Annotated in this window: 46 protein-coding genes (1 of these 46 running past the window's edge); 26 read left to right on the top strand and 20 right to left on the bottom strand. The window is 37.7% G+C overall.

The annotated features are described in order from the left end of the window. Window positions 1-122: 122 nt before the first annotated feature. Both WAO84_RS02485 and WAO84_RS02480 read right to left on the bottom strand, forming a co-directional pair. Window positions 123-323: a hypothetical protein gene (locus tag WAO84_RS02485; RefSeq protein WP_340063440.1), complete on the bottom strand. Its 201-nt coding sequence runs from the start codon at window positions 321-323 to the stop codon at window positions 123-125. Window positions 324-493: 170 nt separating this feature from the next. Beyond that, complete coding sequence (locus tag WAO84_RS02480) at window positions 494-730, bottom strand: DUF6095 family protein (RefSeq protein WP_340063439.1); 237 nt, start codon at window positions 728-730, stop codon at window positions 494-496. A gap of 389 nt (window positions 731-1,119) precedes the next feature. On the opposite strand from WAO84_RS02480, the gene WAO84_RS02475 reads away from it, so the two are divergent. From WAO84_RS02475 to WAO84_RS02460, 4 genes are all read left to right on the top strand, one after another. Continuing rightward, a complete protein-coding gene (locus tag WAO84_RS02475; RefSeq protein ID WP_340063449.1) occupies window positions 1,120-1,614 on the top strand; it encodes a glycerate kinase in 495 nt (164 codons plus the stop codon). 183 nt (window positions 1,615-1,797) lie between these two features. Continuing rightward, a complete protein-coding gene (locus tag WAO84_RS02470) occupies window positions 1,798-2,169 on the top strand; it encodes a BlaI/MecI/CopY family transcriptional regulator (RefSeq protein WP_340063438.1) in 372 nt (123 codons plus the stop codon). Continuing rightward, window positions 2,166-3,797: an ankyrin repeat domain-containing protein gene (locus WAO84_RS02465; RefSeq protein WP_340063437.1), complete on the top strand. Its 1,632-nt coding sequence runs from the start codon at window positions 2,166-2,168 to the stop codon at window positions 3,795-3,797. Before WAO84_RS02470 ends, WAO84_RS02465 begins: the two co-directional genes overlap by 4 nt. A gap of 72 nt (window positions 3,798-3,869) precedes the next feature. Next, window positions 3,870-5,303 (top strand): serine hydrolase domain-containing protein, encoded by a 1,434-nt coding sequence (locus WAO84_RS02460; RefSeq protein ID WP_340063436.1) that lies wholly within the window; start codon window positions 3,870-3,872, stop codon window positions 5,301-5,303. Between the two features lie 638 nt (window positions 5,304-5,941). On the opposite strand, the gene rplS is transcribed toward WAO84_RS02460, so the two are convergent. The 5 genes from rplS to WAO84_RS02435 form a co-directional block, all read right to left on the bottom strand. Beyond that, window positions 5,942-6,292, bottom strand: a complete 351-nt coding sequence (rplS, locus tag WAO84_RS02455) for a 50S ribosomal protein L19 (RefSeq protein WP_340063435.1) — start codon at window positions 6,290-6,292, stop codon at window positions 5,942-5,944. Window positions 6,293-6,452: 160 nt separating this feature from the next. Further along, complete coding sequence (gene trmD, locus WAO84_RS02450; RefSeq protein WP_340063434.1) at window positions 6,453-7,130, bottom strand: tRNA (guanosine(37)-N1)-methyltransferase TrmD; 678 nt, start codon at window positions 7,128-7,130, stop codon at window positions 6,453-6,455. 141 nt (window positions 7,131-7,271) lie between these two features. Continuing rightward, window positions 7,272-7,880, bottom strand: a complete 609-nt coding sequence (locus WAO84_RS02445; RefSeq protein ID WP_340063433.1) for a tRNA (guanine-N1)-methyltransferase — start codon at window positions 7,878-7,880, stop codon at window positions 7,272-7,274. 118 nt (window positions 7,881-7,998) lie between these two features. Beyond that, on the bottom strand, window positions 7,999-9,447 hold the full coding sequence (locus WAO84_RS02440) for a glyceraldehyde-3-phosphate dehydrogenase (RefSeq protein ID WP_340063432.1): 1,449 nt from the start codon (window positions 9,445-9,447) through the stop codon (window positions 7,999-8,001). A 123-nt stretch (window positions 9,448-9,570) separates the two neighbouring features. Next, window positions 9,571-10,974, bottom strand: coding sequence for a trypsin-like peptidase domain-containing protein (locus WAO84_RS02435; protein ID WP_340063431.1), 1,404 nt, complete (start codon window positions 10,972-10,974; stop codon window positions 9,571-9,573). A gap of 138 nt (window positions 10,975-11,112) precedes the next feature. Between WAO84_RS02435 and dapF the strand changes: the two genes are divergently transcribed. From dapF to WAO84_RS02415, 4 genes are all read left to right on the top strand, one after another. After that, complete coding sequence (dapF, locus tag WAO84_RS02430) at window positions 11,113-11,889, top strand: diaminopimelate epimerase (RefSeq protein WP_340063430.1); 777 nt, start codon at window positions 11,113-11,115, stop codon at window positions 11,887-11,889. Beyond that, window positions 11,883-12,416, top strand: a complete 534-nt coding sequence (locus tag WAO84_RS02425; RefSeq protein WP_340063429.1) for a GNAT family N-acetyltransferase — start codon at window positions 11,883-11,885, stop codon at window positions 12,414-12,416. The genes dapF and WAO84_RS02425 overlap by 7 nt, the downstream gene beginning before the upstream one ends. Then, on the top strand, window positions 12,406-12,729 hold the full coding sequence (locus WAO84_RS02420; protein ID WP_340063428.1) for a hypothetical protein: 324 nt from the start codon (window positions 12,406-12,408) through the stop codon (window positions 12,727-12,729). Before WAO84_RS02425 ends, WAO84_RS02420 begins: the two co-directional genes overlap by 11 nt. A 272-nt stretch (window positions 12,730-13,001) precedes the next feature. Beyond that, window positions 13,002-13,637, top strand: coding sequence for a peptidoglycan-binding protein LysM (locus tag WAO84_RS02415; protein ID WP_340063427.1), 636 nt, complete (start codon window positions 13,002-13,004; stop codon window positions 13,635-13,637). A gap of 46 nt (window positions 13,638-13,683) precedes the next feature. Here WAO84_RS02415 and WAO84_RS02410 read toward each other — a convergent pair whose 3' ends face one another. The 3 genes from WAO84_RS02410 to dnaA form a co-directional block, all read right to left on the bottom strand. Then, window positions 13,684-14,409: an SAM-dependent methyltransferase gene (locus WAO84_RS02410; protein ID WP_340063426.1), complete on the bottom strand. Its 726-nt coding sequence runs from the start codon at window positions 14,407-14,409 to the stop codon at window positions 13,684-13,686. 78 nt (window positions 14,410-14,487) lie between these two features. Continuing rightward, window positions 14,488-14,961 (bottom strand): low molecular weight protein-tyrosine-phosphatase, encoded by a 474-nt coding sequence (locus WAO84_RS02405; protein WP_340063425.1) that lies wholly within the window; start codon window positions 14,959-14,961, stop codon window positions 14,488-14,490. After that, entirely contained in the window at window positions 14,961-16,388 is a 1,428-nt protein-coding gene (gene dnaA, locus WAO84_RS02400) for a chromosomal replication initiator protein DnaA (protein WP_340063424.1), read from the bottom strand. The genes WAO84_RS02405 and dnaA overlap by 1 nt, the downstream gene beginning before the upstream one ends. Before the next feature lie 195 nt (window positions 16,389-16,583). On the opposite strand from dnaA, the gene WAO84_RS02395 reads away from it, so the two are divergent. Further along, window positions 16,584-16,985 (top strand): acyl-CoA thioesterase, encoded by a 402-nt coding sequence (locus tag WAO84_RS02395; RefSeq protein ID WP_340063423.1) that lies wholly within the window; start codon window positions 16,584-16,586, stop codon window positions 16,983-16,985. Between the two features lie 8 nt (window positions 16,986-16,993). Here the strand turns inward: WAO84_RS02395 and WAO84_RS02390 are convergent, their stop codons facing one another. From WAO84_RS02390 to ribD, 4 genes are read right to left on the bottom strand one after another with little or no spacing between them, the layout of a single operon-like run. Then, window positions 16,994-17,611, bottom strand: a complete 618-nt coding sequence (locus tag WAO84_RS02390; protein ID WP_340063422.1) for an IMPACT family protein — start codon at window positions 17,609-17,611, stop codon at window positions 16,994-16,996. A gap of 4 nt (window positions 17,612-17,615) precedes the next feature. Then, window positions 17,616-18,479 (bottom strand): EamA/RhaT family transporter, encoded by an 864-nt coding sequence (locus tag WAO84_RS02385; protein WP_340063421.1) that lies wholly within the window; start codon window positions 18,477-18,479, stop codon window positions 17,616-17,618. Window positions 18,480-18,481: 2 nt separating this feature from the next. Then, a complete protein-coding gene (locus tag WAO84_RS02380; RefSeq protein WP_340063420.1) occupies window positions 18,482-19,093 on the bottom strand; it encodes an HAD family hydrolase in 612 nt (203 codons plus the stop codon). Continuing rightward, window positions 19,090-20,157 (bottom strand): bifunctional diaminohydroxyphosphoribosylaminopyrimidine deaminase/5-amino-6-(5-phosphoribosylamino)uracil reductase RibD, encoded by a 1,068-nt coding sequence (ribD, locus tag WAO84_RS02375; RefSeq protein ID WP_340063419.1) that lies wholly within the window; start codon window positions 20,155-20,157, stop codon window positions 19,090-19,092. The genes WAO84_RS02380 and ribD overlap by 4 nt, the downstream gene beginning before the upstream one ends. 30 nt (window positions 20,158-20,187) lie before the next feature. Here ribD and WAO84_RS02370 point away from each other — a divergent pair, with 30 nt between their 5' ends. From WAO84_RS02370 to WAO84_RS02355, 4 genes are all read left to right on the top strand, one after another. Further along, on the top strand, window positions 20,188-20,682 hold the full coding sequence (locus WAO84_RS02370; protein WP_340063418.1) for a GNAT family N-acetyltransferase: 495 nt from the start codon (window positions 20,188-20,190) through the stop codon (window positions 20,680-20,682). Window positions 20,683-20,701: 19 nt separating this feature from the next. Next, window positions 20,702-21,553: a peptide chain release factor N(5)-glutamine methyltransferase gene (prmC, locus tag WAO84_RS02365; RefSeq protein WP_340063417.1), complete on the top strand. Its 852-nt coding sequence runs from the start codon at window positions 20,702-20,704 to the stop codon at window positions 21,551-21,553. Window positions 21,554-21,657: 104 nt separating this feature from the next. Beyond that, complete coding sequence (ligA, locus tag WAO84_RS02360; RefSeq protein ID WP_340063416.1) at window positions 21,658-23,655, top strand: NAD-dependent DNA ligase LigA; 1,998 nt, start codon at window positions 21,658-21,660, stop codon at window positions 23,653-23,655. Beyond that, window positions 23,652-24,341, top strand: coding sequence for a hypothetical protein (locus WAO84_RS02355; RefSeq protein ID WP_340063415.1), 690 nt, complete (start codon window positions 23,652-23,654; stop codon window positions 24,339-24,341). The genes ligA and WAO84_RS02355 overlap by 4 nt, the downstream gene beginning before the upstream one ends. Here the strand turns inward: WAO84_RS02355 and WAO84_RS02350 are convergent. Together WAO84_RS02350 and WAO84_RS02345 are read right to left on the bottom strand one after the other, a co-directional pair. Continuing rightward, on the bottom strand, window positions 24,313-25,221 hold the full coding sequence (locus tag WAO84_RS02350; RefSeq protein ID WP_340063414.1) for a bifunctional metallophosphatase/5'-nucleotidase: 909 nt from the start codon (window positions 25,219-25,221) through the stop codon (window positions 24,313-24,315). The genes WAO84_RS02355 and WAO84_RS02350 overlap by 29 nt on opposite strands. Then, the gene (locus WAO84_RS02345) at window positions 25,221-25,997 is read right to left on the bottom strand and encodes a 5'-nucleotidase C-terminal domain-containing protein (protein ID WP_340063413.1); all 777 of its coding nucleotides are present in this window, start codon (window positions 25,995-25,997) and stop codon (window positions 25,221-25,223) included. The genes WAO84_RS02350 and WAO84_RS02345 overlap by 1 nt, the downstream gene beginning before the upstream one ends. A gap of 51 nt (window positions 25,998-26,048) precedes the next feature. Between WAO84_RS02345 and WAO84_RS02340 the strand changes: the two genes are divergently transcribed. The 13 genes from WAO84_RS02340 (at window position 26,049) to WAO84_RS02280 (ending at window position 38,443) form a co-directional block, all read left to right on the top strand. Next, entirely contained in the window at window positions 26,049-26,573 is a 525-nt protein-coding gene (locus tag WAO84_RS02340) for a DUF6913 domain-containing protein (RefSeq protein WP_340063412.1), read from the top strand. Then, window positions 26,570-27,451, top strand: coding sequence for a 4-hydroxy-tetrahydrodipicolinate synthase (gene dapA / locus WAO84_RS02335; protein WP_340063411.1), 882 nt, complete (start codon window positions 26,570-26,572; stop codon window positions 27,449-27,451). Before WAO84_RS02340 ends, dapA begins: the two co-directional genes overlap by 4 nt. 189 nt (window positions 27,452-27,640) lie before the next feature. Continuing rightward, on the top strand, window positions 27,641-28,447 hold the full coding sequence (locus WAO84_RS02330) for an outer membrane protein assembly factor BamD (RefSeq protein WP_340063410.1): 807 nt from the start codon (window positions 27,641-27,643) through the stop codon (window positions 28,445-28,447). A 5-nt stretch (window positions 28,448-28,452) separates the two neighbouring features. After that, window positions 28,453-28,779 (top strand): DNA-directed RNA polymerase subunit omega, encoded by a 327-nt coding sequence (locus WAO84_RS02325; protein ID WP_340063409.1) that lies wholly within the window; start codon window positions 28,453-28,455, stop codon window positions 28,777-28,779. A 3-nt stretch (window positions 28,780-28,782) separates the two neighbouring features. Continuing rightward, window positions 28,783-29,994 (top strand): bifunctional phosphopantothenoylcysteine decarboxylase/phosphopantothenate--cysteine ligase CoaBC, encoded by a 1,212-nt coding sequence (gene coaBC, locus WAO84_RS02320; RefSeq protein WP_340063408.1) that lies wholly within the window; start codon window positions 28,783-28,785, stop codon window positions 29,992-29,994. Next, window positions 29,984-30,880 (top strand): type IX secretion system protein PorD, encoded by an 897-nt coding sequence (porD, locus tag WAO84_RS02315; RefSeq protein WP_340063448.1) that lies wholly within the window; start codon window positions 29,984-29,986, stop codon window positions 30,878-30,880. The genes coaBC and porD overlap by 11 nt, the downstream gene beginning before the upstream one ends. A gap of 54 nt (window positions 30,881-30,934) precedes the next feature. Next, a complete protein-coding gene (gene recN, locus WAO84_RS02310) occupies window positions 30,935-32,587 on the top strand; it encodes a DNA repair protein RecN (protein WP_340063407.1) in 1,653 nt (550 codons plus the stop codon). A gap of 60 nt (window positions 32,588-32,647) precedes the next feature. Next, window positions 32,648-33,460: an enoyl-ACP reductase FabI gene (locus tag WAO84_RS02305; RefSeq protein ID WP_340063406.1), complete on the top strand. Its 813-nt coding sequence runs from the start codon at window positions 32,648-32,650 to the stop codon at window positions 33,458-33,460. A 66-nt stretch (window positions 33,461-33,526) separates the two neighbouring features. Continuing rightward, window positions 33,527-34,528: a glycosyltransferase family 2 protein gene (locus WAO84_RS02300; protein WP_340063405.1), complete on the top strand. Its 1,002-nt coding sequence runs from the start codon at window positions 33,527-33,529 to the stop codon at window positions 34,526-34,528. Between the two features lie 2 nt (window positions 34,529-34,530). Next, on the top strand, window positions 34,531-35,496 hold the full coding sequence (locus WAO84_RS02295) for a CdaR family protein (protein WP_340063404.1): 966 nt from the start codon (window positions 34,531-34,533) through the stop codon (window positions 35,494-35,496). Beyond that, a complete protein-coding gene (gene coaE / locus WAO84_RS02290; protein ID WP_340063403.1) occupies window positions 35,493-36,083 on the top strand; it encodes a dephospho-CoA kinase in 591 nt (196 codons plus the stop codon). The genes WAO84_RS02295 and coaE overlap by 4 nt, the downstream gene beginning before the upstream one ends. Before the next feature lie 72 nt (window positions 36,084-36,155). Then, entirely contained in the window at window positions 36,156-37,724 is a 1,569-nt protein-coding gene (locus WAO84_RS02285) for a sensor histidine kinase (protein WP_340063402.1), read from the top strand. A gap of 5 nt (window positions 37,725-37,729) precedes the next feature. Beyond that, complete coding sequence (locus WAO84_RS02280; protein ID WP_340063401.1) at window positions 37,730-38,443, top strand: response regulator transcription factor; 714 nt, start codon at window positions 37,730-37,732, stop codon at window positions 38,441-38,443. A gap of 55 nt (window positions 38,444-38,498) precedes the next feature. On the opposite strand, the gene miaA is transcribed toward WAO84_RS02280, so the two are convergent. The 4 genes in view from miaA to WAO84_RS02260 are tightly spaced (at most 29 nt apart) and all read right to left on the bottom strand, a layout consistent with a single transcriptional unit that may run on beyond the window. Then, window positions 38,499-39,428, bottom strand: a complete 930-nt coding sequence (miaA, locus tag WAO84_RS02275; RefSeq protein ID WP_340063400.1) for a tRNA (adenosine(37)-N6)-dimethylallyltransferase MiaA — start codon at window positions 39,426-39,428, stop codon at window positions 38,499-38,501. Between the two features lie 9 nt (window positions 39,429-39,437). Next, on the bottom strand, window positions 39,438-40,268 hold the full coding sequence (locus WAO84_RS02270; RefSeq protein WP_340063399.1) for an ion transporter: 831 nt from the start codon (window positions 40,266-40,268) through the stop codon (window positions 39,438-39,440). A gap of 29 nt (window positions 40,269-40,297) precedes the next feature. Further along, window positions 40,298-42,295, bottom strand: coding sequence for a hypothetical protein (locus tag WAO84_RS02265; RefSeq protein WP_340063398.1), 1,998 nt, complete (start codon window positions 42,293-42,295; stop codon window positions 40,298-40,300). Beyond that, window positions 42,292-43,591: the 3' portion of an exonuclease domain-containing protein gene (locus tag WAO84_RS02260; RefSeq protein WP_340063397.1), read on the bottom strand. Its footprint extends 74 nt past the window's final position; 1,300 of the gene's 1,374 nt are visible here — the last part of the coding sequence; its start codon lies beyond the right edge, outside the window; the stop codon is at window positions 42,292-42,294. The genes WAO84_RS02265 and WAO84_RS02260 overlap by 4 nt, the downstream gene beginning before the upstream one ends.

Genomic DNA, 43,591 nt, shown 5'->3' with positions numbered 1-43,591 from the left:
CGGAAGAGTATGTCGCCGCCTTCTTTAAAAAAGCACGTATCCATAACAATACGTGCTTTTTTTGTTTTGAGGAGTAAGGTCTTTATTACCCTTAACCGTTTGCTGGCAAATACTAAAGAAGCCTAAAATGCGCCATAACAGCAACCCCGATCGCAGAAAACAGGAGCACCCGGTAATATAGGGGTACACTCTTCATCTGTACTACATAACTCACCAGTGTACCCGGGTTCAGTAGGGCATTCTGAAGAACCTCCATGTATTTTTGCTCGTTGCTTTTTGGTAAGCACTACAGCTCCGTTAATCTTTAAAATTTTTCGTATCATAATGTATATTTTTATGTTATTTTAAACTACAAAACATAAGTTATTTCTTACTTAATAAAGTGTTAATTAACAGATATCTTGCGTGTTAAAAGTACAGTAATACACTTTTATTTGTTTTTAAGTGACAAATAAAACAAAAACAGGAAAAATAACGAGAATATGAAATGTTTTTAAACTCTTGATTTTTTATTGCCAAAAAGCGCCTTCATAACTGTCTTAACACTATAAAACCCCATCATAATGGCTCCTATACATACAATAAGCGCTATAACCAGAACCGGCCAGTAAAACGGGTGTTCCTCATTCTTAAACGCCTGGTAAAGAATAACAGGACCGGTGAACATTAGCAATAGGGTAATGCTAAAGTAACGAATGCTTTTAAATAGAAGTAGGCGATTAGTTCTCATATATAGCGGACTATAAATTTCCAAAAATAAGAATTAAAAAACATATTTATGTAGCAAAAAGGTTAGGATATCCTCTTAATTAAAATACGATGAAAATACTATAGACACCAGATAAGTTTAAATATTAACTAAAAGGCTTCAGGTTTTGCAAAGCTGTCACCAAAAATCTTACCATGGCTTCTGCTTTAGTTTAAGATCATTAACTGAGGGAGAACTGATCCTCATGAGAAAATCGTTGGTATCTATAGCGCAAATTTAGGATACGAAAGTATTCACGGGTTAAAAGATGTCAAATTCAGCATTGTCAGTGATGCCCTGTATTGTTTTTACGACGAAAATAGTGCGACATAGATCTGTCCTCCTCAAAAAAGAGCTAATGAAACTAACGTATTGATGTTGGAGGAGGGTTAAAGAATTTTGCCGGAGTCTTAAAGTCATTTTTAAATAAGGATATACAGAATATCCCCAGATCCAGAGTAGCCGTAGGCACGAAAAGAGGTAGGGTATATTTTTTGAATGCGGAGCCTGTTTCCGGAATTCAATTACTGATGGAGCTTGCCCATTTTGAGGATAAACTGCAAAAGGCCGATTGGGTAATTACGGGAGAAGGGTTACTGGATGCGCAAACACTTTCCGGAAAAACGATTCAGGAGGTTATTAAGAAAGCAGGGAAACATAATGTACCCGTAGCAGCTTTTTGCAGGACGGTTGCCTTAAGCCTACAAGAACAGGATACACTTGGACTTACCTATGTAGCATCGATATTAAAAAAAATATCAAATTTAGACAAAGCAATGTGTGAAGCTTATGAAAACCTGGTATTTACTGCTTATAATTTTGGGAAAGCAATTATAGACCAAAATAAAATGGCCATAAAAAATTAGCTTTCGAGTTAGGTTCAGGAACCTGATAGTATGCAAATAGTACTAAGATTATATTTTTGTTAACGGTGCTTCAAAGTGTTTTTGTCAAAGAAAATCTTAGGGCGATATATTAATTGGTTCTTTTACTACTAATTATTTAGTATATAAACTAATTTATTAGTAGTTTTGACCAAACTATAAAATATGCAACAGCTTACCAAAAGAGAGAGCCAGATAATGCAAATTGTCTGGCATCTTAAAAAGGCATTTATTAGAGATATTATGGAAGCTCTCCCGGAACCAAAACCACATTATAACAGTGTGGCTACCATTGTGAAAATACTGGTTAAAAAAGGTTTTCTGGTATCTGAAAAACTGGGGAATACGCATAGATATAGTGCCACTATCAACAGGGAAGACTATAGGGAAGGTTATCTCATAGATATTAAAAAAAAGTATTTTGACAATTCCTTCCCCAAGATGATAGCATACTTTGCTAAAGAAGAAAAGCTTTCAGAAGAAGAAGTAAAGGAGATAATGAATCTTATTCAATCAAACAAAAAGTCAAATTCATGATTATTTTTCTTTTAAAAGCATCAGTAATCCTTATTGTGCTGTTTACTTATTACAAGCTGGTTCTTCATAAAGAAACCTTTTTTGTTCAAAACAGAATATATCTTATAGGTAGTCTGGTACTGGTTTTGCTATTGCCTTTCGTACCTCTTCCAAAGTTTGTTACCGGCCAGGGAGCATTGGAAACAAAAATAGAACACCTTTCTTCAGAGGTTTTCGTTTTGTCAGAAAGACCATTTTCAGAAAGTGAAAACAATAACTTGGTTCCATATACCTCAAAAACACAAAGTGCTCTGCCATTTTGGCAAGAAAGAGGCCCTATTTTCTGGGTTTTAATTGTTTATTATTTTGGAGTAATAGTTTTGTTGTTGAACTTCTTATTGCAGATCGCAAGTATTTTGATAAAAGGTCTGAAAAGTAGCGATAAAATATACGATACAGATAGTATTATTGTAAATACAGTTTCTGTAAAAGAACCTTGTTCTTTTTTCAATTACATTTTTATAAATCCGAAAAGTTACGACCTTGACACGTATGAATTAATTATTTCGCACGAAAAGATTCATGTCGCCAAATTACATACGCTGGATTTTTTACTGTCTGAAATAATGATCATACTCTTATGGTTTAATCCGTTTATATGGATTTTTAGAAAAGAGATTGAAAAGAATATTGAATACCAGACAGATGACCTTGTGTTAGCAGAAGGTATCATAGAAAAGGAGGATTACCAAATAAACTTGTTAAAGATTGCCACATTTAGCAAGCCGCTTGTGGTTACCAGCAATTATAATCAATCATTAATAAAACAACGAATTATAAAGATGAACTCAAAAAAATCAAACCCATATAGTAATTGGAAATACTCATTTATTGTTCCTATTCTGTTTTTAGCTCTTTTAATACTGAATAAGCCACTTTCTGTAGTTGCGCAGGCTACGGAAACGCCAATTGTAGGAGCAAGTGAAAGCATTCCTCCGTCAGATTCTCAAACGAATACAGAATGTAAAGCCCTTATAAAGGCAATACGCCTTGAAGACACTGATCAAACGAAAGAGCTTCTTACATTCATAGATCCAAACTGTATTGACAAGAATCTGTATAGCGATATAAATTCTGACAAAACCTCTTCTAATCGCGATATCATAATAAAACGTACGCCACTGGTAACAGCCGCCGGTATCGGAAATTTGATAATTGCGGAGATGCTTTTAAAGGCTGGAGCCGATGTTAATTTTTATGCCAGAGGCGATGAATCTCCATTAATGGCAGCATCGGTCAATGGTAATTTGGATTTTGTACAATATTTAATAAAAAATGGAGCAAGAGTAAATGAGAAAATCGTTAACAATGGTACCGCTCTATTGGTTGCCTCAAGGGAAGGGCATTTGGAAATTGTTACATATCTAATTTCGAAAGGAGCCGCTATTAATGTTCAAATGCAAGGGGACGGTACACCTCTCATTTGTGCTGTGCGCAGAGGGCATTATGAAGTTACAAAAGTGTTATTGGAAAATGGAGCGGATCCTAATTTGAGCTCTCCGGGAGATGAGTACCCAATGTATCACGCGCGCACAGCAAATAATCAGGCCATGATTACTTTATTGAAGGAATACGAGAGTAAGGACTAAATAGTAGGCTTAAAAAGCGATTTTTATAAGGGTAATACAACAATTTCAATTTAGAATTTCAAAAGCAATATTATGAAGAAAAGATCATTTCTCTTAATCATGTCTATCATCTTTTTTTCCGGATGTGCCCAAACCAGGGATGAAGACCCGCAGGAATTGGTTAGAACAATGGCAAATGAACTGGTTGGTAAAAAGTGGATGCCTCCCGGTATGTCAATAGCCGTGTTACAAAAAGGAAAGATTGTATTTGCAGAGGGGTTTGGTTTCGCAGATCTTGAAAATAAAATACCGGTTACCACAAAAACACAGTTTCGCGCTGCTTCGGTTTCCAAATTAATGACAGCAACGGCACTGATTAAACTGGCCCAGGAAAATCATCTGGATCTGGATGCACCTATAAACGGTTATGTACCAGAATACGGGCCAAAAAAATATTCAATCACTGCCAGGGAACTGTCAGGTCATTTGTCTGGAATACCTCATTATTCTGCATCAGACAGCATTGAAAAGCGTTTTTATAATTCTGTTATGGAATCACTTCAGGTTTTTTCCCATATTGAACTTCTGTATGAGCCCGGTACAGAATACCTCTATTCTACACATGGCTATACTTTACTGTCTGCCGTAATAGAAAAAATATCAGGAAAATCCTTTCTTGATTATACCCAAAAAGAGATATTTGAGCCATTAGGCATGTATCATACGGGGCCTGCTGATATGAGAATTAAAAGATCTCCAAATATGACAGAGCTTTATACTCTTAATCGTGAGCAGAGGCCTGAAAAAATTGAAAACCCTGAAGATCCCAGTTATAAATGGGGTGGGGGTGGTATGATATCTACTCCAACCGATTTGGTGAAATTAGGGAATGCGTACTTGAATGGTTTTATACATTCAAATATTGTAGATGACGTATTTAAAAGTCAGAAATTAAACTCTGGAGAAGAGACGGGAGTTGGTATTGGATGGAGACGTAACTGGGATATGCAGGGACGTTCTGTATTTGAACACGCCGGAGCCATGGGGGGAAGCAGGAGTATTCTAAGTATTTTTCCTGAGCATGACCTGGTTATAGCTATCATGGCGAATACTTATAGCCCCCGTAATATTGAAGAGACTGCGCATATGATAGCTCTTCCGTTTCTTTCGAAGGCTGCTCCTCAGAAACAGCCTAAAGGTGAATGGGATATAATACTAACAACGATTGATTCGGATGGTCAGGAAATTAGAGAAACAGGACTTCTTGTACTTAACGGTAGTGCAGATAGAATTGTTTTGGGTTCGGGAGAATCTGATAGAATAATCTTTCCCCTGACTTATATGAATAGGGAAAACATATATGCTCTTGCACATCCTTCCGGTTTGCTTTATACCAAATTGCATATGGAGAAGGCGCTGCCAACAGGCTATTGTTTTCGTTATAGAAGTCCCAGAAATCAACCTCCGGCCGAGGATGAGCCATTCATACTATTCAAGAGTGTGCCTTCGCAAAAAAATAAAATATGAGGTAAAGATGTGTAAGATCTCTATATAAATAAAAATGTAACGTTGTATTCAAACCATAAAAAACAAAAGCCATATCACTAACAATTACTTATTGATGATATGGCTTTTTTGGTAATACGTTGACAGGCACCGTTTAACATTGCTGTTACCTACGTTGTTTGATTGCTCAAAAACTACCAGTTACTTGCCATGTATTACCATGAAACATCAGGCGGTTATGCAATGCATCACTGCGTGCAAAACTCCTTAATGCTTCCGTTGTCTTTTAATTTCCTACCGATTTCTAATTTACATAAAAACTTTCGGCATATACTTTTTACTTTACTGTTGCCAATACGGTAAAAAATATAACTTCCCTAACATCTATAAACTTACCTGGATAAGTAATAATACTTGTATGGGCATGATTAAAAAACAACTATGTGAAAGAACGTTCTTCTTTTCAGGTAATGCCCCTTTTTAGACTTGCACCTAATCAGGATTTTTGCAAAACCTTACTTCAAATATAGAAGCATATTTAAAAAAAGCAAAATAATTAACCCATTTAAAATCAACAAAATGCAAACAGGGGTTATTAACAATTGTTAATAAAAAAGGCACCTTGAAAAAGGTGCCTTTCAGTAATATGTAAAAATATCTTACTTTCTAACTTCTTTAATTCGAGCCTTTTTACCGGTAAGCCCACGGAAATAAAAGATCCTAGCTCTGCGTACTTTACCTTTTTTGTTGATCTCAATTTTTTGAAGAGCAGGCATGTTGATAGGGAAAATACGTTCTACACCTACAGTACCAGACATTTTTCGAATGGTAAAAGTCTCGGTAGAACCACTACCTCTTCTTTGTATTACAACGCCCCGGAAAAACTGGGTACGGGTTTTTTCACCTTCTTTAATTTCATAATACACGGTAATGGTATCTCCTGAAGAAAACTCAGGGAAATCTTTTTTTGGAACAAATTCGTCCTGAACAAATTTTACTAAAGCTTCCATTTGCTTAATTTATAATTAATTCATATCAACATTCACGTCTCTCGTCAGAGGTTGATCTGAAATCGGTTGCAAAAATAATAATAATTTCAATATTTACAATGGTGTTCTTGTTTTTTAGACACCACAATCATGAATATAACCTTAAGTTTTATTGTGACAACTACTCATTCAACAAATCGGGTCTTTGTCTTCGGGTTCTTTCCATAGCCTGATCTTCCCGCCACTTTTCAATTTTGGGGAAGTTTCCGCTTAGCAATACATCAGGTACTTTCCAGCCTTTGTAATCTGCGGGTCTTGTAAATACAGGAGGAGCGAGTAAATTGTCTTGAAACGAATCGGTCAGGGCAGAAGTTTCGTCATTAAGTACTCCGGGAAGAAGACGAATAATAGCATCGCTAATTACTGCTGCTGCGAGTTCTCCCCCCGATAATACATAGTCGCCAATGGATATCTCCCGGGTTATAAGATGATCACGCACTCGTTGATCAACGCCTTTGTAGTGTCCGCACAAAATAATAAGGTTCTTTTGTAAGGATAAAAAGTTGGCCGTTTTTTGGTCAAACCGGTTTCCATCGGGTGTTACGTAAATAACTTCGTCATAACTACGCTGGGATCTTAAATGGCTTATACATTTGTCTATAGGCTCTATCATCATTACCATACCTGCGCCTCCGCCAAATTGATAGTCATCTACGGTTTTATAATTATCTGAAGTATAGTTCCGAAGATTGTGTAAATGAACTTCTACCAGTTCTTTGTCAATAGCTCTTTTTAAAATCGAAGCCTCAAACGGGCTTTTTAAAAGTTCGGGAAGTACTGTAATAATATCAATTCGCATTGTGCCTCACATTCAAAATTTGGATGCAAAGATGCAAAGAAATAATTACTTAATACCTATATACGAATAAAGGCTCATTATACCATAGGTATAGAACAAGGATGCGGGAAATACCAACATATTATAATACCGTGTAAGGTATTACTTTTTCATAAGTTTTTGTTTGTTAAGCTCATCCTGAAGCTGCCTGCTCAGTTTTTGCTCTCTTTCAAGTGCACGTCTTCTGTGCTGTTCAAATTCTTCTTCAAGATCTGAAAGGTTGGCGCGGGCTTCACGAGTTACAATGTTGCTGTTTCTGAATTTGTAAACAAAAGAGATAAATAAGAGGAACAGTGCAATTACCAGTCCCCACATGACGGCTTTGTAAACACCTTTGTTAATGAGGGAACCTAAAAAGGAAATACTTTCTTTTTCCTTATTTACCTGTTCAAGGTTGCCATTGATCTCTGCGAGCTGAGTTTTTAAGGAGCCTATTTCCTTTTGCTGATTGTCAATTTGTGTTTGTAACTGACTCACCAAAGCTTTTGATTTCAAAAGGGTGTCTGATACATTTTTTCGTACACGAGCCATCCAGCTGGCTTTAATAACCTCATACTCTTTATGATTATACGATTTTTTGAGCAGGAATTCAAACTGGCTGTCAATTGTACCTCCATCCAGTGATAATTCCTGTGTTATTGGATTCTGGGCGTGTAAAGACCATGTTAAAAGACCTATAAACAAGGACAGTAAGGTTAGTTTTTTCTTCATCTTTATGGGGTTATCAAAATTATGCTATACTTATAAATACGACTATTGCGGTAGTTTGGATGTTTAAGACCCTTTTCTACCGCAATATATTATCTAATTTGAGTTAAAAAGTCTTTATCTAATAATAAGTATAACGTCTAACCTTTGAAACATATTTTGCAAGCCGTATTACCTGATGGCTATATCCATACTCATTATCATACCAAATGTACAGTACAATGTTTTTACCATCATCAGAAACAATGGTAGCGTTACTGTCGTAAATAGCCGGTGCAGATGAACCTACAATATCTGAAGATACCAGTTCATTGCTTAGCGAATACTTTATTTGTTCTACCAGATTACCTTCCAGGGCATACTTTTTCATTATAGTATTAAGCGCCTCTTTTGAGGTTTTGTTTTCTACCTGAAGGTTGAGTACTACGAGAGATCCGTTTGGAACAGGTACACGTATGGCATTGGAGGTAAGTTTACCTGTTAATGAAGGTAATGCTTTTGCTACGGCACTTCCGGCACCGGTTTCTGTGATAACCATATTAATGGCAGCAGCCCTTCCTCTTCGGTATTTTTTATGCATATTATCTACCAGATTCTGGTCGTTGGTATATGCATGGATGGTTTCCAGGTGCCCCTTTACTACCCCAAGAGTGTCTTCAATAACTTTAAGAATAGGAGTAATGGCATTGGTGGTGCAGGAAGCTGCCGAATATACAGATACCTCAGATGGGTCAAACTCTTCGTGGTTCACACCGTGTACAATATTGGGAACTCCTTTTCCGGGAGCTGTAAGTAATACTTTATTAGCTCCTTTGGCCTTAAGATGCCTCTCAAGGGCCTCCTTGTCCCTAAAGGCTCCTGTATTGTCAATAATAAGTGCATCGTTAATGCCGTAAGAGGTATAATCAATATCTTCCGGAGCATCGGCATTTATCATATGTACTGTAGTACCATTTATGATAAGGGCGTTATTATCAGGATTTATTGTTACGGTACCGTGAAAATCACCATGTACTGAATCATTACGAAGCAGTGAGGCACGTTTTTCTAAGGTAATGGCATCTGCTTTTCCGCGGGTAACGATAGCACGTAGTCTTAACTGACTGCCTTTTCCGGTTTTAAGCATAAGTTCTCGGGCCAATAAACGGCCAATACGTCCAAAACCGTATAAAACCACATCTTTAGGTTGTATTTCTTCAGCGTTTTTAGCATCTTTCAGTTTATCGATCACAAAAGCCTTAGAATCATTATATCGGTTATCTTCTAAATGATATTCATATGTTAGTTTACCTATGTCTATTTTAGAAGGAGGGATGTCCATAGCTTTGATGCCCTGAGCGATCTCAACCGAGTCAAAAATAGATATGGGTTTTTGAACAAACTCACCGGCATACTCATGCAGGTTAATGATCTCGCTTACGCTGCGGTCTAGTAACTGATTTCTGAAAAGTACAAGCTCTATCGATTTCTCATACCATAAATCGTTCACGATCTTAATAAATTCGACCGAAGCTCTTCTTCTGTCTGCCTGGAAGGCCAGTTCTTTCTCGTAAGTGTGGTTAAAACTCATTGATTTTTTTTTAAGCCCTTTAAATTTGCGCAAAAGTATCAATTTCAATCGTTTTCGTAAAGAAAAAAGCATAAAAAAAGCCCTCTTTTAAGAGGACTTTTTGTTTTTATTAACGAGTTCGAATTATTGGAAAATTAATCTTTCTTTTTCTCCGTTTTTATCCAATAGCAATATACTGGGGCGTCTTCGGTATTCTGAAAGATAATTATCAACAGACTCGGCATCTTTTATACTATACAGGTCTTCGCCGTTTACCTCTAATAAAATTTTACCCTCCAGTTTGTAAGATTCGAGAAGGTCTGATGTTCCTATAATTTTTACCCCTCTGTCGGTTTTAAACATTTTCTTTTCTTTGGCATCCAGATTTTTTACCCGCATACCCAGGTGCCTGATCCTGTAGGTATCATTTTTGAGAAGTTTTACTTTCAGGTTTCGGGTAGCTTCTGCTCTTTTGATAAAGAGGTTTACCGATTCTTCCGGTCTTTTGGTTTTCAGATACCCGGAAAGATTTGAAAACTTTGATATTTTAATATTGTCTATCTTTTTTATGATATCTCCTTTCTTTACACCTGCCATTTCAGCACCGGAGCCTTCATCTACTGATTCTATGTAAAAACCTTCCGTATCCGTTATTCCCAATTGTTCTGAAGTTACCGAGTTAAGTTCTTTACCCTGAACTCCCAGAATACCTTCCTGTACCATTCCAAACTCCAAAAGATCATTGATCACTTTTTTAGCAATATTACTGGGAACCGCAAACGAATACCCTACATATGAGCCGGTTTGTGAAGTGATGGCTGTATTGATACCAATGAGATCGCCATTTGTATTTACAAGCGCACCGCCGCTATTACCGGGATTTACAGCAGCATCGGTTTGTATGAACGACTGGTTTTTACCGTCCATTCTGCTTAAGTCCCTGGCTTTGGCACTAATAATACCGGCAGTAACGGTAGATGTAAGGTTAAACGGGTTCCCTACGGCCAGTACCCATTCACCTATATGAGTATCGTCTGAATCTCCAAAAGCAAGATAAGGCAAATCATCATCTGTATCTACTTTTAACAGTGCAATATCTGTAGAAGGATCAGAACCTATCAGTTGTGCCTGATAACTTTTGTTATTATTAAGGGTGATCTGTAATTGTGATGTATTGGCAATAACGTGACTATTGGTCACGATATATCCATCAGGAGAAATTATGACTCCCGATCCTGAACCTACCTGAGCCCGCTCTTTACTGCTTCCCGAGCCATAAAAAAATTCAAGAAGAGAGCTGGGCGCTCTCGAAATAGATAAACTTTTAACATGTACTACTGAATTTACCGTTTTTTCAGCAGCGGCAACAAAATCAAGATTACCGGAAATAACCCTGGGGGTCGGGTTATAATTGGTTTGGATCATTTCGGGTTGTATAGATTCATTATCCAATACAACCACTTCTTTTTCAAAAAACAACTTGTAACTGCCAAGTGTTATAGCACCTCCCATTAAGGAAATCATGAGTAGTCCTAGAAACTTTTTCATAATTATTAATTTGTTTTATGATTTAGATGAACATTTAAAATTAATTTATTATTATGTTGAAAATACAACTTTAACGGCAGTTTAACAGCCGTTCGTATAACATCAATATGTATATTTGTCCTTATAAAATCAGTACAAATGGTACTTTCTTTTTACAAATATCAGGGCACTGGTAATGATTTTATTATCATCGATAACCGCGCTGATTTTTTTCTCAAAAATGATACCAAACTCATAAAAAAATTGTGTGACCGCAAATTTGGCATAGGAGCCGATGGTCTCATTCTTTTGGAAACTGACACGGTAACCGATTTCAAAATGGTATATTTCAATTCAGATGGAAGAGAAAGTAGCATGTGTGGTAACGGGGGAAGGTGTTTGGTGAGTTTTGCCCATTATTTGGGCATTATTAAAGATAATACTGTGTTTACGGCCATAGATGGTATTCACAAAGCTACAATTGTCAATGCAAAGGTTCATTTGCAAATGAATGATGTAACACAAATAGATGATTTTGAGAATCACAGCTTTCTGAATACCGGATCCCCACATCATGTACAAATGGTCACCGATCTAAGCTCACTGAACATGAAAAAGGCAGGTGCGGCCCTTCGTTATGGCAAATATGGTGAAGAAGGCGCCAATATTAATTTTGTAGAGTCGCTGGGAAAAAATACGTTTGCCGTGCGAACCTACGAAAGAGGGGTAGAAGATGAAACCCTCTCTTGCGGTACCGGGGTAACCGCAGTCGCTCTGGCTCTTCACAAAAGAGGACAAATAGATGAAGAACGTGCGGTTTTGCAGACGGAAGGCGGGAAACTGGAAGTGTCATTTAAAAAAAACGATTTGGGATATTCAAATGTTTATTTGTCTGGACCAGCCATACAGGTCTTTAAAGGTGAAATAATATGTTAAAACTTCATGGATCACATATTTTTCTAAGAGCTATGGAGCCTGCGGATATCGATTTTCTGTATTTAATGGAAAATGATGTAACAATATGGGAAGTTAGTGATACCAAGACCCCGTATTCTCGTTTTATTTTAAAAAAGTATCTTGATAACTGTGACAAGGATATTTATGAAATGAAACAATTGCGTCTTGCCATTTCAGACAATGAGAATGAGCTCAAAGGATTAATTGACCTCTTTGAATTTGACCCTGCTAATTACAGAGCAGGTGTAGGCATTGTTTTACGAAAAGAAGAACGAAAAAAAGGAATAGCAGAGGAAGCATTGAATATTTTGTCTGAATATGCTTTTAATACGTTAGGTTTACGACAATTGTATGCACACATTACTGCCGATAATGAAGCTAGCAAGCGGCTGTTTACAAAGTGTGGTTTTGAACAAACCGGCGTAAAAAAACAATGGGCATATCATAAAGGGATTTTTAAAGATGTACTTTTTTATCAAAAGCTAAATACAGACCATGTATCTTAAAAAGATCTTATGGGCTGTCTCTATTCTGGGACTTGTAATAGCCTCTGTTTTTTTTATGAGAATATACAATATTATGTTTTCACCCAACACGGCTTTTGGGGAAAATGAGATCTATTTATACATTCCGGAAGCAGCTACCTATAAAGAGGCACTACCTTATATTAGACCTCACCTTAAAAATCCGCAGTCGTTTGAAATATTTGCCGTAAAACGAGGGTACCACCAGAAAGTAAAAGGAGGCTCCTATCGTATCTATAAGGACATGAATAATCATGAGATTATTGATGTACTCACAGGTGTTTACAAAAAATGATTTTAATCATTTTTATTCAAAAATTCCTGCTATTAGAAGATATTGGATTTTTTGTTTTTTATTCAGAGATCTTTTTCTTACAAAATAAAACTTGTCTTAAAACAGTGTTAATCTTTTAACTTGTTTATAACCAGTTAATAACACCCGTTTATCGAACTTTAAGAATCTTTTAACTAGTCAAATTCATTTTTGTCAAAAAAATCGTATATTTGCACCTCTAAAATTTTAAGCATTCGACATGTTTGATATAAGGCTTAAAGAAAACAGTTTTTATGAGAAAAAGCGTATTAAAATTAATAATTTTAGTCGCGGCAGTAATGATAACCAGTTTAGGCTTTACTCCTTCTACGAAAAAAGCCATAGTTGTAGTTCCGGAAACTTACAGAGTAACCGATTCCTTAGAATATTCGGTTGGCAACTATACGGAACCTAAAATTAAAGTCACCCCCCCGTTTTTAGGTAAATCATTTGTCGGATTTAAGGAAGCCCTTGCTTTCAAAGAATCAGGTGGAGATTATTTCACTATCAACTATTTGGGATATATGGGGAAATATCAATTTGGGGCTTCTACACTTCAATTATTCGGGGTGTATAATAAGCATTTGTTTCTTAACAACCCGGTATTACAAGAGAAGGCTTTTATAGCCAATACTGCCAGAAACAAGTGGATATTGCGAAAAGACATTAAACGTTATGTAGGTAAGCGATTTAACGGGGTCAAAATTACCGAATCTGGTATTTTGGCGGCTGCACACCTTGCCGGAGCGGGTAATGTAAAAAAGTATCTAAGATCAGGAGGTGCCACCGGCTTTGAAGATGCAAATGGTGCTTCTATTCGCTATTATATGAAACGCTTTTCGGGATATGATACTTCAGGCATACTGCCACAACGACTTACAAAAATCTAAAAATTTTATATCTAACTAAGAGGCTCGGTACATTACCGGGCCTTTTTTATTGGGCATACAATATAAAAATACAGGGACGTTTATGCAGAGCCACACTTATCTTCTTCCATTCAGCTACCGGCATCGTTTTTATAAATTCGGTAGGTAAAGTAAGGTCGCATGCTACGCATAGCAGCGTATCGTCTTTTAAGTGATTTAAAAAATTTGCGAGTAGTTTATCATTCCTGTAAGGGGTTTCTATAAATATTTGCGATTGATCATTTTCGGAAGAGAGATGTTCAAATTTCCTGATCTCTTTTTTTCTTTCCTGTTTGTCAATAGATAAATACCCGTTAAACGCAAATCGTTGCCCATTCATACCACTGGCCATAAGCGCCAGCAAAATAGAAGAAGGCCCTACCAGAGGTACTACACGAATGCCTTTTTGATGTGCCAGTCGCACTAACTCTGCGCCCGGATCTGCTACCCCGGGTGCGCCGGCATCAGAGAGAATACCTAAAGGTCTGCCCTCTAAACAGGGGGTTAGATATTCCTGTATCTCAGAAGGTTCAGTATATTTATTTAAAAATTGAAAGCGTAGGGAAGCCTGTGATTTTCCGGAGCTCACCTTTTTAATAAAACGCCGTGCCGGTTTTTCACTTTCCACAATATAATCATTTACCTGCTCAATTGTACTTTTAATAGACAGGGGCAACACTTCCAAAGGTTCATTTTCACCTAGTGTATTGGGTATAAGGTAGAGTTTACCGTAGGTTTCAGTACTTTGAGACATGGCAAAATATTTTACTTTTCAGGTAAAACTACAAAAAAGCTTTTAAAACCAGACACAACCGGAGCAGGTGAGAGGAGTTTATAAAGAGGGTTGTTTGTTTTTAAGGTTACCAGCCAGTGTTTCACAAGCCTCATCCAGCATTTTAAATACATTTTGAAAACCTTTTTCGCCACCATAATAAGGATCGGGTACATCTACATTTTCTTTGGGAAATACCAAATTGAGAATAAGGTCAACTTTTTGTCTCTCTTTTTCATTCCTGGCCAACCCTACAACATCATTGTAGTTACTGTTGTCCATAACATAAATATGGTCAAATTCTTCAAAATCAGATACTTGAAATTTACGACAACGCTGAGAGGTAATATCAATTCCGTATTTGGAAGCAATGGCCACCGATCGCGGATCGGGCGGATTTCCCTCGTGATAGGAGATGGTACCTGCAGAATCTACGAAAACTTTTTCAGGATGTACTTTGGACCTCAGAATACCTTCAGCCAACGGTGATCTGCAAATATTACCGAGGCAAACCATCAAGATGCGGGTTTTCATTATTGCGAAAGTTTCTTCGTTAAATCATCAATATACTTCCTGAACTGCTTATCGGTTTCTGCCAGATTATCTACAGTTTTGCAAGCGTGTAATACAGTGGCATGATCTCTTTTTCCTATTTGAGAACCAATACTGGCCAGAGAAGCCTTGGTATATTTTTTGGCAAAGAACATGGCCAGTTGCCGTGCCTGAACAATATGTCGTTTCCGGGTTTTGGATTGTAAGGTGTCCAGGTCCATCTGAAAATAATCAGACACTACTTTTTGAATATAGTCTATGGAAACTTCCCGCTTCGTATTCTTAACAAATTTTTCAACAATTTGAGTCGCCAGCTCCAGAGTTACTTCTTTTTTATTGAAAGAAGACTGTGCTATTAAAGAAATAATGGCACCTTCGAGCTCTCTCACATTTGTTTTTATATTCTTGGCTACATAGTCTATGATCTCATCTGGCATTTCAACCCCGTCCCTAAACAGTTTGTTTTTAAGAATAGAGACCCGGGTTTCAAAGTCAGGGCTTTGTAATTCTGCAGAAAGACCCCATTTAAACCGGGAAAGGAGGCGTTGCTCTATATCCTGCATATCTACCGGAGCTTTATCAGAAGTAAGAATTACCTGTTTTCCGTTTTGATGTAAATGGTTGAAAATATGAAAGAAAACATCTTGTGTTCCGGTTTTTCCTGAAAAGAACTGCACGTCATCAATAATAAGTACATCGATTAACTGGTAAAAGTGAATAAAATCGTTACGTGTGTTCTTTTTTACGGATTCTATATATTGCTGTGTAAACTTTTCTGCTGAGATATAAAGAACGGTTCTCTCGGGATACTTATCTTTAATTTCAACACCAATGGCATGTGCCAAATGTGTTTTTCCTAATCCAACACCTCCAAATATGAGCAGAGGATTAAAAGAAGTACCTCCGGGCTTATTCGCTACCGCGAGTCCTGCAGAACGTGCCAGTCTGTTAGAGTCTCCTTCAAGAAAATTATCAAAATTATATGAAGGATTTAATTGCGACTCTATTTTAATGTTTCGTATTCCCGGAATTATAAAAGGGTTTTTTAATTCGGGATTTTTATGCTTTACCGGTACATCTAACTCCTGCGGGGCCACATTTGCCCGGTGGCTACTGGGTATTTTTTCAGTAAATGGCTGCTTATTACCATATGTATTTTCCATTTTAATTACATATACTAATTTTGCATTTTCCCCGAGCTCACGGGTTAGGGCCACTTTAAGCAGCTTTACGTAATGCTCTTCTAGCCATTCGTAAAAAAACTTACTGGGAACCTGAATACTCAATGCATTATCGGTAAGCTTGACTGATTTAATAGGTTCAAACCAAGTCTTATAAGCCTGTGGTTGAATATTATCCTTAATAAAAGATAAACAGTTCTCCCATACCGTTTGCGCAGTGATGCTCATTCCTCGTATAATTTTGAAGTTAGATTAGTAAATTATGAAATGAATAGTTTTCTTAATTTCGCTACTTAGGCAGAACAAATATGTGAACAAATATTTGAAAAAAAAAATGAAATGCGGATTGAATTTTTACTTTTTTTTTTGCATGTCGGGTAACGTTAATTTTACTTTTTATTAACATATAAAAATCTTATACACTTGAAAGTTTATACCTACAAAATTGAAATTCGAACACGATATTCCGAAACTGATAAAATGGGGGTAGTATATCATGGAAATTATGCTCAATTTCTTGAAATAGCGAGAGTTGAGTGGCTTCGTGATCTGGGAATATCGTATAAATGGATGGAAGATAACGGAGTAGTACTTCCGGTAATATCTTTACACATAAATTATCACAAATCTGCCTATTATGATGACGTTTTATCGATAAAAATCAGCCTTTCAAAGATGCCTTCTGTACGTATAGAATTTGACTATGAAATCACCAATGAAAAAGGTGAAATTATTACTACAGCAAACACAGTTTTAGCATTTATAGATATGGCATCCGGAAGACCCATTCGATGTCCTGATTACATTCTTGAAAAGCTGCAATAAATCATATCTCAAATTTGCTTTTTTACGATCATAACGCCATAAATAGACTCCAGTTGTCCAATTACCTGTTTCAATTGATGGTTGCGAATGCGTAATTCCATATAACATTTTTCCTTCATATTCTGGGAAACAATTTTTACATTATTCTCTTTGATTAAACGCATCACAGCGCTAAGATTTGGATACTTAAAGGTAATTTGGATAGATGTTTCTACATATTTTTTGATGGGTACGGAAGCTTCAACAGCATATTTTGCAGATGTTCTGTATGCTTTAATGAGGCCGCCAACCCCCAGTTTTACCCCTCCAAAATATCGTACGACAACAATTAGAATATTGGTGAGCTTTGCAGATTGTATTTGACCATAAATGGGGGCTCCTGCACTGTTTCTGGGTTCTCCATCGTCATTTGTTCTTGATTCTGTAGAATCATTGGTGCCTAATTGCCAGGCATAGCACCAATGTCTGGCTGACGAATGTTGTTTTTTTACTGTTTCGAGACATTTGTTTATTTCGCTACGATCATTAACAGGAAAGGCATATCCAATAAACCTGCTGTTTTTTTCTTTTAAAATAACAGCTTCTGCCGGTTTTTCTATGGTTGTATATGTATCGTTGTCTCGCATATTTTCAGTTAAAGCTCATAAGAATGATACCAAAAATGGCCAGTATAATACCTACTTTGTTGTATCCTGACAACTGTTCTTTGAAAAGAAAAACACCGGACAGGGTAGATACCATTACAACGCCAACATTGTTTACCGGGAATATGACCGAGCTCTCCAGTCCATTGGTCTTCAGTGCCATAACTATAAAATAAACCGAAAAATAATTGGGTATTCCCAATAAAATACCGGCGACCATATTTTTTAAGTGAAAGGTTGGTTTTTTTGCGATATAATGGCCTGTTAGAAATAGAGTTCCGGAAATCCCGGCCATAAAAAAAATAGTAGTTGCAAAAATATCGGTTTGATCTTGGTTAACATAACGGTGCTCGAGAAATTTTAAGATAGTATCTAAAATACCTGACCCAAAGAATAGCAATACCGGTAAATACCAGTACGAGATCTCAAATTGCTGTTCACCTCTTTTTCTGGAAACCATATATACGGCAAGTAATGCAATCAGAATTCCACCAATCTTTAAAAGCGTAACGGTTTCATCAAACACTATAAAAGCAAAAGTGACGGGGATAACTACTGACATTTTACTGGCAACAGAAGCCATAGCAACCCCACCCTTTTGTGATGTTAAAGCAAGCACATTAAAAAGTGAAAAGAAAATGACTCCTAGCAAGACAGTGCCATAAAACCAGTCCTGATATATAATTTGAGAAATATCAGTAGTATCAGAAGCCCTAAAAAAACCAATAGATGCAGCAGTAAAATAGTTTATTACTATGGCGTGCAGGTTGTGGATACGGTACTTTGTAAAAGCTTTAAAAATTACAAAAAGAAGTGTATTCGAAAGGATGCTGAGAATTACGTAGCCCACAGTTACATGAAAAAAGATTGTTCAAATAATTGGGTTACATCGTCTTTGCCGGGAATAAGGTGCCAGCTTTGAATGCCTGCATTTTTTGCAGCCAGGACATTACTTTCCATATCATCTATAAACAGTGTTTCTTCACTTTGCAGATTGTTCTCGCTGAGTACGTATTTATAGATCTCGGTATCGGGTTTTCTAAGATGAATTTCATGAGACAGATAGAATTTTTCAAAACACTGCTTAAAACGGTCGTACCGTACACCAGTCATACTCTTTTTTACTTCGGTAATATGCAATTCATTGGTATTGCTCAGCAAGAACATACGATAGTTCCCTTTTTTAGCCAGCCTTTCTGCAAATTGCAGGCGGTATTCAGGAAAATCAAGTATAATAGCATTCCAGGCCTGTATAAGTTGCTCTTTTGAAGTATGAGGAAGCAAATGGTGGTAATACTGTACAAAATCAGTAGTGGTAACAAGTCCTTTTTCATACGACTCATTCATTCGAATCATATTATCATCGAGTTCTCTGAGCCCTAATTGCCCGATCTTTCGAAGGGTAGCCTCTTTATCCAGATTTATAAAAATATCGCCAAAATCAAATATGATGTTTTTTATCATGACTGCGGGTTATGCCAAATAGTTAATTCGTCGTTTAAAAGATGAAGCTTTTTCAACAGGGTTCCGGAGATACGGGGAGCTGTTGTGCCGTGCCCAAATACCGTATCGCCTGTAAAAACACGGGCTTCATCCCAGATGTTCTCATTAATGAACAGGTTAAGGGTATGTGCGCCTCCTTCAATAATGCAACTTTGTATCTCCATTTCATACAGTACTTTGCAAATTTGCAGGGCGGGATTTTGCTGAAAGTTGATAGATGCTCTTTTTATATGTGATGGTACATGCGTGTGCGTTTCCTTTCCTGTGATCAACAGCGTTTGGGCATTCTTGTCAAAAACCTGAAATGATTCAGTGTTAATAGCGCCTTTTTCATCGATCACCACTCGTATTGGTGATGTTCCATGCCAGTTTCTAGTGGTTAAAGAAGGGTTGTCTTCCAGTACGGTTCTTGTACCGGCAAGAATTGCACTTTCCTCACTTCTCCATTTATGTACCCATTGTCTGGAAAGAGAATTTGTTATCCAGACAGCACCCCTGGGGGTATGGGAATTTCCATTTCTCGCATGCGGACTCAGATACCCATCTTTGGTACGAGCCCATTTAAGGATAATATAAGGGCGTTGTTTAAGATGAAACGTAAAAAATCGCTTGTTTAGTTCATGACAATGCTCTTCAAGCACTCCTATTATTACCTCACATCCATGATCTTTGAGTTTTTTAATACCTTTTCCTGCTACTTTTGAATGCGGGTCCATAGAGCCTATTACTATTTTTTTAATGCCTTCTCTAATAATAAGATCACTGCACGGAGGTGTTTTGCCGTAATGACTGCAAGGTTCCAGGTTAACATATAAGGTAGCCTCTTTAAGTAGCGTTTTATCCTTTACACTTTGAATAGCAGCTACCTCGGCATGAGGGTCACCGGCCTTTTTATGCCAGCCCTCTCCAATAATAAGACCTTTGTGTAGAATAACGCTGCCTACCATAGGATTAGGGTAGGTAGTACCCAGTCCGTTTTTAGCTAGTTGAATACAGCGGTTTATATATTTTTCATGTATATTCACATCACAAAAATACTATTTAAATATACAAAGTTGAAGGACTCATTTGTTATACGTGAAATACAGGTTTCCGATAATGAAACTGTACGACATATTATAAGAAAAGTACTTGAAGATCTCGGGGTGCCCAAAACCGGCTCGGCTTATGAAGATGCTTCTTTAAACGATATGACGGCTTCTTATACGGGAGACCGAAAGATATATTACGTGGTAGAAGAAAACGGAATAATCAAAGGTGGTGCAGGAATTGCCCCTCTGGATAATTATGAGGGAAATGTATGCGAACTTCAAAAAATGTATTTTCTTGAAGAATTAAGAGGAAAAGGAGCGGGCAGAAAACTTATTATAAAATGCCTTGAGAAGGCAAAAGAGTGGGGGTATGAAGGGTGTTATCTTGAAACCATGCCGTTCATGAATGTAGCACAAAACATGTACAGGTCTATTGGGTTTTCCTTTTTGGATAAGCGCATGGGAGACACCGGCCATAGTGCATGTCCTGTATGGATGTATAAAGATCTGACCGTATAGGTAAAAAGACTTCTTAAAAATGAAATTAACGGCTATACGATCTTTCTACCATCAGGAGTTAAGTTCCCTTTATGAAAAAAAGGAAATTGACCGGTTTTTCCATATTCTTCTAGAAAATTATACAGGGTTGGATACGCTAGCATTGGTTTTGAAACCAGACCTGGCAGCCTCTAAGGAAGAAGAACAGCTTTTGTTTGAAGCACTCGCAGCGTTACGCCTTGAAAAGCCAATACAATACATTACCGGTAAAGCTTTTTTTTATGGCTTTGATATTAATGTCAATCAACATGTTTTAATTCCAAGGCCAGAAACAGAAGAACTAGTGGACTGGGTGATAAAAGACCATAAAAATACAAAAAACACCTCCCTGAAAATATTAGATATAGGTACCGGTAGTGGTTGTATCGCAATTGCCCTGGCAAAAGAACTACCCCGGGCCCAGGTATATGGGTTAGATATTTCTGAAGAAGCCCTGAAAGTAGCCACTAATAATGCAAAACAACTTGATACAAACGTCCACTTTATCCAAACCAATATTCTTACCGCCGTTTCACTAAAAGAACAATATGACATAATTGTTTCAAACCCTCCTTATGTGCGATTTAGCGAAGCTGAAGTAATGAAAAGAAATGTATGTGAGTATGAGCCACATCTGGCATTATTTGTAAGAGATAATGATCCGCTTGTATATTATAAAAAAATTGCTGAACTGGCTGTTGATAATTTAACCGATCACGGTACTTTGTATTTAGAGATCAATCAATATCTTGCCGTTGAAATGCAGACATTACTCAAAGAGAAGGGATTTTCCCGGGTCACTCTTGCCAGGGATCTTTCGGGAAATGATCGTATGATAAAAGCGCAGAAATAATAATACATAATGTTTAGGGCCTTATGTAAAACCCATATTGGCCGGGAATGAACAGTAAAAACACCAAAAAAGAGTACGGCGTATAACCAATTAAAGGAATAGTTATGGTAACCCCTAAGCAGCGAATAGAAAAACTTCGAGATGAGCTCAATCTTCACAATTACAAATATTATGTGCTTGATAAACCGGTTATTTCCGATTATGATTTTGATATGATGCTTAAAGAGCTTCAGAAGCTGGAAGCTGCTTATCCGGAATATTACGACCCTGCGTCACCTACTTTACGGGTAGGGGGAGCCGTTACCAAGAATTTTGAAACCGTCGTACACGAGCACAGAATGTATTCTCTGGATAATTCTTACTCCAGGGAAGATCTGGAAGACTGGGAAAAGCGCATACAGCGTATTTTGGGAAATGCCGATCTGGAGTTTGTTTGTGAATTGAAATATGACGGAGCTTCTATTAATATTACTTATGAAAACGGGTTATTGAGTAAAGCCGTTACCCGGGGTGATGGCATACAAGGCGATAACGTTACGAATAACGTGAAGACCATACGGTCGGTACCTCTTAAGGTGAAAGGTGAATGCCCTGCTGTATTTGAAATACGAGGTGAGATCGTGCTTCCCTATGAAGGATTTGCCAGAATGAACCAACAACGTATAGAAGCCGGAGAAGAACCCTATATGAACCCAAGAAATACGGCCAGCGGTAGCCTGAAACTTCAGGATAGCTCTGAAGTGGCAAAAAGGCCATTAGATTGTTTATTGTATTCATTACTGGGGCAGCAGGTAGGGGTTAAAACCCATTTCGAATCTTTAGAACTGGCACGTTCCTGGGGTTTTAAAGTACCTGTTGAAGCCAAGTTATGTAAGAATACTCGTGAAGTTATGGAATATATAGCTTATTGGGATAAAAACAGGCATGCCCTGCCTTATGAAACAGATGGGGTAGTGGTAAAGGTAAACAGTATTGCACAGCAGGAAGAACTGGGTTATACGGCAAAAGCGCCCCGCTGGGCTATGGCGTACAAGTTTAAAGCAGAGCAGGCAACTACGCGGTTACTTTCTATTTCATATCAGGTAGGAAGAACAGGGGCCATTACACCCGTAGCTAATCTTGAACCGGTATTGTTGGCAGGAACTACCGTAAAACGAGCATCTCTTCACAATGCCGATCAAATTGAAAAACTCAATGTGAGAGTAGGAGATACCGTTTTTGTAGAAAAAGGGGGGGAGATCATTCCCAAAATTATAGGGGTAGATTTTACAAAAAGATCATCCTATTCGCAACCGGTTGTATATATTGATACATGTCCTGAGTGTGATACTCCGCTCATAAGAAAAGAAGGCGAAGCACAGCATTACTGCCCCAATTACACGGGGTGTCCTCCTCAGATCACGGGTCGCATACAGCATTTTATTTCCCGCAAAGCGATGGATATAGACGGTATGGGAAATGAAACTGTTGAGCTTTTGTTTCGCGAGGGACTCATTGCGAATTATGCAGATCTTTATGAGCTTCGAAAAGAACAAATTGTTCCTTTAGAACGAATGGCAGAGAAATCTGCCGAGAATCTTATCCAAGGGATCGAGGCTTCTAAAATGATCCCTTTTGAAAGGGTGTTGTATGCTTTGGGAATTCGCTTTGTAGGAGAAACTGTAGCCAAAAAACTAGCCCGTGCCTATACATCTGTTGAACATCTTAAAAAAGCTTCTTTTGACGATTTGATTGCTGTAGATGAAATAGGTGGAAAAATTGCAGAAAGCGTAATTGATTTCTTTGCTAATCCTGAAAATTTAAGTATTATCGACAGGCTTGAAAAATATGGATTGCAGTTATCTCTAGCTAATGACATAACGAATAAAAAATCAGATGTACTAACCGGATTAACTTTTGTGGTTTCCGGAGTTTTTGAATCTCTTTCCAGAGATGAATTGAAAAGACATATTGAAGATCACGGCGGAAAAGTAGCTTCTTCAATTTCATCAAAAACCAGTTACGTGGTAGCAGGAGCCAATATGGGGCCCAGTAAAAAAGACAAAGCAGAACGGCTGGGTATTCCGCTTATTGATGAATATCAGTTTTTGGAAATGATATGAAAATAGCCAGGTTACTAAAAGCTTATTATATAATTGGAATACTTCTTCTATTGGGAGAAGGTTTGGATATTAGTTTCCTTAGGTTAAGCGGAAGGCTATTAATTCTGCCCTTGTTGTTTTTTATTTATTTACGAAGTGCTCAAAAGGTAAATTATGTTATTATAGCCATTTTTGTGATCTATTTCACAGGGGGTATATCTAATTTTTTTGATCAGGCCCTTACCCTTAAATACACACTACTTGTGTATGGTGCGGGGCATATTTTAATGGGAGCCTTATGTTTTCAGCTTATTAACGAAAAAAGTACCCAACGATTGTTATTATATGCTATTCCTGTTATAAGCCTTTGGGCAGTATATTACGACCTGTACCTGGATGAAACATTTGGAGATACACTTGGCAGTTTATACCCTATTATACTGGGGTATTCTATTATTCTGGGATTATTCAATATACTCGCCAATGTAAGTTTTTTTAATTCAGGTTCGTATCTCACTATGTATCTTGTAATTATATCGGTTAGTCTTTTAGTGGGCGATATTATGATGTGCCTGTATATTTTTGTGGACTCTCTGAATCTTTTCAAGGTGATCAATGAGGCCACTCACCTTGTTTCTTATCTCTTTTTGCTGCGGTTTGCTTTGAATTATAGCGGATTTAAATTAAAATCGAAGTACCTTCCGTAGCCATACGGGTACGGTTATCAAAATAAAAATCTATTCGGCCCAGGTTAATACCATAACAGCCTACCTGATTAATAAGTACATCTTCTTCTTTTCTATTAAGGTGTACTTCGGGTTTATCCAGAAATGTATGGGTATGCCCGCCAATAATAAGATCAATACCTTCAGTCTTGGCTGCAAGCACTACATCAGAAGGTGTTTGTGCGTCTCTGTAGCGATAGCCTAAATGCGAAAGGCATATTACCAGGTCACATTGTTCTTCCTGTTTCAGTTGCCTGCTCATGTCCTGAGCCCTTTCTATGGGGTCTAAGTAAACTGTTTCTTTATACAGCTTTTTAGTTACAAGTCCGCTTAACTCAATACCCAGGCCAAAAACACCTATCCGTATCCCATCTCTTACAAAAACATGATAAGGTGCTACCTGTGTGTCCATAATAGTATTGGTAAAATCATAATTAGCCGAAAGGAACTTAAAACTGGCATTGGGTAGCTGGCCGTACAGCCCCTCAATACCATTATCAAAATCATGATTGCCAATGGTCGCTGCATCATACTTAAGCATGCTCATGAGTTTAAATTCCAGTTCGCCACCAAAGTAATTAAAGTAGGGAGTACCCTGAAAAATGTCCCCTGCATCCAAGAGAAGGGTATTTGGATTTTCGGCACGAATAGACTCAATTAAAGCTGCTCTTCGGGAAACGCCTCCTTTGTTGGGGTTGCGTTCATCAGTAGCAGGAAAAGGGTCTATGTGACTGTGAACATCGTTGGTGTGTAATATGGTTATATGTTTAAGGGAAGAAGTACAACTTCCCAGGGAAAGGCCGCCCATACCGGTTAATACAGAGCCTGCCAGAGTGCTTTTAACAAAATCTCTTCGTTTCATTACTCTATTGTGAATCGGTTATCGTATTGTGCTTTAATGGTATCAATTTCTGCAAAATGATCAATCAGGATATTGCGTATTAAATAATCGGTTTCAGTTCTGGAAACCGGATCATTAAAAAATGTCATCCGGTCGCCAAGATTTGCGAGATAATTGGAAGTAGCTACCCGATAAACTCTGTTTTTTTCCAGGGGTTTGCCATTTATGGTAATACTTTTAATGCTATGATCTTTATGCAGTACCAGCCTGAAATGATCTGAAAAGGGATGTGCTCTCTGATTTTTAGCCAGAAATTGAGCCATATTCTCAATATGATTGGCAGTGAGCTCCAACACAACTACAGTATTTTCAAAAGGCATCAATTCATAAGCATTCCGGGCAGTTACCGGCCCTTTGTTGAGTTTGGAACGAATACCCCCATGATTCAGGAAAGCAAAATCAACAGCCTTACCAGTCCTTTTTTCATACACCGGAGCGGAACGTTCGTAAACCACATCTACCATAAAGTTACCGAGAGCCGTATTTAGAGGTGTTTCGTAGATATCAATGGTGGTAGGGTTATAGGCAAGAACTGAATCTAACGTCTGGTTTATATGTGTACGATAGGGTTGTATGTATTCATCAATTTCAGAAACGGAGGGTAGGGAATCGGTTACGGGAAGTTGACGGCCTTTGATTTGGACCAGGTTTGGCAACTGCTTACAGCTATAAATAAAACTAATTGTTATGAATACAACAAAATGTTTAAAAAACAAGACGAGAAGTTTTGATTTCATCTAAAAAAAATGAGTGAAGTTATATACTTTTGTATCACAAAGTAAAGATAGATGTTTTTAAAAAAACTCAAAGATAATAATGCCAACAGAGTATTAAAAAAATGCATCAGCAACCGTAAAGACGGTAGTTTACAGGATAGGGGTAAGACGGTTTCTCTTGGGTGCATTGTAAATATCGACGAGTTTAATCATACAGAGGTGTTTACCGCGCTTTACAAAGAGATGGGCTTGCGTGAGAACCAATTTAAGATTATCGGGTTTACTTCCCGGGAAGAGTCCTTTTCAGGATTTTCAATACCTGTTTTTACCGTTAAAGACCTCGGTTGGGGCGGTGTTATCAAGAATCAGGGAGTTCTTGAGTTTATGAATTGGGAATACGATGTTTTACTTAGTTATTACGAAGAAGCACCTATTGTTTTAAAGTTGGTTACCGCTCAAACAGTTGCAAATCTCAAAACCGGATTACTGGTTAAAAATCAGGAACTCAATGACGTGGTTTTTGAAATAAAGCCCGATAAGTTCAGCCAGTTCCGATCTGAATTTCTCAAGTATCTAACTATCGTTAAAAAAGTATGAATTATAAAGAATTAGAAGGAACAGGGGTAGCTCTTGTTACACCTTTTACCGCTACTCATGCGGTAGATGCTGATATGCTGGCAAATGTGGTAAATTATGTAACAGAAGGAGGAGTAGATTACTTGGTAGTGCTGGGTACTACCGCAGAAACGGCTGCTCTATCTAATGAAGAAAGAGATCTGGTAAAGCTTACCATTACCACGGCTAATAAGGGGAGATTACCCATGGTATTGGGTATTGGAGGCAATCATACCGCTTCGGTTTGTGAAGAATTACAGAAAACCGATCTTTCTCCGTATGCTGCTGTATTATCAGTATCACCATATTATAACAAGCCTACTCAAAAAGGGATCTATGAACATTTTAAGCAGGTGGCACAGGCTTCTTCCAAACCCATAATCCTCTATAATGTTCCGGGAAGAACCGCTTCTAATATAGCACCGGAAACGGTACTTCAACTGGCATCAGATTTCCCCAATATCATTGGTATCAAAGAGGCAGCGGGAGATATTGTACAGGCCATGAGGCTTTTAAAAGAAAAACCGGATGACTTTCTGGTGATTTCCGGAGATGATATGATTACCCTGCCTATGCTACTGGCAGGCGGAGCCGGTGTGATCTCTGTTATAGGGCAGGGCTTTCCAAAAGAGTTTTCTAAAATGGTCAGGTTAGGTTTACATGGGGAATCTGCAGATGCTTATTCTCTACATTATAGGTTAATGCATATAATAGATATGATCTTTGAAGAGGGAAATCCGGCAGGTATTAAAACGGTGCTTTCTTATTTAGGAATGGGTACTAACAACGTGCGGTTACCTTTAGTAAATGCGAGTAGTGACCTGCAGCAAAGGATAAAGGATTTCATTGTTACATTTTAGTAAAGTAAACAACACCACTTTACTCGCTTAATATCATAGATTTGTATAATTCTTTATACAATAAAATACAGTTATGGTCTTAAAATGTTAAAGTGCTGATAAAAAAGGAGTTGGTATATATAAAATATATTCTTTTGCACGTTTTAAAGTTTGTTTTTTTTATTTCGTCAGATTAGCTAATTTTGCCACATGAATATATTCACCAGGGCTTTAAGTGTTCTTTTGATAGCAGGTTTGGTTTTCACTTCCTGTAGCGAATATCAAAACGTTCTTAAAAACGAAGATACTGCTAAGAAATATGAATTAGCAGAAAAGTTATATAAAGAAGGTAACTATAAAAAGGCTTTGCGTCTTTTTGAACAAATTGCTCCTTCATTTACCGGGAAACCCCAGGGAGAACGTGTTATTTTCTTTTATGCCGATACGCATTATCAACTCAAAGATTATTATTTGGCAGGCTATCAGTTCGAGCGCTTTTACAAATCATACCCCAAGAGTGACCGGGCAGAAGAAGCTGCATTTTTGGGAGCCAAAAGCTATTATCATCTTTCTCCCAAATACAGTATAGACCAGACAGAAACCAATAATGCCATTGAAAAGCTACAGTCTTTTATAAATGCATATCCCAATTCTGAGCGTATTGCCGATGCAAACGTAATGGTACGTGAGTTACGGACCAAACTTGAAAAAAAGGCTTTTGAAATAGCCAAACAGTACAATCGCATACGTGATTACTACGCAGCTATTAAATCTTTCGAAATGTTTTTATCCGATTATCCGGGTACTCCTTTCAGAGAAGACGCGATGTATTACAAGTTCGAATCTATGTACAATCTGGCTATAAGAAGTGTTCAGAGTAAATTAGAGGAACGTCTAAGTCAAGCCAAAGAAGCCTATGGCATTTTAAAACGATATTATCCGGAAACAAAGCATGCAGCTTCTGCTGATAGTATGCTGGCCGACATTGATAAACAGTTACAACAATTTAGTAAATAGAGAATATGAGTGATTTTAGAAAGACCGATGCGCCCATTACTACGGTAACCATCGACAGGAATGAGTTTGATAAACCTACAGATAACATTTACGAAGCGATCTCCATCGTATCGAAAAGAGCTAATCAGATCAATACCGAGATCAAGAAAGAACTTATCGAAAAACTGGAAGAATTTGCTACCTATACCGATAGTCTGGAAGAAATATTTGAGAATAAAGAGCAAATAGAAGTATCCAAATTCTATGAGAAACTTCCCAAGCCTCATGCAATTGCTGTTCAGGAATGGCTTGAAAATAAGATTTATTACAGAAATACCGAAAAACAACAATAGATTATGTCTGTTTTAAGCGGCAAAAATGTGCTCTTAGGTATAACAGGGGGCATTGCCGCTTACAAAACCCCTTTTCTTGTACGGCTGCTTATCAAGGCAGGTGCTACCGTTAAGGTGGTAATGACCACTGATGCCAAGGAATTTGTTACCTCACTTACCCTTTCTACATTAAGCAAGCATCCGGTATGGTCCTCTTTTGTAGATAAGGAGGATGAAAATGCCGTTTGGAACAACCATGTGGACCTGGGCCTGTGGGCAGATATTATGATCATTGCCCCTGCAACGGCCAATACCCTTTCAAAAATGGCACATGGTGTTAGCGATAATCTGCTGCTGGCCGTATATCTTTCCGCAAAGTGCCCTGTGTATTTTGCTCCTGCAATGGATCTGGATATGTATCGCCATCCGTCTTCTCAAAACTCATTCAACACCTTACGTTCTTTTGGGAATATCATGATCCCTGCCGGCCATGGTGAACTTGCCAGCGGGCTCGTTGGCGAAGGACGAATGGCAGAACCTGAAGCTATTGTTTCTTTTGTGGAAAACGACCTCTTAAAAAAACTTCCGTTAAGGGGTAAAAAAGTGCTTCTTACAGCAGGGCCTACCTATGAAGCCATAGATCCGGTACGTTTTATCGGGAACCATTCTTCCGGAAAAATGGGGTATGCCATTGCTTTACAGGCTGCAAACCTGGGAGCAGAGGTAGTTCTCGTTTCAGGGCCTTCCTCAGTATCATTACAACACGACCATATAAAACTAATTAATGTAGTAAGCGCTGCTCAAATGTATGAGCAATGCCATAAATACTATACCCAATGCGATATAGCCATTCTCACTGCTGCAGTTGCCGATTATCGTCCTAAAAATATAGCTGTTCAGAAAATAAAAAAGAAAGAAAACCCGTTACATATAGAACTTGAGCCCACACCAGATATTTTGGCTTCTCTGGGTAAAGAAAAAAAGGAACAGTTTCTCGTAGGATTTGCTCTCGAGACCGATAATGCATTAGACAATGCAAAAAGCAAACTGGTGAAGAAAAATCTGGACGCTATTGTTCTCAATACGCTGGATGGTAAAGATGTAGCTTTTGGAAGTGACACTAATCGAATTACATGGATCGATAAAGAATTGAATGTAAAACCATTTGAACTTAAAACCAAAAAAGAAGTTGCCGAAGATATTTTTAGTGAAATACTGGTTAGGTATCAGAAATAATCTATTATTTCTTGTTTGTCTGTTATCAGGCTCGTTTGCAGTAAGTGCCCAGGAGCTTAATTGCAATATTATTGTCAATTCAGACCAGGTAGCACAAACCAACCAGCAAATATTCAAAACCCTTGAACGGGCCCTGAATGATTATGTAAATAAAACCAAGTGGACGAATAAAACATATAAGCAGCAGGAACGTATAAACTGCAGTATGCTTCTAACCATTACTTCTTTTGATGCCAACAGCCTTTTTTCAGGTACGATCCAGATACAATCCAGCAGGCCGGTATTTAATTCGGCCTATGAAACCCCGGTTTTTAATTATAACGACAGGCAGTTTACCTTTAATTATATTGAATTTGAACCCCTTTTTTACAACCCGAATATCTTTGAATCCAACCTGGTAGGTGTGATCACTTATTATGTGTACATTATACTGGGAATGGACGCAGATACCTTTAGTAAAAACGGTGGTACCGAGTATTATGAAAATGCACGGGAAATTGTAAACCAGGCTCAGGGTAGCGGTTACCTGGGATGGCAGCAAACTGACGGAAACCGTACCCGATGGGAACTTATTGATAACTTGCTTTCCAACACTTTTGAAGAATATCGCACAGCCATGTATAATTATCACCGTCTTGGACTGGACAATATGGTAGATAATATGATGCTTGCCAAGCAGCAGATAGCCGGTTGTATGAAAATGTTTGAACCTCTGGTCGTAAGAAGGCCCAATTCCTTTTTATTGCAAACTTTTTTTGACGCCAAATCGGAAGAGATCCTGGGTGTCTTCTCTGATGGCCCCAAAATAGACGTGGTAAGCCTTAAAAATTCCCTGAACAGAGTAGCTCCATTCTATGCCAATACCTGGAAAGAAATAAAGTTTTAACAAAGTTTTCCGACTCCCAAATAAGGTTTATATTTGAGGGTAAAAACAGGTAGTTTGCTAACAGAACTTTCTATAAAGAATTACGCACTTATCGATTCCCTTAAAGTTGGTTTTGGTGATGGTTTTCATGTGATAACCGGTGAAACCGGCGCAGGGAAATCTATTTTACTGGGTGCCTTATCATTGGTTTTAGGTAAACGAGCTGATCTTGACAGCCTTAAGAACAAATCGGAAAAATGTGTAATCGAAGCAGAGTTTTCCATTGTTCGTTATGATCTTAAACATCTTTTTAAGACACTGGATCTGGATTATGAAGAAATTACGATCATACGAAGAGAAATTCTTCCGGGGGGCAAGTCCAGGGCATTTATAAATGATACACCCTGCACGCTGGATGTTTTACAAAGCCTCAGTACCCGCCTGATCGATATACACTCTCAGCACCAAACACTGCAATTGACCGATGACGACTTTCAACTACAGGTTATTGATGCGGTTGCCGGAAACAAAAATATCTTGGCAGATTATCACAAAATCCTAAAATCCTATTCTCAGGCTAAAAGTAAGTTACAGGAACTCATAGATCTTCAGAAGGAAAGTGATAAAGAGCAGGACTATAACTCCTTTCTTTTAGAGGAACTTCGTCAGTTTCCTTTAGAAGTGGGTATGCAGGAAGAACTGGAAGCCACCTATGAAAAGCTCAGTAATGTAGAAGAAATACAGGAAAAACTCTCGTATGCCGTTCAAATATTAAGTGATGAGCAATTGGGTACTTTAGGGCAACTTTCCGAACTCAAAATTACCCTGCAAAAACTTTCGGGATTTGGCAAGGCCTTCGAAGAGCTGGGTAACCGTGTGACTTCAGTATTTATAGAATTGGACGATGCTTTTTCAGAATTACAGGGTTTGCAGGATTCTCTGGAAACCGATCCTAAGCAGTTGGAGGCAACAGCAACACAACTAAGACACCTATATGATTTACAAAAAAAACATCAGGTTGCCGATGTAGATGCGCTTATTGCCGTGCGAACTTCATTAGAACAAAAGGTCGCTGTTATTGAAAACCTGGAAGAAGATATTAAAACAGCACAGCTCTTAGTACTGGATCTTGAGAAAAAACTGGATACACTGGCCCGATCGCTTCATGAAAACAGGAGCAACGCTATTCCCAAGCTTAAAAAGTACCTTGAAAAATCATTACAGGAACTGGGGATGGAGCATGCACGTTTTGATATTACTTTAGAGCTTTCCGGGGTATATGGAAAAAATGGGAAAGACCGGTTAAGCTTTTTGTTTGCAGCCAACAAAGGTTCTGATTTTGGTAACCTTAAAAAAGTAGCTTCGGGAGGTGAATTGTCAAGGATCATGCTGTCTATAAAAGCTTTGCTGGCTAAACACATGCAGTTGCCCACTATTATGTTTGATGAGATAGATACCGGGGTTTCAGGAGAAATATCTCATAAAATGGGAGACATTATGAGACAAATGAGTTCATATCTGCAAGTGTTCTCTATCACGCATTTACCCCAGGTAGCAGCTAAAGGAGACCGGCACTACAAAGTATATAAACAACATACTTCTCAAAACTCTATAACATCTATAAAGCTCCTGAATGAAGAAGAACGCATTATTGAAATAGCCGGGATGTTAGGAGGAAAAGAGTTGAGCAATTCTGCTATGGCTCATGCGCGGCAACTACTTAATTAATATAAATTTTAAATATCTTTGACGGCACTGTTTAATTGCTGTACTTTAAAAAGAACGACTATGTCATACAACTTGTTAAAAGGAAAAAGAGGAATTATTTTTGGAGCACTTGATGAAAATTCCATAGCCTGGAAAACCGCTTTAAAAGCACATGAAGAAGGTGCTTCATTTGTGCTAACCAATGCACCAATAGCCATGCGCATGGGGCAAATAAAAAGTCTGGCAGATAAAACAGGCTCTGAGATCATCCCGGCAGATGCCACTAATATAGAAGAACTGGAAAACCTTGTCCAGAAATCGATGGATATTCTGGGAGGTAAACTGGATTTTGTACTTCATTCTATTGGGATGTCGGTAAATGTGCGTAAAGGAAGAGCCTATACCGATCAGAATTACGATTTCACAACTAAAGGTTGGGATGTATCTGCACTTTCTTTTCACAAAGTAATGCAAACGCTTTATAAAAAAGATGCCATGAATGAATGGGGAAGTATCGTAGCGCTTACCTATATGGCGGCACAAAGAAGTTTTCCTGATTATAACGATATGGCAGATAATAAAGCCTATCTGGAATCCATTGCCAGGAGTTTTGGATACTTTTTTGGAAAAGACAAAAAAGTACGGGTAAATACCATATCACAATCCCCAACACCTACCACGGCCGGAAAAGGGGTTAAAGGTTTTGACGGGTTTATTGCCTATGCCGAAAAAATGTCTCCTCTGGGAAATGCCACAGCAGACGATTGTGCCGATTATACCATTTCTCTTTTCTCAGATCTAACGCGCAAAGTCACCATGCAAAACCTGTTTCACGACGGAGGTTTTTCCAATACAGGAGTTAGTGATGCTGTGATGGATAAATTTACTGAATAGATAGAAGAACTTTAAATATACAAAGCTACCTAAGGGTAGCTTTTTGTATTTAATTACCTTTGTATTATGAATATTACTTTTTCTCTCATTATACCGGTTTACAACCGTCCGGATGAAATTCAGGAACTCCTGGAAAGTTTGTTAAAGCAGGACTTTGACAAACCTTATGAGATCGTGATCGTAGAAGACGGGAGCACTCATACTTCTAAAGAGATCGTGAATGCCTATCGTTCTCAATTAGGGATATCGTATTTTTTTAAATCCAATTCAGGACCCGGTGATTCCCGTAATTTCGGTATGAAAAAAGCAAAAGGAAATTATTTTATTATACTGGATTCTGATTGTATTCTGCCTCCCCATTACCTCACCGCTGTATGGGAATCGCTTACCGGTGAATATATAGATTGTTTTGGAGGGCCCGATACAGCCCATAAAGATTTTACCGTCATTCAAAAAGCCATTAACTACGCAATGACCTCATTTATTACAACCGGAGGTATTAGAGGCAAAAAAAAGGCTGTTAACCGCTTTCAACCACGAAGTTTTAATATGGGTATCTCTAAAAAAGCATTTGAAGCAACCGGCGGTTTTGGAAAAATTCATCCCGGTGAGGATCCTGATCTCACTATTAGAATTTGGAATGCAGGCTTTAACACCCGCCTAATTCCCGAAGCATATGTATATCATAAAAGAAGGATCTCATGGAAAAAGTTTTATCAGCAGGTACATAAATTCGGACTTACCCGTCCTATTTTGAATCACTGGCACCCGCAAACAAAAAAAATAACCTATTGGTTTCCGGCTGTTTTTCTGGCGGGTATTCTGGCAGCCATATTATTTGCTATAGCCGGGATGTATTACCCTTTGTATGCCGTAGGCCTCTATTTTATTATCATTTTTGCAGATTCGCTTTTGAAGAACAAAAACCTGTTAGTCGCTTTGTTTTCTGTTTTTGCAGTACTTGTACAGTTTACCGGTTACGGATATGGTTTTGTAAAATCGACCTTTCAGATTAGCTTGCTCGGTAAAAAGCCCGAAACAGCATTTCCAAAGTTGTTTTTTAAGTAATTATGAAAAAGCGACTTCTTAATATACTTGGCAGAGATACTTTTAACAGAAGAAAACTTTCTATATTTTCGGTTTTCTTCATCCTGGCCACAATTTTGTGGTTTCTTATCAAGCTTTCAGAATCTCATGTTAGTACACTCACGTATGATATTGTATATACTTCAGTTCCTGATGATAAATTGATACTCGACGAACCTCAAAAAACGATAACAATAGAGGTGCGTGCAACTGGATATGATATATTGCGACTAGGGGTTTTTAGAGACGAAATAACCCTGCATGTGTCTAAGGCCCAGGAGCAGAACGGAAAATTCTTTTTTACCCCGCAGTATCTGGAGCGTACAATAAAAGAGCAGATCAATAAATCGCTTACCTTCGAATCATTACTAAATGATACTATTTACCTGAGCCTCGGAAGGAATATGGAAAAAAAGCTACCTGTAATACATCAATTAAGCCTTACTTTTGAAAAAGATTTTGACCTTTACGGCTCTTTATTGATTATTCCGGATTCAGTAACGGTAAAAGGCCCGGAGAATATTTTAGACACTCTTGGTTATGTGACTACAGAACCTGTTGAACTCACTTCTGTGAAGAGTGATTTCGAGACTAAAGCCAGCCTCACGCTTCCCGGAAATGAAAAAGCAATTTACTTAAGTGTCTCTGATGTACTCATTCGAGGTAAAGTAGAAAGATATTCTGAAAAAGTGTTTACTGTGCCCGTGTTAGTTATCAATAAACCCCAAAATATCTCATTACGCCTTTTTCCCGAACAGGTAAAAGTTACCTGTAGAGGCAGTTTAAAAGATCTTAAACTGGTTAATCAGGAAGATATATTGGTGGTCTGCGATTTTAACGAAGCCGGTGATTCGGGAATTTTAATCCCTAAAATACAAAAATACCCACCTTTTTTAAGTACAGTAGTGTTGCAGGATAAAAAGGTAGAATTTTTAATACAAAGAAAATGATAGTAGGATTAACCGGAGGCATAGGCAGCGGGAAATCTACCGTTGCCGGTTTTTTTCAGGAAATGGGGGTTCCTGTATTTATTGCAGACGAGGTTGCCAAAACTCTTCTGGCTGATTCTGCCGAAGTCATTAAAAAAGTAAAGGCACTTTTAGGAACAGCCGCCTATAAAAGTGGAGTTCCGGATAGAAAATACATTGCCGGAGAAGTTTTTGCAGACCCTGATAAGTTAAAAAGGTTAAACAAAATAATACATCCGGAGGTCAGGAAAAAGTTTGATGAATGGTACAAAAAACAGCCATCGCCTTATGTAATAAAAGAGGCCGCCATTTTATTTGAGTCAGGAGGTGCTAAAGAATGTGATCTTATTATAACCGTTACCGCACCAATGGAAACCCGTATAGATCGTGTAATAACAAGGGATGGGGTGAGTAGGGAGGCAGTATTGGCTCGCATGAAAAACCAATGGAGTGATGAAGAAAAAATAAAGCTTTCTGATTTTACGATTGTGAACACTGATATTGAGGAAACTAGAAGGCAAATAGAAGATATTCATGGTGAAATCCTTGGCTGTATAAGAAAAATCTGAAAATTTAACGTTTTTGTTAAGGTTTGGTTAAAAGCGGGTATAAAGCAACCCGAAACCTTTAATTTTGAACAAATGAGTAAGAGATTATTCGTTTTACTGGTGGTGCTGATGAGTATGTCACTCATTGGTATTATTTTCGTTCAGGGGTATTGGATTAAAACAACCATAGAAAACAAGGAAGAACAGTTTTCTATGAATGTAAATCAAATTCTTAAGTCAGTCGCAGACGATATTCAACAACGTGAGATAAAGGATTTTGTGGAGGTGGTTGTGAGTGGTATGGACAGCCTTGAAAACCCAAATGTTACTGAGATTGCAAAACTTTTTGTAATTCAAACCGATAGCCGGACAAATGAACGTTTCATTTATTCGCATGGTATTCTTGAAGAAGATTATGGATTTTCTTCAGCGTTCTTTGAAAACGGAATAGACAGCATAAACATTAAACGGCTTATAAGTACCAGAGATTCAAGAGTCATTAAAGAAGGCGTAAGCCTGGATGGAAAAAAAGTAGATGAAGAGCAAATAGTTAGAAAAATAGGACGGTTAGATCAAATAGATAAGGCCGCTTTTGAAACTTCCTATCGTGATATCGCCAAGCGTTTCCCCATTCATCAGAGAACCAATGCACGTGAAATTGAGCTTCTGCTGCAAAGGGAATTAAAAGACAGAAACATAGATATTGATTTTGAATATGGAGTATATAGCAACGGACTCGCTACCAAAGTAAGATCAAGAGGTTTTGTCCTCTCACAATCTACACGATATCGTACTCCTCTATTTATGGATAATGAAGGGCAGAGTAATTACGATCTGCAGGTAAGTTTTCCCAAAAAGAAAAAATTTCTTATTTCGAGTATTATCCAGATGGCTTTACTCTCAATGGTATTTACCCTTATTATTATCGTAGCATACTCAAGTGCATTGTACCAACTTATACGTCAAAAACAGATATCAGAGATCAAAACCGATTTTATCAATAATATGACGCATGAGTTTAAAACGCCTATAGCCACCATAAATCTTGCTTTAGACGCTATTAAGAACCCCAAAACTTTAAATGATAATGAGAAGATAAAACGATACCTTCAAATGATACGGGACGAAAACAAACGTATGCATACTCAGGTAGAAAATGTATTACGGATTTCAAAACTTGAGAAAAATCAGCTTGATATTAATAAAGACCGAGTAGATGTTCACGATATTATTCATGATGCTGTTTTGCACGTTTCTCTTATTGTAGAAAACCGGGGAGGGTATATAAAACAACATCTCGATGCCAATAGGAGTGAAGTGCTGGCTAATGATGTACACTTTACCAATGTAATAGTGAACATACTCGATAACGCTATTAAATATTCACCCGAAGTGCCTGAAATAGATGTGTTTACTGAAGTAATTAAAAACAGTGTCATTATAAAAATACAAGATCGTGGTGCGGGAATGAGTAAAGCTGTTCTAAAACGTATATTCGAAAAGTTTTATAGAGAGCATACAGGAAATATTCACAATGTAAAAGGACATGGTCTTGGACTTGCATATGTTAAAAAAATCGTTGATGACCATCAAGGAGAAGTATATGCTGAAAGTGAAAAAGACAAAGGAAGTACCTTTTATATTAAGTTACCTTTAATTTAAAAATTATGGAAAAAGCAAATAAGAGAATACTATTAGTTGAGGATGACCCGAACTTTGGTATCGTCTTGAAAGACTACTTGTCAATGAACGATTTTGACGTAGTACTGGCAAAGAACGGTATGGAAGGTTTTGAGAAATTCAAAAAAGACAATTTTGACCTCTGCATACTGGATGTCATGATGCCCTATAAAGATGGTTTTACACTGGCCAAAGAAATTCGGGAAAAAAATGATTCTATTCCTATCATATTTCTTACTGCAAAAACTATGAAAGAAGACGTTCTTAAAGGCTATAAAGCCGGAGCAGACGATTATCTCAACAAACCTTTTGATTCTGAGGTGCTTCTTTTTAAGATCAAGGCAATTATGCAGCGAAAAGCTACAGACTCTGTAGCAGACAGTAAGCAATACGAATTCAAAATCGGTAATTTTCATTTGAATTCAAAACTTCGCTTTCTTACCTTTGGTGACGAACAGCCTATTAAGTTATCTCCCAAAGAGAATGAGCTACTTCGTTTACTGGCCCTCCATGAAAACGATCTTATGCCAAGAGAACTGGCACTTACTAAAATTTGGCGTGACGATAATTACTTTACTTCCAGAAGTATGGATGTGTACATAGCCAAACTGAGAAAGTATCTTAAAAAAGATGAAAATGTAGAGATACTTAATATTCACGGAGAAGGGTTCAGGCTCGTTATAAAAAGTGAAGCTGAGTAATTAAAAACAACATTAATGGTAACTCATAAAAAGGCCTGGTTTTTCCTGGCCTTTTTTATTGATATCTAATATGATTCTCTATTTCCTCAATGATCTTTTCTAAAGGAGTATTATGAGGAAACCAGTGTACATCCTCGTTTTTTTTAAACCAGGTAAGTTGTCTTTTGGCAAATCTGCGTGTATTTTTTTTAATTTCCTCTACCGCTGTTTCCAGACTTATCTTTTTTTCAAAATAAGAGAACAATTCTCTGTATCCAACAGTTTGCAAAGCGTTACATGTACGATGGATATATAAAGAACGTGCTTCTTCCAGAAGGCCTTGTGACATCATCATATCCACTCTCTTATTAATTCGTGAGTAAATCACTTCACGGTCAGCCGTAAGCCCTACTAATATAGCATGAAAACTTCTTTGGGAGCGGGGAGAAGTAAGAAAAGAAGAATACGGTTGCCCTGAAGCCAGGCAAACTTCTAATGCCCGTATTAGCCTGTGTGGGTTGTACCTGTCTACCTTTTTAAAATAATCGGGATCCTTTTCTTTTAATTGGTTTTGAAGATTCTCGATCCCTTTGTCTTTAAGAGTTTTGTTAAGCGATTCTCTAACAGTATCCGGTATTTCAGGAAATGTATCTATTCCCTTTAAAACCGCATTGACATACAGGCCACTTCCGCCGGCCATTATTACAGTAGTATGTGTTTTAAAAAGTTCATCGTTTAGTTTGGAAATAGCGTCTCTTTCAAAATCTCCAACTGTGTATTGCTCGTGAATACTTTTATGTTGAACGAAATGGTGAGGTACAGCTAGAAGTTCTTCATCAGTAGGTACCGCTGTACCAATGGTCATTTCTTTGTAAAACTGTCGGGAATCTGCTGAAATGATATGCGTATTAAAGTGCCGTGCCAGTTGTATGGCTAATGCAGTTTTTCCTATTGCCGTAGGCCCTATAACTGTAATAAGCGTTTTACCGTTTTTTGTTGAAGTCATAACGGCGTATTATTTCAATTGGTGACCACATTTATAGCAGTATTCTGCATTGTCCAGATGCCCTTCTGTAGCACAGGAAGGACAGCATCTGGTATTTGAACTTTTAATACTTTGCTTATGCTGTTTAGAGAATTCTACCGTAACTATACCGGTGGGTACGGCAATAATACCATAGCCTAGTATCATGATAAAAGTGGCTATGGTTTGCCCTAAAGCAGTTTGAGGGGCAATATCACCATAACCTACCGTAGTTAGTGTTACAATGGTCCAGTAAATACTTCTGGGAATGCTGGTAAAACCACTTTCATCCCCTTCAATTAGGTACATAGTAGTACCCATGATAACAGATAATACCAACACGGTATAGATAAATACTGCGATTTTGGTCTTGCTGGCTTTCAAAGCATCTCTTAACTGAGAGGCTTCACCTAAAAACCGTACCAGTTTGAGTATCCTGAAAACTCTGAGTAACCGGAATGCACGTAACGTTAATAATACCTGCGAGCCTGCTAAAAAATAGGAAACGTAGAGAGGAATGGTAGATAAAAGGTCTATAATGCCATAAAAACTAAATACATAGCGCCAGGGCTTCTTTATACTTATTAGTCTGGATATGTACTCTAAAGTAAAGAAAATAGTAATAACCCATTCACAGGCCAGTAGAAAACCGTGAAAACGCAGATCTATTTCTTTCACACTCTCAAGCATAACAATAACTATACTAGAGAGTATGACTATGATAAGAGTTACATCAAAAAACTTACCGGCAGGGGTTTCTGCTTCATAAATGATTTTATGAAGTTTTTGCTGCCATTTTTTATCAGACGGATGATGATCCATGAAATAGTTGGGTTACCTGTAAATTTACATCATTTTTCAGTAATTTGAACAGGCATGTCGTTTTGTATAAAAACCACTTCTTCAAAAAACTCTTTGAGCTCTGTGTATTGTTCAGGTTCAAACCTACTTCCGTTCACACTAAATACAAACAACATATCCAGAACATTCTCTTTGGCGGTAACATCAAGTTTTAAGGAAAAACGATTCCCTGTACCTGCTATTTCCTTATTTTGTGGTATGTTTTTAAACACCTTGTTTTCCGGTAGTGTTATATGTATGTGATATTCATATTTAAAATCGTACCCAAAATCTACCTGATACGTTCGGTTCTTTAAAGTAAAGGGGTTTTTGTCAAATCGTTCTGATAACAAAAAAGGATATAAAAAATGCTGGTCTCCTGCTGAAATATCTTGTTCTATGTTGTAATGTATGGTTTTTACAAAAGGTTTTGAATGTGCATCCTGATTCAGGATATCAAAACGGGATATTTCTACATCTACTAAAGAACTTACCCTATCTTCCAGTTCGGCAATATGTCTTTCTTTGTCATTTTTGGCGTACTTTTTTCGATCGTTATAGGCGAAATACCCGTTCTTAATTTGCCGGCTTTTTACAGTAATCGTACCATCATCTTTTAGATCCATATAATTCTGAACCACATAGGAAGTACGGTGTGTTGGAATAATGGGTTGCCAATAACTTCCGGTTTCAAAATCAAAAACTCTTCCAGAACCATTAAGGCAGCGAAAAGGGAGTAGCCCAAAATCGAGATCTTTATCGGTAATATCCAACAGGTAATAGGTGTCTCCTATGGTTAATTTTACTACCAGATAATTGAACTCTGAAAGCACAGGGTATAGTCTGGTTGGCAATTCACGGTCTCGGGTTGCCAATAACATAGTCTTAGCATCCAGATTAGCCGCTTTCAATGCATTGAGAAGAATGAGGTTCACTTCTGCTACAGATCCGCTGGCTTCCTCATAGGATTTTTTAACATCATTGTCTCCAAATATATCATAACTTTGGTCCCAGAACATATAGCTTTTAAGATGGGAATAAATGGCTTTTGCTCTTTCCAGATCATCTCCTATTTCATACAGATCTGCAGGTAAGGCTTTTTTGAAATAGGCTGTTTTTTTACTTTGTTGTCCCAGTTCTTCCCCATAATTCAATTCGTAATCTACATCATCCCATGATTTGGTATATTTTTCAACACCTCCTCTTATAGAATGGTATTCGCCTAATTCAAATTCTAATTTGGAAATAAAATTGTCTTCCGAAAGCATATAATCCTCTTTCTGAAAAGCAGGCACATCTTTCATAATATAGGTGCTTTCACTGCAGCTCCCGCTTCCTATACTGGGAATGGTAACACAATTTTTTTTTACTGTAGCATTGTGGTGAGCTATGGGAAGGTTCCCAATAAATTTTGTATTATATACAAAATTACCTGGTATGGACGTGTCATATTGGCTGTACAGTTTAGGGATATCTGTTTGAAAACTCCACGGAATGAAGTTGTAAAGAAAAGGGGAAGTGATTGTATAACTATAGTCTATAACACTGCCCTCTTTAATATTTGGGACTGTAAATTTAACCAGATCTGTATTTTCGGTGTAATCTTCATGAAAAATGGCTTCTTTACCAAGCGTGGTTTTTTCAATCGTACCATTTTCACCTTTGGTAAAAGAATAGGCCTTGATATCACTTATTTTTTCACGATCCCTTGAAGTGGTAGATTTATATAAACTTATAGCGATATTGGCCCGGTCAAAAGCACTACGGTCAAAAATCTTGATCCTCCTTACACATTCAAAAGTGAGTATCGGGCCATTGCTTTCATAGCGTATTTTGGCTTTTCCGTGGTCGTAAAGGATCACCGCTCCTGCAGTAGTGTCTTTTTCGTAAGTGGTCATCTCAACATCGGAAATGGGCGTAACGCCAAAAGTGAATGTTTTTTGTTGTGCATATCCATAGTTTATCAATAGTAATAAGTAAAAGGAAATGGGTAGGTACTGTTTTTTCATTGGAGAAGATGGTTAATGTTTATTATTTTATGTGATTCTTTTTTTCTCAGATACGATTGAATAATGTGCTCCAGATATTTGTCGTTAGGCATAGTAGTAATGATTTCTCTTAAAATTTTCAGGTGGTTTATTTGGTGATTAAGCTGGTAAAAGCCAATACCTTTAAAAATACCTTTTTCAATGAGTATCACACTGCGTTCGTCTATTTCTCTGCCTTTACCAACAATAAGCATATTTTCATAAGGGTAGGTATAGGCTTTAATTGAATCTGATACTCTGAGATTATAATCTTCAGGGGGCTCATTGCCTATACATGCCCCCCCACAGGGATATATTTTTTCCCGGGTACAGTTTTTTTTTATGGAAAGCGAAACAAAACGCGAGCACAAATTAAAATTGTCTGACATTTTAAAAAGGGTGCTTTTGGCCTCACTATAACTTTTAAAAGTGGCTGAAGCCTGACCATTACTGTGAAACTTCCCTACCATTAAATGGCAATATCCATCATCATCAGTCTTTTCATAGAGTGCATATTTATAGCGCCCAAACCTTGCAGAACCATTTACAACAGGACGATTTTGCTGTATTTCAATATATTCTTTTATTATGGAAATAAGTTCACTTCCGGTTTGTTCGTAGGTAACTGCTTTTACGTGTTCCTGTATATGAATAGCCTGGTCATGAGAGCTGGTAAACAGTTTGTTGACCTTTCTGCGAATGTTATTACTGCGGGAAAGGTATATAATTTGTCCTTCTTTGTCATGTATGTAAAAAACGCCTGTAGTTGCAGGCAATTGGTCGAGAATATCCAGTAGCCGTGAGGGAAGGGTGTTTTCTTCAGTAGATCGTAAAAGTGTTTTAACAATGGACTTTTCGGTATCTTTGGCCAGAAGCATTTTAAAAAGCTTGAGAGTAGCCAGGGCATCACCATGGGCCCTGTGCCGGTCACTTACCGGTATTCCTAATGACCGGGATAGTTTTCCCAAACTATACGAGTCTTTACCGGGAATTAATCTTTTAGCGAGTTCTATAGTGCAAAGTGTTTTTCGGTCATACTCAAAACCAAGCCTTCTGAACTCCGTTCTCAGAATACGGTAATCAAATTTCGCATTGTGAGCTATGAGGATACAACCTTGCGTAATTTCAACAATACGTTTTGCCACTTCATAAAAGCGAGGTGCATTTCGTAACATGGCATTAGTAATACCCGTAAGGTTGGCTACATACTCCTGTATTTCCCTTTCAGGATTGACCAGGCTAATAAAGCGATCGGTCACTTCATGGCCATCAAAACGG

This window comes from Ascidiimonas aurantiaca, from assembly GCF_037646345.1.
Classification (GTDB): Bacteria; Bacteroidota; Bacteroidia; order Flavobacteriales; family Flavobacteriaceae; genus Ascidiimonas; species Ascidiimonas aurantiaca.
Note: the sequence above shows the minus strand (reverse complement) of the source record. Positions and strands in the feature narration are given on the sequence as shown.

What these genes read in the sequence shown, in the direction of transcription:
- WAO84_RS02460 (WP_340063436.1), top strand. Translation starts at nt 3,870, where the DNA reads ATGAAGAAAAGATCATTTCTCTTAATCATGTCTATCATCTTTTTTTCC.
- WAO84_RS02465 (WP_340063437.1), top strand. Translation starts at nt 2,166, where the DNA reads ATGATTATTTTTCTTTTAAAAGCATCAGTAATCCTTATTGTGCTGTTT.
- WAO84_RS02470 (WP_340063438.1), top strand. Translation starts at nt 1,798, where the DNA reads ATGCAACAGCTTACCAAAAGAGAGAGCCAGATAATGCAAATTGTCTGG.
- WAO84_RS02410 (WP_340063426.1), bottom strand. Translation starts at nt 14,409, where the DNA reads ATGTCTCAAAGTACTGAAACCTACGGTAAACTCTACCTTATACCCAAT.
- ligA (WP_340063416.1), top strand. Translation starts at nt 21,658, where the DNA reads ATGGTAACCCCTAAGCAGCGAATAGAAAAACTTCGAGATGAGCTCAAT.
- rplS (WP_340063435.1), bottom strand. Translation starts at nt 6,292, where the DNA reads ATGGAAGCTTTAGTAAAATTTGTTCAGGACGAATTTGTTCCAAAAAAA.
- WAO84_RS02325 (WP_340063409.1), top strand. Translation starts at nt 28,453, where the DNA reads ATGAGTGATTTTAGAAAGACCGATGCGCCCATTACTACGGTAACCATC.
- WAO84_RS02355 (WP_340063415.1), top strand. Translation starts at nt 23,652, where the DNA reads ATGAAAATAGCCAGGTTACTAAAAGCTTATTATATAATTGGAATACTT.
- WAO84_RS02420 (WP_340063428.1), top strand. Translation starts at nt 12,406, where the DNA reads ATGTATCTTAAAAAGATCTTATGGGCTGTCTCTATTCTGGGACTTGTA.
- WAO84_RS02270 (WP_340063399.1), bottom strand. Translation starts at nt 40,268, where the DNA reads ATGGATCATCATCCGTCTGATAAAAAATGGCAGCAAAAACTTCATAAA.
- miaA (WP_340063400.1), bottom strand. Translation starts at nt 39,428, where the DNA reads ATGACTTCAACAAAAAACGGTAAAACGCTTATTACAGTTATAGGGCCT.
- WAO84_RS02330 (WP_340063410.1), top strand. Translation starts at nt 27,641, where the DNA reads ATGAATATATTCACCAGGGCTTTAAGTGTTCTTTTGATAGCAGGTTTG.
- WAO84_RS02265 (WP_340063398.1), bottom strand. Translation starts at nt 42,295, where the DNA reads ATGAAAAAACAGTACCTACCCATTTCCTTTTACTTATTACTATTGATA.
- WAO84_RS02435 (WP_340063431.1), bottom strand. Translation starts at nt 10,974, where the DNA reads ATGAAAAAGTTTCTAGGACTACTCATGATTTCCTTAATGGGAGGTGCT.
- coaBC (WP_340063408.1), top strand. Translation starts at nt 28,783, where the DNA reads ATGTCTGTTTTAAGCGGCAAAAATGTGCTCTTAGGTATAACAGGGGGC.
- WAO84_RS02380 (WP_340063420.1), bottom strand. Translation starts at nt 19,093, where the DNA reads ATGATAAAAAACATCATATTTGATTTTGGCGATATTTTTATAAATCTG.
- coaE (WP_340063403.1), top strand. Translation starts at nt 35,493, where the DNA reads ATGATAGTAGGATTAACCGGAGGCATAGGCAGCGGGAAATCTACCGTT.
- WAO84_RS02405 (WP_340063425.1), bottom strand. Translation starts at nt 14,961, where the DNA reads ATGAAAACCCGCATCTTGATGGTTTGCCTCGGTAATATTTGCAGATCA.
- WAO84_RS02350 (WP_340063414.1), bottom strand. Translation starts at nt 25,221, where the DNA reads ATGAAACGAAGAGATTTTGTTAAAAGCACTCTGGCAGGCTCTGTATTA.
- prmC (WP_340063417.1), top strand. Translation starts at nt 20,702, where the DNA reads ATGAAATTAACGGCTATACGATCTTTCTACCATCAGGAGTTAAGTTCC.
- WAO84_RS02305 (WP_340063406.1), top strand. Translation starts at nt 32,648, where the DNA reads ATGTCATACAACTTGTTAAAAGGAAAAAGAGGAATTATTTTTGGAGCA.
- WAO84_RS02280 (WP_340063401.1), top strand. Translation starts at nt 37,730, where the DNA reads ATGGAAAAAGCAAATAAGAGAATACTATTAGTTGAGGATGACCCGAAC.
- WAO84_RS02415 (WP_340063427.1), top strand. Translation starts at nt 13,002, where the DNA reads ATGAGAAAAAGCGTATTAAAATTAATAATTTTAGTCGCGGCAGTAATG.
- WAO84_RS02345 (WP_340063413.1), bottom strand. Translation starts at nt 25,997, where the DNA reads ATGAAATCAAAACTTCTCGTCTTGTTTTTTAAACATTTTGTTGTATTC.
- WAO84_RS02285 (WP_340063402.1), top strand. Translation starts at nt 36,156, where the DNA reads ATGAGTAAGAGATTATTCGTTTTACTGGTGGTGCTGATGAGTATGTCA.
- WAO84_RS02295 (WP_340063404.1), top strand. Translation starts at nt 34,531, where the DNA reads ATGAAAAAGCGACTTCTTAATATACTTGGCAGAGATACTTTTAACAGA.
- dnaA (WP_340063424.1), bottom strand. Translation starts at nt 16,388, where the DNA reads ATGAGCATCACTGCGCAAACGGTATGGGAGAACTGTTTATCTTTTATT.
- WAO84_RS02480 (WP_340063439.1), bottom strand. Translation starts at nt 730, where the DNA reads ATGAGAACTAATCGCCTACTTCTATTTAAAAGCATTCGTTACTTTAGC.
- WAO84_RS02425 (WP_340063429.1), top strand. Translation starts at nt 11,883, where the DNA reads ATGTTAAAACTTCATGGATCACATATTTTTCTAAGAGCTATGGAGCCT.
- trmD (WP_340063434.1), bottom strand. Translation starts at nt 7,130, where the DNA reads ATGCGAATTGATATTATTACAGTACTTCCCGAACTTTTAAAAAGCCCG.
- WAO84_RS02390 (WP_340063422.1), bottom strand. Translation starts at nt 17,611, where the DNA reads ATGCGAGACAACGATACATATACAACCATAGAAAAACCGGCAGAAGCT.
- WAO84_RS02440 (WP_340063432.1), bottom strand. Translation starts at nt 9,447, where the DNA reads ATGAGTTTTAACCACACTTACGAGAAAGAACTGGCCTTCCAGGCAGAC.
- WAO84_RS02485 (WP_340063440.1), bottom strand. Translation starts at nt 323, where the DNA reads ATGATACGAAAAATTTTAAAGATTAACGGAGCTGTAGTGCTTACCAAA.
- dapF (WP_340063430.1), top strand. Translation starts at nt 11,113, where the DNA reads ATGGTACTTTCTTTTTACAAATATCAGGGCACTGGTAATGATTTTATT.
- dapA (WP_340063411.1), top strand. Translation starts at nt 26,570, where the DNA reads ATGAATTATAAAGAATTAGAAGGAACAGGGGTAGCTCTTGTTACACCT.
- WAO84_RS02445 (WP_340063433.1), bottom strand. Translation starts at nt 7,880, where the DNA reads ATGAAGAAAAAACTAACCTTACTGTCCTTGTTTATAGGTCTTTTAACA.
- WAO84_RS02340 (WP_340063412.1), top strand. Translation starts at nt 26,049, where the DNA reads ATGTTTTTAAAAAAACTCAAAGATAATAATGCCAACAGAGTATTAAAA.
- WAO84_RS02300 (WP_340063405.1), top strand. Translation starts at nt 33,527, where the DNA reads ATGAATATTACTTTTTCTCTCATTATACCGGTTTACAACCGTCCGGAT.